Annotated in this window: 41 protein-coding genes and 1 tRNA gene; 3 read left to right on the top strand and 39 right to left on the bottom strand. The window is 63.8% G+C overall.

The annotated features are described in order from the left end of the window. The coding region (locus tag EBS11_RS21090; RefSeq protein WP_290606073.1) for a PEP-CTERM sorting domain-containing protein at positions 1 to 107 on the top strand (107 nt) is incomplete at its 5' end. Between the two features lie 46 nt (positions 108 to 153). On the opposite strand, the gene EBS11_RS21085 is transcribed toward EBS11_RS21090, so the two are convergent. The 3 genes from EBS11_RS21085 to EBS11_RS21075 all read right to left on the bottom strand — a co-directional run bounded on the left by EBS11_RS21085 (position 154) and on the right by EBS11_RS21075 (position 2,531). Beyond that, a complete protein-coding gene (locus EBS11_RS21085; RefSeq protein ID WP_365955881.1) occupies positions 154 to 1,176 on the bottom strand; it encodes a TIGR03790 family protein in 1,023 nt (340 codons plus the stop codon). Between the two features lie 143 nt (positions 1,177 to 1,319). Then, positions 1,320 to 1,898: an FxDxF family PEP-CTERM protein gene (locus EBS11_RS21080; RefSeq protein ID WP_290606067.1), complete on the bottom strand. Its 579-nt coding sequence runs from the start codon at positions 1,896 to 1,898 to the stop codon at positions 1,320 to 1,322. Between the two features lie 78 nt (positions 1,899 to 1,976). Next, the gene (locus EBS11_RS21075; protein ID WP_290606065.1) at positions 1,977 to 2,531 is read right to left on the bottom strand and encodes an FxDxF family PEP-CTERM protein; all 555 of its coding nucleotides are present in this window, start codon (positions 2,529 to 2,531) and stop codon (positions 1,977 to 1,979) included. A 230-nt stretch (positions 2,532 to 2,761) separates the two neighbouring features. Here EBS11_RS21075 and EBS11_RS21070 point away from each other — a divergent pair, with 230 nt between their 5' ends. Beyond that, positions 2,762 to 3,340 (top strand): serine acetyltransferase, encoded by a 579-nt coding sequence (locus EBS11_RS21070; protein ID WP_290606063.1) that lies wholly within the window; start codon positions 2,762 to 2,764, stop codon positions 3,338 to 3,340. A 3-nt stretch (positions 3,341 to 3,343) separates the two neighbouring features. Here EBS11_RS21070 and EBS11_RS21065 read toward each other — a convergent pair whose 3' ends face one another. The 8 genes from EBS11_RS21065 to EBS11_RS21030 form a co-directional block, all read right to left on the bottom strand. Further along, positions 3,344 to 4,774, bottom strand: a complete 1,431-nt coding sequence (locus EBS11_RS21065) for a mannose-1-phosphate guanylyltransferase/mannose-6-phosphate isomerase (RefSeq protein WP_290606061.1) — start codon at positions 4,772 to 4,774, stop codon at positions 3,344 to 3,346. Positions 4,775 to 4,788: 14 nt separating this feature from the next. Further along, positions 4,789 to 5,943, bottom strand: a complete 1,155-nt coding sequence (locus EBS11_RS21060; RefSeq protein ID WP_290606059.1) for an NDP-sugar synthase — start codon at positions 5,941 to 5,943, stop codon at positions 4,789 to 4,791. A 161-nt stretch (positions 5,944 to 6,104) separates the two neighbouring features. Next, positions 6,105 to 7,214 (bottom strand): UDP-N-acetylglucosamine 2-epimerase (non-hydrolyzing), encoded by a 1,110-nt coding sequence (wecB, locus tag EBS11_RS21055; RefSeq protein ID WP_290606057.1) that lies wholly within the window; start codon positions 7,212 to 7,214, stop codon positions 6,105 to 6,107. Beyond that, positions 7,211 to 8,014: a hypothetical protein gene (locus EBS11_RS21050; RefSeq protein WP_290606055.1), complete on the bottom strand. Its 804-nt coding sequence runs from the start codon at positions 8,012 to 8,014 to the stop codon at positions 7,211 to 7,213. Before EBS11_RS21050 ends, wecB begins: the two co-directional genes overlap by 4 nt. A gap of 134 nt (positions 8,015 to 8,148) precedes the next feature. Next, positions 8,149 to 9,240: a Gfo/Idh/MocA family oxidoreductase gene (locus EBS11_RS21045; RefSeq protein ID WP_290606053.1), complete on the bottom strand. Its 1,092-nt coding sequence runs from the start codon at positions 9,238 to 9,240 to the stop codon at positions 8,149 to 8,151. A gap of 73 nt (positions 9,241 to 9,313) precedes the next feature. Further along, complete coding sequence (locus tag EBS11_RS21040) at positions 9,314 to 10,336, bottom strand: DUF354 domain-containing protein (protein ID WP_290606051.1); 1,023 nt, start codon at positions 10,334 to 10,336, stop codon at positions 9,314 to 9,316. A gap of 55 nt (positions 10,337 to 10,391) precedes the next feature. Continuing rightward, positions 10,392 to 11,672 carry a nucleotide sugar dehydrogenase gene (locus EBS11_RS21035; RefSeq protein WP_290606049.1) on the bottom strand — a complete coding sequence of 427 codons (1,281 nt, stop codon included), beginning with the start codon at positions 11,670 to 11,672 and terminating at the stop codon, positions 10,392 to 10,394. Between the two features lie 99 nt (positions 11,673 to 11,771). Continuing rightward, a complete protein-coding gene (locus tag EBS11_RS21030) occupies positions 11,772 to 12,827 on the bottom strand; it encodes a glycosyltransferase family 4 protein (protein WP_290606047.1) in 1,056 nt (351 codons plus the stop codon). Between the two features lie 465 nt (positions 12,828 to 13,292). Between EBS11_RS21030 and EBS11_RS21025 the strand changes: the two genes are divergently transcribed. Beyond that, complete coding sequence (locus tag EBS11_RS21025) at positions 13,293 to 14,543, top strand: hypothetical protein (protein ID WP_290606045.1); 1,251 nt, start codon at positions 13,293 to 13,295, stop codon at positions 14,541 to 14,543. Positions 14,544 to 14,547: 4 nt separating this feature from the next. Here the strand turns inward: EBS11_RS21025 and EBS11_RS21020 are convergent, their stop codons facing one another. From EBS11_RS21020 to EBS11_RS20885, 28 genes are all read right to left on the bottom strand, one after another. Continuing rightward, positions 14,548 to 15,729 (bottom strand): glycosyltransferase, encoded by a 1,182-nt coding sequence (locus EBS11_RS21020; RefSeq protein WP_290606043.1) that lies wholly within the window; start codon positions 15,727 to 15,729, stop codon positions 14,548 to 14,550. Positions 15,730 to 15,944: 215 nt separating this feature from the next. After that, on the bottom strand, positions 15,945 to 18,182 hold the full coding sequence (locus EBS11_RS21015) for a heparinase II/III family protein (protein ID WP_290606042.1): 2,238 nt from the start codon (positions 18,180 to 18,182) through the stop codon (positions 15,945 to 15,947). A gap of 183 nt (positions 18,183 to 18,365) precedes the next feature. Then, positions 18,366 to 19,304 (bottom strand): glycosyltransferase family A protein, encoded by a 939-nt coding sequence (locus EBS11_RS21010; protein WP_290606041.1) that lies wholly within the window; start codon positions 19,302 to 19,304, stop codon positions 18,366 to 18,368. Beyond that, on the bottom strand, positions 19,304 to 20,737 hold the full coding sequence (locus tag EBS11_RS21005) for an O-antigen ligase family protein (RefSeq protein WP_290606040.1): 1,434 nt from the start codon (positions 20,735 to 20,737) through the stop codon (positions 19,304 to 19,306). The genes EBS11_RS21010 and EBS11_RS21005 overlap by 1 nt, the downstream gene beginning before the upstream one ends. A 10-nt stretch (positions 20,738 to 20,747) precedes the next feature. Next, complete coding sequence (locus tag EBS11_RS21000; RefSeq protein ID WP_290606038.1) at positions 20,748 to 22,256, bottom strand: lipopolysaccharide biosynthesis protein; 1,509 nt, start codon at positions 22,254 to 22,256, stop codon at positions 20,748 to 20,750. 116 nt (positions 22,257 to 22,372) lie between these two features. Further along, positions 22,373 to 23,068: an exosortase-associated protein EpsI, B-type gene (gene epsI / locus EBS11_RS20995; RefSeq protein WP_290606036.1), complete on the bottom strand. Its 696-nt coding sequence runs from the start codon at positions 23,066 to 23,068 to the stop codon at positions 22,373 to 22,375. Then, positions 23,065 to 23,970, bottom strand: a complete 906-nt coding sequence (gene xrtB / locus EBS11_RS20990) for an exosortase B (protein ID WP_290606034.1) — start codon at positions 23,968 to 23,970, stop codon at positions 23,065 to 23,067. The genes epsI and xrtB overlap by 4 nt, the downstream gene beginning before the upstream one ends. A gap of 1 nt (position 23,971) precedes the next feature. Continuing rightward, complete coding sequence (gene epsG, locus EBS11_RS20985; RefSeq protein WP_290606069.1) at positions 23,972 to 24,847, bottom strand: chain length determinant protein tyrosine kinase EpsG; 876 nt, start codon at positions 24,845 to 24,847, stop codon at positions 23,972 to 23,974. A gap of 14 nt (positions 24,848 to 24,861) precedes the next feature. Then, positions 24,862 to 26,277, bottom strand: a complete 1,416-nt coding sequence (gene epsF, locus EBS11_RS20980) for a chain length determinant protein EpsF (protein WP_290606032.1) — start codon at positions 26,275 to 26,277, stop codon at positions 24,862 to 24,864. A 62-nt stretch (positions 26,278 to 26,339) separates the two neighbouring features. Further along, the gene (gene epsE, locus EBS11_RS20975) at positions 26,340 to 27,128 is read right to left on the bottom strand and encodes a polysaccharide export protein EpsE (RefSeq protein WP_290606030.1); all 789 of its coding nucleotides are present in this window, start codon (positions 27,126 to 27,128) and stop codon (positions 26,340 to 26,342) included. Between the two features lie 46 nt (positions 27,129 to 27,174). Then, positions 27,175 to 28,164, bottom strand: a complete 990-nt coding sequence (locus EBS11_RS20970) for an EpsD family peptidyl-prolyl cis-trans isomerase (protein WP_290606028.1) — start codon at positions 28,162 to 28,164, stop codon at positions 27,175 to 27,177. A gap of 653 nt (positions 28,165 to 28,817) precedes the next feature. After that, complete coding sequence (locus EBS11_RS20965) at positions 28,818 to 30,200, bottom strand: undecaprenyl-phosphate glucose phosphotransferase (protein ID WP_290606026.1); 1,383 nt, start codon at positions 30,198 to 30,200, stop codon at positions 28,818 to 28,820. A gap of 8 nt (positions 30,201 to 30,208) precedes the next feature. Further along, positions 30,209 to 31,465 carry an XrtB/PEP-CTERM-associated polysaccharide biosynthesis outer membrane protein EpsL gene (epsL, locus tag EBS11_RS20960; RefSeq protein WP_290606024.1) on the bottom strand — a complete coding sequence of 419 codons (1,257 nt, stop codon included), beginning with the start codon at positions 31,463 to 31,465 and terminating at the stop codon, positions 30,209 to 30,211. Between the two features lie 41 nt (positions 31,466 to 31,506). Next, a complete protein-coding gene (locus EBS11_RS20955) occupies positions 31,507 to 32,169 on the bottom strand; it encodes a CAAX prenyl protease-related protein (protein ID WP_290606022.1) in 663 nt (220 codons plus the stop codon). A 176-nt stretch (positions 32,170 to 32,345) separates the two neighbouring features. After that, positions 32,346 to 34,238, bottom strand: coding sequence for an ATP-binding cassette domain-containing protein (locus tag EBS11_RS20950; RefSeq protein WP_290606020.1), 1,893 nt, complete (start codon positions 34,236 to 34,238; stop codon positions 32,346 to 32,348). Between the two features lie 170 nt (positions 34,239 to 34,408). Continuing rightward, positions 34,409 to 34,483: transfer RNA gene (locus EBS11_RS20945), tRNA-Arg, on the bottom strand. A gap of 112 nt (positions 34,484 to 34,595) precedes the next feature. Beyond that, a complete protein-coding gene (locus tag EBS11_RS20940) occupies positions 34,596 to 35,618 on the bottom strand; it encodes a hypothetical protein (RefSeq protein WP_290606018.1) in 1,023 nt (340 codons plus the stop codon). A gap of 6 nt (positions 35,619 to 35,624) precedes the next feature. Then, positions 35,625 to 37,097, bottom strand: coding sequence for an MBOAT family O-acyltransferase (locus EBS11_RS20935; protein ID WP_290606016.1), 1,473 nt, complete (start codon positions 37,095 to 37,097; stop codon positions 35,625 to 35,627). A 165-nt stretch (positions 37,098 to 37,262) separates the two neighbouring features. Continuing rightward, a complete protein-coding gene (locus tag EBS11_RS20930; protein WP_290606014.1) occupies positions 37,263 to 38,006 on the bottom strand; it encodes a PEP_CTERM-anchored TLD domain-containing protein in 744 nt (247 codons plus the stop codon). Between the two features lie 122 nt (positions 38,007 to 38,128). Continuing rightward, a complete protein-coding gene (locus EBS11_RS20925; RefSeq protein WP_290606012.1) occupies positions 38,129 to 38,521 on the bottom strand; it encodes a RidA family protein in 393 nt (130 codons plus the stop codon). A gap of 26 nt (positions 38,522 to 38,547) precedes the next feature. Then, on the bottom strand, positions 38,548 to 39,708 hold the full coding sequence (locus tag EBS11_RS20920; protein WP_290606010.1) for an acyl-CoA dehydrogenase family protein: 1,161 nt from the start codon (positions 39,706 to 39,708) through the stop codon (positions 38,548 to 38,550). A 1-nt stretch (position 39,709) separates the two neighbouring features. Then, the gene (locus EBS11_RS20915) at positions 39,710 to 40,564 is read right to left on the bottom strand and encodes an enoyl-CoA hydratase family protein (protein ID WP_290606008.1); all 855 of its coding nucleotides are present in this window, start codon (positions 40,562 to 40,564) and stop codon (positions 39,710 to 39,712) included. Positions 40,565 to 40,574: 10 nt separating this feature from the next. After that, positions 40,575 to 41,078, bottom strand: coding sequence for a MarR family transcriptional regulator (locus tag EBS11_RS20910; protein ID WP_290606006.1), 504 nt, complete (start codon positions 41,076 to 41,078; stop codon positions 40,575 to 40,577). Positions 41,079 to 41,091: 13 nt separating this feature from the next. Next, positions 41,092 to 41,892 carry an SDR family NAD(P)-dependent oxidoreductase gene (locus EBS11_RS20905; protein ID WP_290606004.1) on the bottom strand — a complete coding sequence of 267 codons (801 nt, stop codon included), beginning with the start codon at positions 41,890 to 41,892 and terminating at the stop codon, positions 41,092 to 41,094. 1 nt (position 41,893) lies between these two features. Next, positions 41,894 to 44,269, bottom strand: a complete 2,376-nt coding sequence (locus EBS11_RS20900; protein WP_290606002.1) for a bifunctional salicylyl-CoA 5-hydroxylase/oxidoreductase — start codon at positions 44,267 to 44,269, stop codon at positions 41,894 to 41,896. Continuing rightward, complete coding sequence (locus EBS11_RS20895; RefSeq protein WP_290606000.1) at positions 44,266 to 45,885, bottom strand: AMP-binding protein; 1,620 nt, start codon at positions 45,883 to 45,885, stop codon at positions 44,266 to 44,268. Before EBS11_RS20895 ends, EBS11_RS20900 begins: the two co-directional genes overlap by 4 nt. A 93-nt stretch (positions 45,886 to 45,978) precedes the next feature. Beyond that, entirely contained in the window at positions 45,979 to 46,689 is a 711-nt protein-coding gene (locus tag EBS11_RS20890; protein WP_290605998.1) for a response regulator, read from the bottom strand. 86 nt (positions 46,690 to 46,775) lie between these two features. Beyond that, a partial coding sequence (locus EBS11_RS20885) for a response regulator (protein WP_290605996.1) occupies positions 46,776 to 47,837 on the bottom strand: 1,062 nt, incomplete at its 5' end.

Genomic DNA, 47,837 nt, shown 5'->3' with positions numbered 1-47,837 from the left:
TGCCGGAGATTCCTGCCGTGCCGGAACCGGAGACGTATGCCATGCTGCTGGCAGGCTTGGGACTGCTGAGCTGGATCGGACGCCGCCGGCGTACCGGCCAGGCATAACAAAAATGGCTCTTGCGAGCCATTTTTTTCGTCCCCCTTGCCGGGATCAGCGCCGGAAAGCCGCGTATGGCGCGGCCAGCGGATCGCCAATGAACAGGCCTTGCGCCGGCCAGGAGACACTGCCCCAGTACGCTTCGAGCGCCGTCATGCCGCTCAGGTAGCGGCGCAGCAGCACCGTGGGATTGGGAAATTTCTGCCAATAGTTGCACGGTTCGCTGACCGTGCCGTAACTGGCGGTCGCGCCCGCTTCGAGCCAGCGCTGGCTGCTCATCTGCGATGTCCCCTGCAAGTCGCCGCCGAACGAGGTCAGGTGGTCGGCCAGGGCGCCCGGCAGGAAGTGCAGGGTGTCGAGCTTGTCCACCTTCGCCATGCCCGTCTGGTACACCATGACGTCCTGCGCGCCTTCCAGCACATCAGCCTTCATGTTCTTGATCGTCAGCTTGCGCTGGCGCACCACGCCGGCCGGCGGGAAGAATGGTGCGCGGCTGTTGCGCGCCCCTTCGCTGGTGCTCAGGTAATAGGCGCTGGCGGCAGGCACGGCAAAGCCGCTGGCCGTGCCGCGGTCGACGACCGCCTTGGCCTCGTCGACATAGTCGATGGGCAGCAGCATGGACAAGCGCATGCCCAGCTGGCTGAAGGGCTGGCCCGTATTGCTGTTGAAATAGGTACTGGCCTTGCCCGGGTTACACGTCTTCATGCATTGCCCGGCGTCATAGCCCAGGGTGTAGGCGGAGGTGATCGAATTGCATTCGACGGCATATGGCGCGCTCCACACCATGAGCACGGCCTGGATGCCGGGCTTGAGCTGGCCGTCGATGCGTTCTTTCAGCTGCGCGAACTGATCCATGCTCAGCTTGCGCGGCCGGTTCGGAATATGCACGTGCACGACGTTGGCGGCGGGAATGGCATGGGCCTGGCGGTAATACTCGCCCACCTCGATGCTGTTCGGCTCAGCGTCGTTGATGACGATGGCCAGTTGTGCCGGCTGCAAGCCGGGCGGGACGGCGGATTCGGCGCCATGGGCGAGCGTGGCCAGCAGTGCCAGCGGCAGACAGAGTGAAATACGCAATGGGATACCGTGGCAGGAGACAGTTGCGATTGATCAAAATGGCCGCCAGGCGGCCACCCGTATTGGCAACAATTATAGCCGCGAAAGCTGCGCAAAAAAAAACGGAGGCCGCGGCCTCCGTGATGTGTGCCCAGCAACAGGGCTCAGGCCTGGAACTTGCGGCGGCGCGCCACGAAGCCCAGCAGACCGAAACCGGCCAGCAGCATGGCATAGGTTTCCGGCTCGGGCACAGGATTGACGGCCACGTTGCCGCTGTAGCTGCCGCCGGCGGCGGACGCCACGTAACCGTTCACTTCCAGGAAGTAGTTGCCGGCAGCCAGGGGCGCCGCATTCGACGACAGGGTCCATGCCTGGTCGGCCGCCGTGAAGTTCAGCAAGTCCAGCGAGCCTTGCAGGACGACGCCTCCCGCGTTTTTCAGGCTGAATCCCGTCAGCGTCAAGCCCGAGTTCTGGCTCGGCTTCAAGGACGTGGCCAGGCCGCTGAAATCATTGCTGCCCGTCAAGGTGAAGAGGAACTTGTCGCTGAAGAAATTGTGCTCCACGCCGGCCAGCTGGCCCGGCGCCAGCGTAAACGAACCAAACAGATTGCTGCCCGAATAATCGAGCAAGTCCTGCGTCAGGTCGACGGGGGCGTGGCTGATGTCCACGGGGGCGGCGTGCGCGGCCAGGCTGCTGCCGGCCAGCATGACTGCCAGGAACAGGGATTTCAGAATGTTGTTCATACGTTTCACCAAAAAGACAGCAGCCGGCGCGAGCTGGCCGCAGGATAAGAATGCGGAAAGGGAAAACTGTCGCAAGGCTCAGGCGGCGGACTGGCGGCGGCGCGCCAGCAAGCCCAGCAGACCCAGGCCGCCCAGCAACATGCCATACGTTGCCGGCTCGGGTACGGCAGAAATCAGGCTGCCGTTGCCGCTGAAGGTCGCGCCCGCGCCCGACACGAGGTTGCCGCTGACCTTGACGTAATAGGAACCGGCCGCCAGATTGGCAAACGACAAGGTCCACTTGTCATCCTTGCCCGTCAATACCTGCGTACCCTGCAGCAAGCTGTGATTGGCGCTGTCGTACAGACCCAGGCCCGTCAGGTTCAGGCCATTTGCCGCGCTCGTGCTGGTCGACGTCACCACCAGGCTCAGGCTGCTCGGCTGCGTCACGTTGAACGTGAAATGATCGTTGAAAAAATTGCCTTTGTTGCTCGCTTTAAACTTGTCGCCAAAGGTCAGCGATCCGCCACTGGCCAGCGTCACGGCGCTGGGCAGGGAGCTGATGTCGACGACGGCAGCGGCCGCAGCCTGGGAAAACAGGGCGGCGCCAGCCAGCGCCAGGGCGGCCACTAGCGAACGGGTATTTTTTTTCATGCGACTCCACCAGACGTAATGGCAGGCAAGACCTAGCCTGCGCGTTGAATTATTTAACCGACAGCAATGATAGCATAAAGCAATTTATTTTCTTATTTTTTATTTAATAAATAGTTTCTTTATGGCATCATGCTTCCTGGCCTGCCATAACCGTGGCAGCGGCAAACATAGTAAAGATATAATGTCTCCCAACGACAACGAGACTGGACGACGTGGAGAGTGGGGAGCGCATGACAACCTGGGCAGCATTGAAGGCTGACACTTACCGGCTGGCCGGCCGCAGCAGCTGGGGCCTGACATTCAAGGAAATCCTGCGCAGCAGGGCCTTCCGCGTCGTCGCGACGGCCCGCCTGTGCCAGGCGGTATCGCAGGCGGGCCGCGCGTGGCGCGTATTCATGCCCGTTTGCAAGCTGCTGCACCGCCATGCGGCGAACCGGGCAGGCGTGGACTTTCCCTGGTCGGCCCGGATCGGCGCCGGCTTTGCCCTCACCCATGGCTGGGGCATGGTCATGAGTCCGGGCGCCGTCATCGGCCGCAATGTCACGCTGTTCCATGGCGTCACGCTGGGCCGGCGCGACCGCATCGCCAAGGACGGGCAACGCGTCATCGGCTACCCGACCCTGGAGGACGAGGTGTGGGTAGGTCCGCACGCCATCATCACGGGCGGGATCACCATCGGGCGCGGCAGCCGCATCGGCGGCGGCGCCGTCGTCACGGAAGACATCCCGCCGTACTCCATCGTGGTAGGCAATCCGGGCAAGGTGGTCAAAAGCGGCTGCACCCCCGACGTCATGCATCCCGTGCCCTGACGCTCACGCGCGCTGGTAGGCATCGGCATAGCGCACGATGTCGTCCTCCCCCAGGTAGCTGCCGGTCTGCACTTCGATCAGGTGCAGGGGCAGCTTGCCGGGATTTTCCAGCCGATGCGTCATGCCGATGGGAATATAGGTCGATTCGTTTTCCGTCAGTAAGCTGACGCGCTCGCCGCAGGTCACGCGGGCCGTGCCGCGCACGACCACCCAGTGCTCGGCGCGGTGATGGTGCATCTGCAGCGACAGCTGCCCCCCGGGATTGACGACGATGCGCTTGACCTGGAAGCGCTCGCCCGCGTCGATGCCTTCGTAGCTGCCCCAGGGACGGTACACGAGGCGGTGCTGCAGGTGCTCCGTGCGTTCGTGGCGCGCCAGGTAGTCCACCACCTGCTTCACCCGCTGCACCTGGTCGCGATGCGCCACCAGCACGGCATCGTCCGTCTCGACGATCACCAGGTCGTCCACGCCCAGGACGGCCAGCATGCGGCTGCCGGCCCGCACCAGGCAATTGCGCGCGCCGTCGAGATACACGTCGCCGCGCACGACATTGCCCTGCTCGTCGCGGGGCAGGACTTCCCACAGGGCCGACCAGGAGCCGATGTCGCTCCAGCCGATGGCGGCCGGCACGACGACGGCGCTGTGCGTGTGCTCCATCACGGCATGGTCGAGCGAGACGCTGCGGCAGCGGGCAAAGGCGGCCGGCTCCAGGCGGAAAAAATCCAGGTCGCGGCTGCCGTGCGCGACGGCCTGCTCGCACGCTGCCAGCAGGTCCGGTTCCAGCGCGCGCAATTCGCGCAGGCAGGCGGCGGCGCGGAACAGGAACATGCCGCTGTTCCACAGGTAGCGCTCGTCGGCCAGGAAGGCGCGGGCCGTCGGCAGGTCCGGCTTTTCCACGAAGCGCTCCACCTGCCGCCCGTGCGCCGATCCGGGCAGGGGCGCGCCGGCAAGGATATAGCCGTAGCCCGTTTCGGCGGCCGTCGGCAGGATGCCAAACGTGGCCAGCGCTCCCGCCGCGGCCAGCGGGGCCGCCTGCGCAATCGCCTGGTGAAATGCGGCCACGTCGCCCACCTGGTGGTCGGCCGGCAAGACCAGCATGAGTGCCTCTGCATCGTGCGCCAGCAGGTATTGCGCGGCCGCCGCCACGGCCGCCGCCGTGTTGCGCCCCTGTGGTTCGAGCACGATGCCCAGCGGCGCCACGCCCGCCTGGCGCAGCTGTTCCGCCACCAAGAAGCGGTGCTCGCTGCCGCAGACGAGCAGCGGCGGCATGGCGTGCAGCGCGACATCGTCCAGGTCGCGCACGCGCTGCACGGTATCCTGCAGCAGCGTCTGCCGCGATACCAGCGGCAACAGCTGTTTCGGCAGCGCCTGGCGCGACAAGGGCCACAGGCGGCTGCCGGAGCCCCCCGACAAGATCACTGGATAGATGTTCATGTCGGGGCTCCTGGTTATTTAACGACGCGCAATTCCATGGGGGCATTGGCGCGCCGGCGGTTGCGCCGGTCGCGGGCGTTCGCCCAGGCGTCGGGGTCGTACTGCGACGCATGCCGCATCTCGCCGGCCCGGTCGACGCTGTAATCCTTGAAGACGATCATTTCATCGAGCACCACGCCCGGCAGCACGCGCGTGTACTCGAACAGCACGCTGCGCACCACTTCGGCGCCCGCGCAGACGTGGCTGCCGTGGCCGATCCAGGTCGGCCCGACAATCGTCGCGCCCGCCTCGATGCGGCTGCCCGAACCGATGTACACGGGCCCCTCGATGCGCGTGCCGCCGCTCCAGTCGATGCTGGTATTCAAGCCCACCCACAGGCCGTCGTCGATCTGGATGCCGGGCACGTCCAGCTGGGCCACTTCGCCCATCAGCACGCTTTGCAGCACTTCCCAGTAATCCTTGACGCTGCCGATATCGATCCAGTTGTAGTTGCGCTTTTGCGCATAGAACGGCAAGCCCTTCTCGACCAGCAGGGGAAACAGTTCCGAGCCGATGTCGAACGGCCGGTCGCTGGGGATCAGGTCCAGCACTTCCGGCTCGAAAATATAGATGCCCGTGCTGACGCAATTGGACAGCGCCTCGGCCCGGGCCGGCTTTTCCTGGAAGGCGCGGATGCGGCCGTCTTCGTCGCTGACGACCACGCCATAGCTCGACACCTTGTCCCACGGCACTTCCAGCGTGACGACGGAGGCCAGCGCCCCCTTGCGGCGGTGCTCGAACAGGGCCGACTTGATGTCGAGGTCGATCAAGGCATCGCCGCACAGCACGATGGTCGTCTCGTCAAAAAAATGCCCGAATTCCTGGATCTTCTTCATCCCGCCTGCCGATCCCAGCGGCTCGGGCACGACCTCGCCCGCGTCATTCGTGTAGCCTTCGAAGGAGTAGCCGATCTGCACGCCGAACTGGTGCCCTTCGCCGAAATACTCCTCGATTTTTTCATGCAGGTAACTGACATTGACCATGATTTCGGTAATGCCGTAGCGGGACAGATGCTCGACCAGGTAAGCCATCACGGGCTTGCCCAGGATGGGTATCATCGGTTTCGGTAAATCATAGGTCAGGGGGCGCACGCGGGTGCCCTTGCCTGCAGCCAATATCATCGCTTTCATCGTCGATCGCTTTCCATCGTTGTTTAGGGTGGATGCGGCGTCCGGCGGGGCGTTCGCCAGCCGTCGGCCGTCTTGCCGGCGCATGGGCGGCGCTGTCTCTGTCCGCCCTGTGCGCCGGTCCAGTCCTCTTTCAGCCTGTCCCTTGCATGCCTTGCCTGTTCTTACGCCAATTCCTTGTCCAGCTGCGCCACGATGCGCTGCGCGGCCTGGCCATCCCACAAATGCGGACGGCGGCCCTGCTTGCCTTCGCCGCGCAGCACCTTGCGCGCCTCGGCCACGATGCGCAGCGGGTCCGTGCCGGCCAGGACATTGCTGCCCTCGTCGACGGTGACGGGACGCTCCGTGTTTTCGCGGATGGTGATGCACGGCACGCCCAGCGCCGTGGTTTCTTCCTGCAGGCCGCCGCTGTCGGTCAGCACCAGCGCCGCATCCTTCCACAGGTCGAGGAAGGCCATGTAGCCTTGCGGGCCCACCAGCGTGACGTTCGGCCCCAGGTCGATGCCGAACTTGTCCAGGTTGGCGCGCGTGCGCGGATGCACGGGGAAGATCAGGGGCAGGTCGGCGGCGATCTCGACCAGCGCGCCGGCCACCTTGCGCATGTCCTCCGCGCTGTCGACGTTGCTGGGACGGTGCAGGGTCACCACGCCATAGCGGGCGCCGGCGCCGCTGTGCGCCGCCTTGAAGGCCGACGTTTCAAATTGCTGCGGCGACTCGCGACCCAGTTTTTCAGCCTGGTACAGCACGTTGTCGACCATCACATGGCCCACGTAATGGATGGCGGCATCGGCCTTGCCTTCGCGCCGCAGATGCTCGACGGCGCTCGGTTCCGTGACGAAGAACCAGTCCGAAATGCTGTCCGTCACGAGACGGTTGATTTCTTCCGGCATGCCCATGTCGCCGCTGCGCAGGCCCGCTTCCACGTGCGCCACGGGAATGCCCAGTTTTTTGGCCGCGATGGAACAGGCCAGCGTGGAATTGACATCGCCCACCACCAGCACGGCGGCCGGGCGCTCGGCCTGGCACAGCTGCTCGAAGGCCAGCATGATCTTGCCCGTCTGTTCCGCGTGCGTGCCGCCGCCGGCCGCCATGAAGACGTCCGGTTCGGGAATGCCCAGCTCTTCAAAGAACACGTCGTTCATCTCGCGGTCGTAGTGCTGGCCCGTATGGATGATCTTGAATGCCAGGCGCGGGTGGCCCTGCAGCGCGCGCACGATGGGCGCGATCTTCATGAAGTTGGGCCGCGCGCCGGCCACCAGGTAGATGGTCTTCATGATGCCTGCTCCTGCCCCGTGCGCCAGTAGCGGTCCACCAGCTCGCGCGTGTTGCGGATATTGCCGCGGCTGGAAGCGCCAAAGACGATGGATTCGATATTCGGCTGCTGGCACACCCACTCGATCGCTTCTTCCGGCGCAATGGCGCCCGAGGCGAAGACGGACATGGCGATGGCGCGGAACTTGCGGTCGCGCAAGGCGCTCTGGTAGGCATCGAAGCCGCCGGACATGCGGAAGCCCACCTTGTTGATGTTCGAGCAGACGATGGGATTGTCGATGCCCAGTTCTTCCAGCACGTCGAGCAGCTTGGGCAGGTTCATGGTGATGAAACCGGGCTCGGCGTTATAGCGCTTGCGCACATGATTGGCGAAAATCAAAAAGGCATCCTTGAAGCCCAGGCCCAGCAACAGGTCGACCACCACGTTCTGCAGGAAGATCACGGGCGTGTTCAGGCCGGCGAACATCTTCATTTCCGCATCCACCAGCAAGGTGATGATGCCTTCGATATCCTTGGTCGCCAAGGCCTTGCCGCCACGAAATGCGGCGTTCAGGAAGCCTTCGTCGGGCGTGAAACGCCTGAGCGCACCCATGATGCCGTCTTCCGTGACGGCATTGGCATATTTGTGGGCATACGGCATGCAAGGCATGAATTTGAAATCCTTGTAGCGCACCGGGTCGGCACGCATGTGATCGCACACCTGCGCGATACGGTCATGGGTCGTGCACATGAAGGATTTCACTCCTTCATCGTAGGCATTATCGAGCACACCGATAACGGCCTTGATATCCTGAAAACGCATGGCCTGGGCCCGTGCTTTTTCCTCCGACATATGATTTACACCGAAGAACTGATTATCACCAAATAACAAACGATCGAGTTGATCCATTTCCTGCTCCATTCATATTTCGTATCGAAATCCAGCTGCGCGGCCTGTCAGCGGCCGAAAAAGAAGCCTTTTTTCTTTTTGGGCTGTTCCGGCAAGGCATCACTGGACAGTACGCCAGGTCCTTTTTCCGCATCGGCGATCAGCATCGAGATGACGCGGTCGGTGGCCAGCGCGGAAGCGAAGGAGTTGACGTTGTCGTCCGCGCGCTTGTCAACGATGCAACGGACGAAATAGTCGAGCTGTGCGGAATACTCTTCGCCGCGCAGGTAAAAGTCGACCGGTTCCGTCAATTCCGTTGTGTTGCGCACGGTCCAGCCTTCGCGGTAGCCCTCCGGCGCGCCGCTGGCGTCGCGCAGGTAGACCTGGATTTCCTGGCGGTCGGCGGCGATGCGCCCGTTCTTGCCCCACACGCTGACCTTCGTCGTCATCTTGCGGTAGGACTCGTCGCTCCAGTTGACGGACAGCTGGGCGCTCTTGCCATCCGGGTAATACAGGGTGGAAAACACTTCGTCGTCCGTGTCGGCCGAGAATATCTTGTTGAGGACGGAGCCGCCCACGCCGCGCGGCGCGCCGAAATACCAGTTCAGCAGGTTCAGCGGATGGGCCGCGTAGTCGTACAGGCAACCGCCGCCTTCCGAACGCTGGGTACGCCATGTGGAACCCTTCGGCTTCAGCACCACCGGGCCATAGGCTTCGGCCAGCATGTGCGTCACCTCGCCGATCACGCCCAGGTCGAGCAGGCGCTTGACTTCCTGGAAGGCGCCGACGAAACGGTAGTGGTAGCCGACCTGGTTGACGAGGCCCTTCTCCGCGGCCAGGCGCGTGGCCTGCTCGCCTTCCTCCGTATCGAGGCAGAACGGCTTTTCGCAAAACACGTGCAGATTCTTGTTCAGCGCGGCCAGCACCATCTTGCCGTGCATGCTGGACGGCGTGGCGATGATCACGGCGTCCAGTTCCAGCTCCTCGAGCATGACGTCGAAATCCGTATAGGTCTTCACGCCCGTGTATTTGCCCAGGATGTCGAGCATGTAGCCGGTGGCATCGCAGACGGCCGCCAGCTTGACACCGGGATGTGCATTGATCATGGAATGGTGGGACAAGCCCATCTTGCCCAAGCCTACTACTGCGAGGCGTATCATATTATCCTGTCCTTTTGCGCTGCCGGGACGACGGGGCCTGTGCCGCCATCGCCCGGATGTTGTTAATCAAATATTATCGGCCCACGAGTTGCCGCTTCACCAGGTCATACGCGGCGCGGCCCTTTTCCAGCAGGCTGCGGTTGGGCGGCTGCTGCGTCGCGCTGTCCAGGTAGGCCAGCGCCTGCGCCGCCGCCAGGTCCGGCCAGTGCTCGAAGGCGCCCGCCTCCAGCAAGTGGCGGTCGACATCGAGCAAGGCATCCTGGTAGACGGAAATGGTGGGGATGCCCAGCACCGCCATCTCGCGCGTCATGGTGCCGCCGGCGCCGATGAACAGGTCGCAATCGGGCGCGATGTCGGCGATGTCCAGCGCCGTCGTGACGACGCGCACGCCGGCAAACTTGGGGTCCTGGTAATGCACGCCCTGCTCTTTCCCACGTGGCAACAAGACGATGTCGACACGGTCTTTCATACCCAACAGCAACTCATCGAGGAAATTGCGGCTGCCCTTGTAATACTGGGCCGTCCACGGTTCCGGGCGGATATACACGACGGGCCGCGCCCGCCCCGCGCGCGGGTTTGCCGCCCCGGCGCCCAGGCGCTGGTCCAGTTCCCACAGATAAATCCCTTCCTTGACGCCTGGATAATGCAGGACCTTGCGCGGATTGGCCCATTGCTTCTTCAGCTTTTCCATGCCGAGGAATTCCGGCACCATGATGCTGTCGGCAAACAGGAACGCGGGAATATTGCCCACGGCATGCTCGTTGTCGTTCATGTAGATGGAGCGGATGCCCATCAGCCGGGCCACCACGGGCAGATGGAAGGAACTCTGGCCGATCGCCACGTCGACCTTCTTGCCGCGAAGAAAGCGCCACAGCTGGTAGACGCGCACGGGAAAGCCGAACAGCTTGGCCGACAGCTTGCCGCCGTAATGCTTGCCCACCACGGTATATCGGAAGCCGTGCAGGTCCAGCAGCTCGACCGTGTTGGCCAGCGGCCGGCACGTGATGAGCACTTCGTGGTCGCGTTCCAGTTCGCGGATCATGGCCGCGAACATATTGATGTGCGGCGAGTTGGTCAGTTCAAACCAGATACGCATGAATTACCCTTGCAACGATAAAAAAAGATGTCGCGCAGCAGCGCGGCGCCGGCCCTTACAGGCGCCAGACCTTGATGCCGGCCTCTTCCAGCGCCAGCTGGTCGAAGCAGGCCTTGACGTCGATGAAGCAGCCGCCCTTGATCAGCTTGCGCTGCAGTTCTTCCACCGGCAAGTCGAGCAGTTGCTGATGCGAAACGGCCGCCACGATGGCATCGGCGCGCGGCAGCTCTTCCCAGCTGAACAGGCGCACGCCGTATTCATGCATCGCCTCTTCCTGCTCGGCGTACGGGTCGTGCACGAACACTTCCACGCCGTAGGTCTTCAGTTCACGGATGACGTCGCCCACCTTCGAATTGCGCAAGTCCGCGCAGTTTTCCTTGAACGTCAGGCCCAGGACGTTGACGCGGGCGCCCTTGATGTAGCTGCCCGAGGCGATCATGTTCTTGATGGTCTGTTCGGCGATGTACTTGCCCATGCCGTCGTTGATGCGGCGCCCGGCCAGGATCACCTGCGGGTGGTAGCCCAGCATTTCGGCCTTGTGCGTCAGATAATAGGGGTCGACGCCGATGCAGTGACCGCCCACCAGCCCGGGCGAGAACTTCAGGAAGTTCCACTTGGTGCCGGCCGCCTTCAGCACTTCCGACGTATCGATACCGATCTTGTCGAAAATGATGGCCAGCTCGTTCATCAGCGCGATGTTCAGGTCGCGCTGGGTGTTTTCGATCACCTTGCACGCTTCCGCCGCCTTGATGCTGGAACAGCGGTGCACGCCCGGCTCGACGATGGTTTCATACATGGCGGCCACGCGCTCGAGCGTCTGCGGCGTGTCGCCCGAAACGACCTTGACGACGTTCGTCAGCATGTGCTTGCGGTCGCCCGGGTTGATGCGCTCGGGGGAGTAGCCGACATAGAAATCCTGCTGCCACTTCAGGCCGGAAACCTCTTCCAGCACGGGAATGCACACTTCCTCGGTGGCGCCCGGGTAGACGGTCGACTCGTAGACGACGGTCGCGCCCTGCTTCAGGTATTGCCCCACCGTGCGGCTGGCGCCGATTAGGGGCGAAAAATCGGGATTGTGCGCCTGGTCGACGGGCGTCGGCACGGCAACAATGATGATATCGGCCTCGGCCAGGATCTGCGGCTCGGACGAATACTCGGCGTGCACGGCCGCGGCCATCTGCTGGTCGCTCAATTCGCGCGAGGGATCCGTGCCGCGCTGGCAAGCTTGAACTTTCTCGACGGAAATATCAAAGCCGATAGTACGCCCCAGCTTGCCAAATTCCACGACCAGGGGCAGGCCGACGTAGCCCAGGCCAATCACTGCGATAGTTGTCATAACAAAACCTTCGAAAAAAATTCAATCTTGGCCAGGCAAGCACACGGCTTTCCCGGCAGCAGTACTACCGTGCCGCGAGCGGCCCCCTCATTACCAGGCTCATGGCAGCGCCGGCCCTTCCAGCTCGCGGTAGAGGCCGGCCAGTTGCTCCATCACCACCTCGGTACTGAAACGCGCGGCGACGGTGGCGCGCGCGCGCTCGCCGATGCGGCGGCGCAGCGCGACATCCGTCAACAGAGTGCGAAATGCCGCTGCCAGCGCGGCAGCATCGCCAGGCGCGACGAGCAAGCCATTGACCTGGTCCTCGACGGCCTCGGGAATGCCGCCCACGGGCGTCACCACCACCGCCTTGGCCGCGGCCATCGCCTCGAGCATCGACATGGGCAAGCCTTCGTCATGCGACGGCAGGGTAAAGATCGCCGCGCGGGCCAGTTGCTCGTTGCGCTCGGCCGCGCTTATCCAGCCCATGATGCTGACGTGCGCGCCGAGCTGCAGCCGCTCCACCGCGCGCGCGACGGCGTCGAGATTACCGTCGCCGCCGACCACCAGCATGATTTCAGGAAAGTCCTGCTTCAGCAAAGCCATTGCCTCCAGCAAGACGAAGATGCCCTTGCGCTTTTCGGCCCGGCCCAGGAACAGGATACGCCCCGCCTCTTCCCGCAGCGGCTGCGGCAGTACCGGCAAGGACACCGAATTGAATACCACGCGCAAGTGCGCCGTCGGCGACAATGCGTGCAAAAAGCCGCTCCAGCTTTCCGACAACGCCACCACGACGGAACTGCCGGCCAGCGTGCGCCGTATCCACCAGCGACCAAGCGGCCCGGATTTGTCGTAGGCAAACTGACGGAATTCGGCACCATGCAAATGAAAAATAGTCTTTCGGCCAAACAATCTTGCCATGAGCAAGATCAATGATTTCCGGTAAAAGCTGGAGCCCGACGCCGAGTGCACGTGCACGATGGCAGGACGCTGGACAAGGCAGATCCAGCCCACCGTTGCCATGGCGCCCATGGCCGTGACCAGCTTGCGCAGCGCACCCACCTGAGCATGCGTGGCGATATAGCGCACTTGATTGCGCTCAAAAAATCCTTGCTCTTGCAACACAGCCACGACGGTCGCAATGCCCCCCTTGCCATCCGGATGGGTGCCCATCATCAGTACCTTGCATGCAGCCTTCATCCAGCCCTCACTTTTCTATCCAGCATCATGTCAGGCCACGGCACCACAGGTGGCAGTGCATGCCACAGGACGCGGACACAGCTTTGCCTGGCATATCGTCGCACTTAAAACCATTGCATTTTTCCCATTCTTGCACATTCTTCCCGGATTTATCCGATACATTTTGCAACACCGCAAAATTGTTATTCTTGTGCTCATAAAGAGTAACTATTGTACAACAATAATACTTCTTTAAAATTAACTTTTTCAATCGGGCCGCACCTCGCTCCCTACTTGAGCGGAAGCGGCTGAATGAATACGGCAATCCGAAAAATATTGTATTATGAATAATCACCCCGTTGCACTAGGCGTGCCTGCAAGCAATCCTGCGCGGCGGCACGCCGGCGAGCTGTCCATGATGGCGTTCCATTCTGTCCAGCGCGAGAATAGAGAGTACACAGAATGACCTTAGCGTTGCGCTACAAATTAATCGACCTGGCCCGCGGCACCGATTCGGTCAGCCTGCTCAAATCGCTGCGCCGCTGGCAATACGAGGACCCGGCGAGCATGCAGGCAAGGCAGCGCCGCCAGCTCGATGACTACTTTGATGCAATGCACCATGCATTGCCCCTGTTTCGCGACGTCAGCCATTTCGATGCGCTGCCGGTGCTGGACAAGCGTTTCATCAATACCCACCGCGAGCAGCTGATCAATCCCCTCTACAAGGGCAAGGTCATCCGCAAGAAGACGGGCGGCTCCACGGGAGAGCCGCTGGTTTACTACACGGGCAATGAAGCGCAATCGTATCTGTGGGCCGGCATTTTCCTCGCCTGGGAAGCGGCGGGCTACCGGCTGGGCGACAAGGTGGCGTTTCTGGCAGGGTCTTCCCTGTTTGGCACCGGCTACAAGCAGCGCATCTATTACCGGCTGCTCAATGTCAGCGTCCTGTCCGCCTTCGACATGTCGCCGCAGCGCATGGATGAGTATGACGCGGTCCTGGGACAGGGCGGCTTCCGCCTGCTGTACGGCTATGCTTCCGCCGTCCACCGGCTGGCCCGCCACCGGCTGGCATCCGGCACGCGCCGGCCGCACGCGCTGCGCGGCATCGTGTGCACGGCGGAAGTGCTGACGCCGGCGATGCGGGCCGACATCGAGGCGGCCTTCGGCATCCCCTGCTTCAGCCAGTATGGCTGCAACGAGGCAGGCGTTTCCGCCTTCGAGTGCGAACACCGCAATGGCTTTCACCTGATTGCATCGCGCAGCCACGCGGAAGTGTTGCCTGACGGAAGGCTGATCTCGACCGACATGGCGAACCGCGCGATGTTCCTGCCCCGCTGCGACACGGGCGACCTGGTGCGCATGTCGGGCCGGCTATGCGCCTGCGGCCGCAGCCTGCCGCTGATCGACGAGGTGGGCGGGCGGCAAAATGACATGGTGGTCGACCCGCACGGCGCAGCCGTCCACTCCGAGTTTTTCACCCACCTGTTCCGCGAAGACCAGCACATCCACGCCTTCCAGGTGGTGTTCGACGAGCAGCGCCTGGAAATCAACCTCCACGGCACGCACGATGCAAGCCGGATGCCGGACGAGGAATACCGCCGCCGCATCTGCGCCTCGCTGGCATTCGAGCGGCTGGACTTTGTCTACAACGCCCCGTTCGTGGCGCAAGCGAACGGCAAGCACCGCTTCGTGATACGCCGGCCCGCGGCCTGAGGCGCTAGCGCTGCAGCAGGCGGCGGTACTGTGCCGCGACAGCGGCCGCGATGACGCGGTAGCTGCGCCCGGCCTCGATATAGGCAGGTCCGCCGGCCGCCCGGGCACGCGCCGCCGGCGGGTCGGCCAGCACGCCCAGCAATCCCTCGGCCATGGCCTGCGTCGAGCTGCCAACCAGCCAGCCCGCACCGCACTCTTCCAGCACGCGCACCTGGTCCGGATTGTCATTGGCTACCACGGGCATGCCCAGCGCCAGATACTCCAACAATTTGGTGGGCGAACAGGTGTCATGGATCATGCCACGGGGAAAATAGGACACCGCCACGTCGGCGCTTGCCAGCAAGGCCCAGGCTTGCCGTGAAGGCAGCCAGCCCGTGATGCGCACGGCGTCGTCCAGGCCGGATGCGGCCACGTGCGCCTGCAGCGCCTGCGTCTCGGCGGGCGAGCCGGCGCTGCCGATCAGCAGCAGGCGCGCATCCGGATGGCTGCCGCGCACGATGGCCAGCGCCTCGACCATGCGTTCGATCTGGCGGCTGGGATCGAGCGTGCCCAGATAGGCGATCAACGGCCCGTCCTGCCAGCCCTGCGGGCGTTCCGCCTGCACCGGCGCGGCCGCCAGCGCCTGCGTATCGACGCCCATGGGCACGGCGCTCAGGCGCGCCCTGGGAATGCCTTTCTCCAGCATCATCTGCAGCATCGCCTCGCTCTGCACGAAGACATGCTGCGCACCCGGCAGCACGACACGGTACAGCAGGCGCTCTTCCAGCAATCCCTTGAGCAAGATCAAGCGGTTGCGCAAGCCGCCATGCGCAGCCAGCTGCGCACGCGCCCGCGCGATGCGCGCCTCGCACATCAGGAACGATACCCAGAAGACAAAGGGAATGCCTTTCAGGCGGGCAATGACGAGCGCAAGCAGGCCGATCGATACCATGTCGCGCACCTGGACGACGTCGCAGTCGGCGCGCCGCGCCGCGCACAAGGCCTGGAAACAGGTGCGTAAAAAAGCCGCCTCGCGCCGCAGCCGTCCGCCCTGCCCGCTGCTGGTGCGCACGCGCGCGAAGCCGGCGCCATCCCCGCGGTCCGGCAAGGCGCCCGCCACCGGCTTGCCGACCAGGTCGCACACGATGCCGTGGCGTGGCAGATAATCGCCGAACAGCGTGGTGACGTCGACGCGGAATGTGGGCAAGGCCTCGGGCACCAATTGCAAAAGACGCAACGTCGGACCATGGTCCTGTGTTGCAGCGTCCGGTGTACTCATCAAATTAACCTCTACGCAATATCATGTATTTATTGCAATAATACCATGCGAATCTCACTTTCCCGCCTGCACGTGCAGGCGCAGGGGCATAAAAAAAGCCGCTTGCCTGGCTGGCAAACGGCCTGTCCGCGATGCGGCCCCGCTTAATTGGCGATCGTGATTTTTTGCGTGCCGACCGTCAATTGCCGGCCCGTCGCCGTCGGCGTGATACTCACCGGCAGGTTTTTGCACCCCACGTCGAGCAACACGAGGAATTCGGCGCTGGCCGCCTTGGCCGTGCGCACCAGGGCGCCGTGGTCTTCGTAGCTGCCGGGCTTCGGTGGCGGCCCCGTCCGGCGTTCAAAGCGCACGCCCGTATCGGCAACCGGCGTGATGCACACGGAACGGCCCTGGTTGACGATGGAAATATTGCCGCTGCCATCGACGAGGATGGGCGCCGCAGCATGGAAATTCCATTCAAAGGTGCGCAGGATAGGCGCGGCGAGCTTGTCGCGCACGACGATGGCGTCGCTGTCGCGCAAGTACCACAATTGCCGGACGGCCGAGCTCAGGGCACCGCCATAGGCCGCCGTCGCATTGCCTTCCACGTAGTCCACGGGCGGTGTCGTCGAAAAGGCGGTAATGGCGCCGTTGCGCACCAGCGTCTCGCGGTAGCCGTCCACCATCTGGCCGACGCCGCCATCCACCGTGATCGTGTTGGCCGACTTCGATTGGCGGTACCAGGTCGTGTGCATGGGCGAACCGAACCAGTCATACCAGCCCGTCTCGATCAGCAATGGCACGTTGGCGCTCATCACCACGAAGGAATTCTGGTTGCCATGGCTATGCGAAAACGAGCCATACGGCGTCGACTTGAAATACACGGACGTGCGCTTCAGATCGGCGAGGTTGCTGTGCATCGCGCTCCAGCCGATACTCGGGAACAGGACGCCATTGGCGGGCGGGCGCGGCGTTTCCGTCACGGTCGAGACAGGCATGGGGTATGGCGCCTGGAGCAGGGTCAGCATGTCCTCGTTCGAGCTGATATTCTTGACGTACCAGGCCGCTTCCGGCGTGGCAAACCGCGAGACATAAGCTTTCAGCAAGCGATATACGGGCTCGATCTCCTGGGCATCGCCGAACATATGCGTTTTGGCGCCGGGGGGAACAAATTCCATGAAGAAACGCGCCAGCCCTGCCGACCACGGCTTGGCAAACAAATCGATGCCGCTGGCCTGCAGCAGGGGCTGCCATATCTGCAGCGCATTGTCCGCAGCAAACTCCGCGTATGCCGTGCCTTCCGAGAAGCCCCCTTCCGGACCGCTCCAGACCATCAGCGAACCGGAGAAGAAGCGCACGGAAAAGTCGAACCACGTGGTCGCTTCCGGAATCTCCCCCAGGCTCAGGGCGGAAATGGCGGCGAGAAAGCCGATATTCGTGGCCGTAAAGGCATCGTAGGGCTTTTGTTCGATACCACCATTGCTAGTGAGCAATTCCTGATAAATCACGGCCGTGCGCGTCTTGACCATCGCCATCCAGGCAGCGCGCCGCGTCGCGTCGAGGTTGGCCCCGAGGCTGTCCAGTGCCTTGCTCAGTGCCAGGGAAATGGAACGGCTGCCTTGCGCCTGGTTCACATAGCTCGTCGGGCCATTCGGATCGAGCGCCGTCAGCGCATCACCGCGCCGCAATGCCTCGGTCAGGAAGCGCTGCTCGCCCGTCAGGCGGAACATCAGGGCCGCTGCCTCCAGTTGCCGGCTGTTCAGGACTATCGACGTGCGAATCGACGTCATCTGCGCCGCAAAGGCAGCCGTCATGACGCTGCTGGCAACCAGGGGCCAGCTGGCATCGGACGGCAATGCCACGTTGGTCGTCTGCAAGACCACTTCATTGCTCATGCCCTGCAGGGCGGCGCCCCGCTCCGCCTTCATGGCCGCGCTCCAGGCGCTCGCCGCCGGCAGGCTGGCTGGCAGGCCGCGGGGACGGGGACGCTTCAGGATATTGGCGCGCAGGATTTCATTTTGCGGCAGCACGAATTGCTTGGAGCTGTCCGCGATCTCGAAGGCGCGGTCATCGGACCAGGCCGCGCTGCTGGTCGGGCGGACGCGCCACGTGTAGCTGCCGACCGGCAAGGCCTCACTGGGCAAATACCAGTTGCGCGTACTGGTGTAGGTACGGATCACGGTAGTGCCGCTGCGAATCTCGAGGGTGTAGGAGGCGGTGGTGGTCGAGTACGGCGCCCAGGTGAAGGTCGGCGGATTCTGCACCTGCAACTGGCGGTTCGTCGGCATCGCCTTCACCACCAGCGCGTCCGTCGACTGGGCCCAGTCGGCGTGCGCATAGTGGCTATAAGGGAACAGCAGCCAGGCGGCACTGCACAGCAAAGTACGTTTAGCGGCTTTCATGCTTGTAGCCTCCATGAGAATAGGGTGACATCTTTTCCGGGAGGCAGTTTCATTGTTTGCATAATCGCCTTCCCTTGAGACGGAGCGGCGCGCGTGGAGGGACAAGGTTCGCAGATGGCAATTCCCTGTGACAACATCAGCGCAGGACTCATTATACCGAAAGTACTTTCGGTTACTAGGAATTTAGTTGTCCCTCTTCAATTCACGCCACATTTCCCACCGTTTGAGCAAGGAAGCGTTGCCAACGGTACACATGACAAAGGTCACCAGCCAGCGCATCGACATGCCGCCACGCAATGCCCTGCGCAACTCCCCCAGCGCTTCGCCGCGGCGCCCATCCTGCAAGGCATAGCGCGCCACCTTGATGCGCGCATCGGCCACAATGCTCAGGGCGGGATGGCGCGACGGATCGGCGGCAGGCAGCCTGGAGGCACGCTGTTCCAGCCTGGAAAACACCTGCGGCAAGGTGCGCAGGTTATACACGGTACACAGGCTGCCGGCCACGTCCGAGCGATACGCCACCAGCCGCGCGGGCGTAAACACCAGTTGCAGGCGCTCGGCTAGCCGGAACCACAGATCCTGGTCCTCGCCGAACTGGTCGCCCTCGGGAAAACAATACGGCATGGCCATCAGGTGGCGGCGCGGCACGGCGATCGAGTTGGTGCAGTAAAACACCCCGTGCGCCGCCCGATAGGCATAAAAGTTGGCGATCGGCTCAAAATCCGCATCGGCGGCCTCGTCGAGACGCCCGTCCGACGGGTCATGCATGCACAGGAAAGAAGTAGAAAAAAAGCTATCTTCCGGATACTTTTGGTAGATGGAAACCATTGCTTTAAGAAAATCCTTGCCATACCAGTCATCGGCGTCGAGGAAACAAACCAGCTCCCCGCGCGCCGCGGCGATCCCCGCATTGCGCGCGCGCGACACGCCGCCATTGGCTTGCCGCAGCAGGCGGATGCGCGGATCGGGCATGGCTTCCACCAGGGCGGCACCGCCGTCGCGCGAGCCGTCGTCGACGACGACGATTTCGAATTCCTGGTGGCTTTGCGCCATCACCGAGGCGATGGCCGCGGCGATATAGTGCTCCTTGTTGTAGAGCGGAATAATGACAGAGCACAACATCAGGACAGGTTTCCTTCCAACATATGGCGGCGCGCCAGGGCCTTCTCCGCGCGTTGCTGCGCCACCGGCACGTAATAGCGGGCCAGCACGGCCAGCTGCAGCATATGGATCGGCAGGTCAGGACTCATGCTGGCCAGCGACAGCGGCACTTCGCTGATCGATTTGCAGATGAGCAGGATAAACAGCGCCAGGGACAGGCCCTGGCTGGCCCTGACGGTCTTGCCGACGAAATAAGCCAGCACCAGGGTGTAGAAAATCAGGCCGAACGCCCCCACGCTGCCGGCGCTCGACAGGCTCTGGAAAAACTGGCTGTGCGCATGCGTGGCGAAGGGCATGCCGATACTGTTGCGGAAAGCCTCGTCAAAGATGTTCAGGCCGTAGCCGAACACGGGATGCTTGCGCCACTCTTCCACGGCGATCTGCCAGATCTGGTCACGCCCCATGAATGTCATCAGCTCCGCGCCGTCGCGGGTCGTGAAAAAGCGTGCGATCTTGTCGCTGCCGCTGCCAAACATGAATAGCAGGCAGAGCATGGCGCCGCCAAACATCAGCATCAACACCAGCAGCACGGGCAGGTGGGGACGCCGGAAATCCTGAATACGGGCATTGATTTCATCACGCCGGCTATACCAGGCCAGCACCAGCACCGACAGGAGGAACGCGATCCAGCTGGTCTTCGACTGGGTCAGCACCAGGCTGACGCCCCCCAGGACCCAGCCGAGGCGCACCAGCCAGCGATTCTTGAAAGGCCGGTACCACAGGCACAGCATGAACAGCACGCACAACGGTCCCAGGCTGTTGGCGTGGCTGGTCAGCCCCGCATAGCGCAGCTTCAGGCCGGGCACCAGGCCATGGTAGTTGGTGCTCAGCACCAGGCCATGCTTCCAGGCGATGCAGGCGGCACTGGCAACAAGCAGTCCCAGCAGCGCGTTGCGCAGCACGACCGTCATGGCATCCACGTCCGCCTTGCTGTTGGCCATCAGGGCGGCCTGGCAAGCCAGCAGCGCATACAGGAATTCATGGGAGAAATACGCATACTGGCCGAACAGGGCCGGGATCAGGGTATTGCTGACGTAAAAGACCCAGAAGGCAAACAGCAGCATGCCGGGCATGCGCTTGTGCTCGCTGCCGGCATTGAGCACGTAGCGCAGAATGCGCTCGCCGCACGAAAAAATGAGAAACATCGAGCTCAGCCGGCCCAGCCAGGAGACGAGCGTGCTCTTGCTGACGACGATGGCCAGGACATCTTCGGGAAAAGCCAGGTCGCGGCCCGACAGGAAGATCGTCAGCGCATACGTCAGGAAAATGGGATAGGAAATATACTGCATCAACCCCAGTTCGCGCTTGTGCCCCCAGTGAGCACTCAGCGCCATGCCCGCCACGACCACGATTGCGGCGATCAACACCACCAAGCCGACGATAAATTCAATCATATCAATCTCATCATACTGAACATTTATTACGAAGATAAACACCGACCCGTGCCGGCACCGGCGGACTGAAACGTCCCAGCAGGTCGACGATACGCCGTCCCAGCAGTTGTGGCTGAAGCAGACCCGCCAGCAGGGGCAGGCCGCCGCCACCGAGCGAGCCGAGCAGCAAGGCCGGCAGCGGCCCCCGTCCGGCCGCATGGCCCAGCAGCGAACCGCCATGGGCGCCCGCTGCCGCCAGCAGCAGCATCACGGCGGCACGCCACGCGCTGGGCCACAGGTCCGCCGGCCCCAGCTGCAGGCGCCGGCAGGCCGCCACGCCGATCACCAGGGCGCGCGCCAGCAGGGTGCCGGAGGCGATGGCAGCCACCGCCACCACGCCCAGGCTAGAAAATTGCCAAAGTGCAATGCACGCCAGCACGATCAGCGGCATCTGCAGCAGCGCTTCCAGGTGCTTGCCGCCCGTGTTCCACAGGATGGGTGTCGACATGCCCCACGTCACGTAGGCGGGCATGCCCAGCGCCAGCACGGCCAGCACGCGGCTCGATGCATGCCAGACATCGCCATACAGGGTGGCGATCAGGTCGCCGGCCAGCACGGCCAGCACCACGAAGACGGGACCGATGACGATCCAGGTGGCGGCGATAACGGACAGGTAGGCCTGCCGCAGGCCCGCCATGTCGTCCTGCAGGCGCGCGCCGGCGGCCAGGAAGGCGGGCTGCAGGGCGCTGAGGAACAGCGAGTTGGGCGTGTTGGCCAGGTTATAGCCCACCGCATACACGCCGACGGCGTGGGCGTTGAGGATGCGTCCCAGGAACACCCGGTCCAGGTTATTCAGGAACCAGTTGCTCAGATTGGTGATGAAGACGGTGCCGCCCGTGTTCGTCGAGCGCCGCGCGCCCGGGTACCAGAGCAGCGGACGCAGCGTATGCGGATGGCGGCAATACGTCAGTAGCAGCAGACTCAGGGCCTGCACCAGCCAGGCGCTGACGAGGGTCCAGACGCCCGCGCCGAGCAGGGCCAGCGGCACGCCCACGCACAGGTAGCCGAGCACGTAGCTGAGGATCTGCGCGATATTGAGCCAGCGGAAATTGAGCTGGCGGCGCAGCAGGTTGCTGCTGGGCGCCGTCATCGCACTCAGCAGGCACGTCAGGCTCAGCCAGCTGACGATCGATACCAGGCGCGGCTCCTTGAAGTAGGCGGCGATCCACGGCGCCAGCAGGTACAGGCCCAGCATGGCGGCCGCGCCGGACAGGCACTGCCACGTGAAGGCAAAGCGGATGTCGTCGTCGTGCAGCTGCTGGTTCTGCACCAGGCCCCAGGCGAAACCGAAATCGGCAAGAAAGGTGCTCAGTGTCATGACCAGCAAGCCCATGGCGAACAGGCCGTAGATTTCCGGCCCCAGCAAGCGCGCCAGCACGATCTGCACGCCCATCTGCAACACGAAACGCGTCACCGTGCCCAGCGCGGCCCATTTGACGGCGCTGACGGCGCGCGTCTTGACGTCAGCGCTGGCGGACATGGCGCGACACGGGGCGGGTGAAGGCGCACTGGCGCCGCAACAGAGAGTTAATGGTCATTCCTATCGACAAAATATCATGCCCCCGCACCGTCCGGCAGCGCCCGGGAGCGCGGCGCTCAGCCAGGGAAGTTGCCGATGATGCGCGCGCGGTCCTGCGGCTTCATGCCCGCCAGCATGGCGCGCACAAAATCTTCCTGCACTGCGTAGGCGGCACCGGTATCGCTGTCGATGGTCGACACGCGCACCAGCATGGCGTCGGGAATCGCCCCGCTCAAGCCATAGCGCAATTCCTGCATGCGCTGGTCCAGGCCCGGCGTGAGCGCCTTGTCGCCGACGGTAATCCAGTAGGTAATCGGCTCCTGGCGCGGACCGTTGATGGCATACAGGTGCTTCACCGGCAAGTTACCGTAATCGGTGCGGATCTCGCCGCGGCCCGACTTCTGCACCTCGAAGCCTTGCGCGCCGTAGCACACTTCCGGCAGGTGGACGGCCATGTTGCTGCTCTGGTCGCCACCGTAGGCGATCGACAGCATGACGCGGTTTCCCTGCGGATCGATATACGTGCGCGACAGCGTCTGGTTGTAGATCTTGTCCAGGCGCGCCTGCGTTTCCGGATCGACCTGCAGGGGAATGATGCTCGTGTCGATGGTCCAGCCGCCAAACGCGGCGGGGATGATTTCCGCCAGCTGGAACTGGCTCTTGCTGTCGGCGATCTTCACGCTGGGCGTCAGGTGCTTGGCCAGACCGGCCGACGCCACCATGAGGATGCCGGCCAGCACGCTGACCTTGACGGAATGGGTCATCGATTTCATGCCAGGCTCCCGGAGGCTTTGCGCGCGCGCAATTTAACGATCCATTGCAACAGGGTGTCGGCGGACAGGATCAGGATCAATGCCGTAATGAACAGCACCATGCCGGCAAAACCGTGCAGGAAGCCCTGCCCCGCCGCATCGCCGAAATAATAGGTAATCAGGGTCAGCACGATGACGCGCACGACGTTGGCCGAGAACGAGATGGGAATGATGAGGATGGCCAGGGCGATATTGCGCAAGGCCGAGGTGTGGCGCACGACATTCAGGTAGAACAGGCCCAGCGCCTCGAGCGACAGCAGGGTCTGCAGGCCGGCGCACGCATCGGCCACCATCAGCTGGTACTGGCCGATCTGCAGGATCACGCCCGTGCGGGCGATGGGGTAGCCGGCAAAGAACAGCAGGTGCTCGACCACGTACGACACGGCCATCTTCATCGGCATCGTCAGCATGATCACGAGCTGGGCCGGCAACGGCACCATGAACAGCATGAAGAAAAAGGGAAACCACAGCACCTTCAGGGCGCGCAAGCCCCGCTTCAGCAGCAGCACCGCGGCCAGCATCCAGATGAAGGAGCCGATTTCAAAGGCGATGATGTGCTGCGAACGGCCCAGCACGTACAGCACCAGGGCGATGGCCAGCACGACCCAGCCCAGCGCACTGGGTTCGCTGCCGCGGGTTTTTTCCAGCATGTCCGGCCAGTTGCGCCAGATCAACCACAGCGACAGGAACAGGATGATGGGGCCATGCGCCTGCTCTTCCGTCGCCCAGATGCCGCCAAACAGGCCGGCGAACGACGGAATGTACATGGCCAGCAGGCCGACGGCCAGCGGCAGCCATTCCGGCAAATATTCCTTGCATTGCTGCAAGTTCAGGCCCGACCAGCGTTTGGCTTGCGTCGTCATTTTAGAAATCTACCATCACGGAACCGACCACCTTGGCGCCGCTCTGCACGATCTGCTCGGCCATGGCGTTGATGTCGCTCAACAGGGACTGGTTCTTGCGGGCCACGATCAGCACGCCGCCGGCGCGCGCCGCGATGGCCATGGCATCGGAACCGAGCGCATACGCGGCCACGTCATAGATGACGATATCGAACAGCGACTCGAGTTCCGTGTTCAGGTTGGCAAAGGAGCTACGGCTGAGCAGCTCCTGCGGATTCGGCGGCAAGGTGCCGGCCCCCAGCACGGACAGGTCGACGAAGGACTCGACCTTGGTGATGGCATCGAGCTGGGCGCGCCCGGCGAGCACGTCGGACAGGCCCTGGCGCGTCTGCACGTCGAAAATTTCATGCTGGCGGGGATTGCGCAGGTTGGCGTCGACCAGCAGAGTACGCTCGCCCAGCTGCGAAAACACGACGGCCAGGTTGGCGGCAAACAGGCTGGCGCCCTCGCCCGACGCGCCGCCCAGCACCACCAGTGCCTTGTGCCCGCGGGCAAACCAGCGCAGCATGAGCTGGCTGCGGATCGCACGCAGCGTTTCCACTTGCGGGCTGAACGGCTCGTAGGCGGCCACCAGCAGTTCCGAATACTTGCCCTCGCCCTTTTGCAGGTAAGGGTAGTCGAACTGGCGCGCCAGCACTTGCTGGATGTCCGCTTCCGTGATCAGGCCCAGGCGCAGGGCCGCTTCGCCGAAGCGGATGCCGAGTTCTTTTTGCATGCGCAGCACGCGCTCGGCGTTTTCGGGCGTGATCTTGCCCGACTCGAGCAGCAGACCGCCAATGCTGGAGTCGCCGGTACGTGGCACGGAGTTCATCGAAATGGGGAGCGCGGCTTGGTTCATCATCTTATCCATGTTTAACGTAAGCGCAGGCGGCGCGGCAGGATGCCGTTCAACCCACCTTTTTTGCGCGGCGACTTGCTGGCGTTCCAGTCGATGGCGCCGAAGACGGGAATCTGCAGCGTTTCTTGCAGGTCAGCTTCCGAACGCACGCGGCGATACAGCATCTCGATCACGATGGCCAGGCCCACGCCCAGCAAGGTGCCGAGGAAAATCGACAGCAGGGTATTGAGCAGCACGCGGGGACCGGATGGCTCGATCGGCGGGACGGCCGGATTGAGCACGGAAATGTCCGACTGCTCGGCCTGGCCCTCGATGCGCGTCTGCGACAGGCGCTGCGACGTCACGTCGAAGGCGCGCTGGGCGCTTTCGACATCCTTCATCAGCACGCCCATCTCGTCGCGGGTACGGTTCAGTTCCAGCACCTTGGCCTTTTGCGCCTGCAGGGCGGCGCGCACTGCCGCTTCGCGCTGCTGCATGATCTGCGCATTGTTGCCGACGCTGCTGGACGTATTGGCCAGCTGTTCACGCAGGTCGGCGCGCAGCTTGTCCACTTCCGCCTTGGCGCTCTCGTACTGGGGATGGTTGCGGCCCAGACGCTGGGCGATTTCCGCCAGTTTGCCTTCGGCATTGCCCAGGCCTATCTTCAGGTTCTGGATCAGCGGATTGGACGACACGTCCGGCGACGCCAGGCCATCGCTGCCCTGCGCCATGCGCTGGCGCGACGACGCTTCCATCGACTGTCCCTGGGCCATGACCAGCTGTGCCGACAAGTCGTTCAGGCGGTTCGACTCGACGTCGAGGCGGTTGTCGACGCTGACGATGCCGTTGTCCTGCTGATACTTGGACAGCTTGCTTTGCGCCACTTCCAGGTTATCGCGAAGCAACTTGGTCTGTTCGCTGAAATACGTCGACACGCGGCGCATCGGATCGACCTTCAGCTGGATGCTGGTTTTTTGATATTCGTCAGCAAAGGCATTCGCCACGGCCGCCACGAATTGCGGATCGCTGCCCTTGAAGCTGATGTCGACCACGCTGCTTTCGCGCGACGGGACGATCTCCACCTTTTTCAGCAGCAGGTCGGCCAGCCAGTCGCGCACGGTGCCGCCCTTGCCTTCCGTCGCCTCGTTGAATTGCGCGATGACGGCCGGGCTTTCGGCCAGCTTCAGATGGTCGACGACGCGCAGGGCAACATTCTTGCTGCTGATGATGTCGATCTGCGTCGCCATGAAACCGGGCAACAGCTGGCCCGGCATGGCCAGGCCCGTCAGGGGATCGACGCCTTTGTAGTTCAAGAGCAACGAACTTGTCGCCTTGTATGTTTTAGGCAATAGCAAACTGATCGACAGCGTGCCGAGGACAGTAACCAGCAGTGTGATCAAGATCAATTTCTTGTGCGCACGCAGGATCAGTAGGAGCTGTGACAAATTCATGGGGAAACCTCAACACAGAATGAAAAACATCCGGCTTGCGCCGGAAAGATACGGACACTGGCTTAAAACAGGCTTTCCTGCACGTACACCATATCGTCGACTTGCAACAGATCATCATGCTTGGCGTTGATGACCTGCAGCTTGCCGGCCTCGTCGCGGCGCTTGATGCGGATGCCCCGTTCCGTGCCGCGCGGCGTCAGGCCGCCACCGACGGACAGCGCCTGCAGCACCGTCATGGAACGCTCGAGGCGGAAAGCACCCGGGCGCTGCACTTCGCCGTAGATATAAAAGCGCGGCGCGCGTTCGACAAAGATCACGTCGTTGCCGGCCACGTCCAGGTCGCGGTTCAGGTCGGCCGAGCGCACCATGTCGATGATGTCGATGATTTCACGCGTCGTCTTGCCGTTGCGCTTGCGGATCAGGCTGACCGTGTCGCCGCCATCCGGGCTGACGCCGCCAGCCATCGCCAGCATGTCCATCAGGCTGCGCTTGCCTTCGATGGGATAGCGTCCAGGACGGTTGACCTGGCCCAGCACGGATACCTGCTGGCTTTGCAGCTGGGTCACGATGATGTTGACCTGCGCCTTGCGCAGGAAACCGCCGCTTTCCAGCAGGCCGCCCAGTTTTTTCTCCGCCGCCGACACGGACAGGCCGCCCAGGGCCACGTTGCCCACCAGGGGGAAGGTGATCTCGCCCGCTTCGCTGACGCGCGTCTCGAGCGCCAGGTCGGGATTGCCATAGACGGAAATTTTCAGCACGTCGCCGGCGCCCAGCTGGACATCGGCAGCGCCGGCGATACCGGCGCTCAGCAGCAACAGGGTGGCCATGCACCACATCAGAAGTCGTTTCATGATTCGCTTATTCCATTGATGAATTACTTACTTAAAATGCTGCGACTTACTTCAAGCCAGCAACGCCACGATCATTTGCTTCCGACGAACTCTGTGCAGCCGCAGGCGGAGCGGCCGGCGCTGGCACCGGCGCCGGCGCCGCGCCACTGGCCGCTGCCGACGCGGCAGCCGGGGCGGCATCCTTGCCCAGGTATTCGATCTTGGCGGCAGCGCGCAGGCGCTTCAGCTCGGCGTCGGCGGCATCCTTGTTTTTCTTGTTGAACAGGAACTGTTCAATCTGCGGCGCGGCCTGCGCCAGGGTCACGGGATTGTCGCGGATGTCGGCCAGGGAAATGAGCAGGGTACGGTCGCCCTCGCGGATGATGAACAGCTGCCCCTTCGGCATGGACAGCAACTTCGCGCTCAGCTCGGGCGCCAGGTCGGCGCTGGTGCGCGACAGCTGGGTGCGGGCATACTTGACCTTGTGCGTGTCGAGCCAGGCCGCCACGTCGTCGAGCGTCTTGGCGCTGTCCATGGCCGCCTTCAGCTGGTCGTTCATGTCGGCGCTGGCGATCACCAGTTCGCGCATGTCAAACTGCTTGCGCTCGCTGAAAAACTGCGGATTCTTGTGGAAGTACTCTTCCACTTCCTGCTTGGTAGGACGGGCAATGGTGCCGATACGCTTCTGCATGTAGGCTTGCGCGACGATCAGCGCCTTGGCCCGTTCGATCGCCTGCACCACTTTGGGATCGCGGTCCGTCTTGTCCTTGGCGGCCTCGTTCTGCAGCAGCTGGCGGTCGATCAGCGATTCCAGCAACTGCTTGCTGGCCGCTTCCTGCTGCGGCGCCTGCACGTTGGCGCGCTGCATTTCTTCATTCAGTTGCAGAACGGTAATTTCTTCCCCATTCACGCTCGCCAGCGCCTGGCCGGGCTTCTTTTCTTTATTGCCGCAGGCAGACAATCCTGCAGCGGCCAGCAAGACCAGGCCAGCGCACAGCAGGCGCGAATTCAGGGCTGGCTTGCTCGAGGACAAACGGGCGATTTGCGGTTGGTTCAAAATAACTCCTTCGATTCATGTAAGGAAATCTGCCGATATTTTTGTGATCTTGATGATAACGCACTTAACAACAAGATATTGTCAAAAAACACAGATTTCGATTGAAATTATGGGCTGCGGGCCACATCATTGTCAATATTATAAATATGATACACATTGTACTAGCTTGCTAGGAAACTATTTGCTTAAAAAACTATTAAGAGGTCTTAAAAACAACTGTTTCGACAGAAACACTGATGCTGCAAGGGCACTTCAAAAAATAGTTTTTAAGTTGCAACATTTTAAGTGAAGGCGCGTCCTGCCTTCACACTGCACAACATTCAGGGCGCACAGCGTTCCGGCAGAGCGGCGGGGATGGGGCCGGACCTCTGGTGTCATCATGTCCTGCAAGGCGCTCGCCTGCCCTGCCAGCCGGACCATGCCCCGGCGGGGGCAAGCATCGCGCCAGCCGCCGGGCGCGCGTGCCCGGAAGGCGTGCATGCCATGCCGCAGGAGGTAGCTCATCTGGTTTCAGGGCTCGTCGCATCATTGTTCAGCCGGCATCGGAAGCCGGACCGTTGATACCTCGCATGATTGCGTCATTTTAACGCTTATTAATTCACTGCAAAAAATATTCAAGTCCGCTGTTGCCGGCGCAGCCACGACGCCCGCGGTCAATGCGCATTGTCGCGCTTGAGCACCACCTTGACGGTGCGCAAGATGATCCACAAGTCCAGCCACAGCGACCAGTTGCGCAGGTAATCGAGGTCGAAATGGATACGCGCCTCCATCTTGTCGAGCGTTTCCGTCTCGCCGCGCAAGCCGTTCACCTGGGCCCAGCCCGTAATGCCCGGCTTGACCTTGTGGCGCAGCATGTAGCCCTTGATCAGCTTGCGGTACTGCTCGTTATGCGCCACGGCGTGGGGGCGCGGTCCCACGATGCTCATGCGCCCCTGCAGCACGTTGATGAACTGCGGCAACTCGTCGAGCGAACTGCGGCGCAGGAAGCCGCCGATGCGCGTCACGCGCTGGTCATCCTTGGTGGCCTGCACCACCTTGTCGCCATCCTCGCTGACCGTCATGGAACGGAATTTGTACACGATGATTTCCTCGCCATACAGGCCGTAGCGGCGCTGGCGGAAAATCACGGGCCCCTTCGAAGTCATCTTGACGGCGATGGCGATCACCAGCATGACGGGCAACAGCATGATCTGGATCAGCAGGCCCAGCACGATATCGCTGCCCCGCTTGACCATGCTGTTAAAGCCCGTGAACGGCGATTCGCGGATGGCGATGACGGGCATGCCGCCCACATTGTCGAAACGCGCCTGCATCAGGTCGAAGATGTAAATGTCCGGCAGGAAGTACACGGATGCCGTCGTATCCTGCAATTCATCGAGCATCTTGCGGATGCGCGGCTGGGCCGAAATGGGCTGGCTGATGAATATCATCTTGATATTGTGTTCGCGCACATAGGCCGCGATGTCGGCCATTTTGCCCAGCATGGGTTCGCGCATCTTTTCCGGCCAGCGGTCGTCCGTGCGGTCGTCGAAGAAGCCGCGCACGCTCATGAACAGATTCGGGTTGCGTTCCACGGTGGCGGCAAATTTCAGGCTGGCAGCATTGGCGCCGATGATGACGACGGAGCGCACTTCGCTGTCCCGGCCGGGGTCGGCCACCATGCGCCGTGCGGCAAGATGGCTGAGCAGCAGGATGAAGGGCGTCAGCAGGAACCAGGCCAGCACCAGATCACGGTCAAAATGGAACGCCAGTCCCGTCGCCGAGCCCAGGAAGACGAGGATCAGCGCCGTGATGCCCCAGCTGACGAAGACATCGCGGGCGTAGGCCAGCATCCGGCCGCTGCGCCAGGTGCGGTAGGGGTCCACATACTGGAACACGGACGAGGAAATGAAAAACGCCAGGATCATCAACACCAGCGAATATCCCGTAAACGGCGCGCCGGACAGCACGGAGAGCAGATACAGCGTGCCCATGATGATCAAGGGATCGAGGATGCGCTGGAAAAACGAAATCAGGGGTATATCATTGACCGTCATAATGCTCTTCAGAACTGAACGCTGGCGCTAAAGGACACGCCCTTGGCGCGGTAGCTGCCTGTATTGATAATGGGTGCGCCCTTGCGCGTGTCGCGGAAGGCGTTCAAGCCCAGCTGGATATTGGGCTGCGGCGCATAGGTCAGGCCCAGGGACTCGGTGCGCGTCGTATCGCTGACATCGACTGGAAAGACGAGGCCGCTGGCCGCCGAGAAGTCGCGCTTCTCGCGCCGCACCTGGGCATCCATGCGCACCTTGGAGGTGATATCCCAGGCAGCGGCGACACTGGCGCCATTGTTCAGGCTGCTCGATACGAGCGCATTTTCCACCACGCCATACTCATGCCATAAGGAACCGGTAAACCGCACCTTGCCCAGCGGCGCCCAGTTCACCACGATGCGGCCATTGGCGCCGCTCGAGTCGCGCCCCGTATAAAAGGCATGGCTGCGCCGCACCCATCCGCCCAGCAGCTGCACCTGGGTAATCGCACTGTAGACCCAGTAGACATTCGCCTTCACCTCATCCTGGGTGTAACCGTCATCGACGCCGAACTGGCCGCTGTTGACGCGGTTCGGATAACTGCCCTGGACATGCCGCAACTGGATACCGATGCGGCTACTACTTGCAGGCAAGTAATCGAGCCCCAGTTCCGTCGCGTTTTCCTGCCGGTCGGCATAGCGCTGCGCCAGCAGGTCATACGAATAGCGTTCCCGGCTGTAAGCGCCGCGCACGCGCCAGCTCGGATGGAAGCGCCAGCCGCCATCCACGTACTCGCGCTGGCGCGTGCGCAAGTTGCGTTCCGTGCTCTGGAAATCGCTGAACGGCGTCAGGGTTTGCGAATACAGGGCGCCCGCGTGGCCGTCAAGATGATTGCCGAGATGCCACTCCAGGTCGGCCAGGAAATCCTTGCCGTTGTAGTTGAACTGGTCAAAGTGCTGGAACGACACGCGCGACCACTTCGCCTGGCCGGTCAGGATCTGGCGCCCGAACGGCCGGTTGACGAGGAAACCTGCCTGTATCTGGCGCGACGTGTCGGAACGGGGGCCGTTATAGCCGGGCACGTTGTCGTCGAGGCGCAACAGATTGTCGTCATACGAATACGACGTCGCCAGAAACGGGAAAATGGTGTCGCTCAGCGCTGCCATGGCCGGCGCGCATGCCAGGCTGCCGGCCATGAGCACGCAGGCGGCGCGCAGCGCGGACAGGGGCGCCATCCTGCAGGGCGGATGCAGGTGGCCAGGCTGACTTTTTGGCGGGGATTTCAACATGGGATATCGTCTTTTGAGAGAGCAACAGTTGATTGGCAATATTACCAGTAAGTCCAGTGTCCGCCGGAAACAATCCAGAGGCCCAGCACGCCATTCGTGACACCATGCGCCAGGATGGGCGACCACAGCGACTGGCTGCGCATGTACAGCAGGCTGTAGGCGGCACCGGCTACGATGCCGGCCAGCCACAAGTTGTGCTCAAAACCAAACAGCACGACGCTGATAATCAGCGCCTTGGCGCTGGCCAGGCGTGGCTGGAAAGCGAGGAAATCAGGGGCATCGATCCAGCGCAGCAGGAAGGAACGCCAGAACAGTTCCTCCATCACGGGCACCACGAGGGCCGCGCCGGCGATGCGCAGCAGCACCAGGCTCCACTCGATGCGGCCGTCGTTGCGCGGGTCGAAGCCGTCGGCGCTGCCGATCGTCATCCAGTCAGCGCTGAGATTAATCCACAACAGAAAAACAACAATCCCCGTCGCCAGCGCCACGGCGATGGCACGCGCGCCCAGCGGCGTCCAGGCCAGTTCCGTGTAGCTGCGGCGCCAGTACAGCAGCATGCCCAGCACGACACCGATCTTGACGGCGTACAGCCAGCGCAGGTCCTGCGCGGCAAAGCCGAGCCGGCCGAGCATGTCGGCGATAAAGATGAAGGAGAGGTAGGCCAGGAATGGCGCTACCCGGGGCAAGGCGGCGCGGTCAAACATCGTACCGCGCGCCCGGGCCAGGCCGGCGCGCCGGACGCGTTGGCCCGGAGCGCGTGTTTTTGATAACAAACATGCATCCCCCGATGTAAAAAATATAATTATATAATTATATCAAGCTGAACCGTTGCCGTGGCAAGTAATCCTAACTTAATTACAACAGGAGAGGGGGAAAACCATCAGCCGTTGGCGCGCGCCTCGATCTGCTCCCACTTTTCCAGCGCTTCGAGCAGTTCGCCTTCGATCTCGGCCACGCGGGCGTTCAGGCGCTTGCCTTCGGCCGGCGTCTTCTTGTAGAAGTCGGGATGCGACAGCTCGGCGGCCAGCACGGACTGCTCGTCTTCCAGCTTGGCGATCAGCTTTGGCAACTCTTCCAGCTCGCGCTGTTCCTTGTAGCTGAGCTTTTTCTGCTTGGCAACAGGCGCCGCCGGCTCGGCCTTGACGGCCGGCTTGCTGGCCGGCGCCGTGGCGATCGGCAAGGTGCGCACGCGCTCCCAGTCCGTGTAGCCGCCGACGAATTCGCGCCACTTGCCCTCGCCTTCGGCGACGATCACCTGCGTGACGACGTTGTCGAGGAAGGTGCGGTCATGGCTGACGAGGAAGACGGTGCCCGTGTATTCTTCCAGCAACTCTTCCAGCAGTTCCAGGGTATCGATATCCAGGTCATTGGTCGGCTCGTCGAGCACCAGCACGTTGGCCGGCTTGGCGAACAGGCGCGCCAGCAGCAGACGGTTGCGCTCGCCACCGGACAGGGACTTGACGGGCGAACGGGCGCGTTCCGGCGCGAACAGGAAATCGTTCAGGTAGGTCATCACGTGGCGGCGCTGGCCATTGATCTCGACCCAGTCGCTGCCCGGCGCGATGGTTTCCATCAGGTTCGCCTCTTCGTTCAGCTGCGTGCGCATCTGGTCGAAATACGCCACTTGCAGCTTGGTACCCAGGCGGATGGTGCCCGTGTCCGACTGCTCTTCGCCGAGGATCATCTTCAGCAGGGTGGTCTTGCCGGCACCGTTGGCACCGATCAGGCCAACCTTGTCGCCGCGCAAGATGGTGGCGCTGAAATCCTTGACGATGACCTTGTCGCCATAGATTTTCGAGACGTTTTCCAGATCCGCCACGATCTTGCCCGAGCGTTCGCCGGCCGACACGTCCAGTTTCACTTGTCCCTGCTGCTCGCGGCGCGCATTGCGCGTCAGGCGCAGCGCTTCCAGGCGGCGCACGCGGCCTTCGTCGCGCACGCGGCGGGCCTTGACGCCCTTGCGTATCCACACTTCTTCCTGCGCCAGGAACTTGTCGAACTTGGCGTTTTCCACTTCCTCGATTTCCAGCTGCTCGGCCTTGCGCACTTGGTACGCCGTGAAGTTGCCCGGATACGACAGCAGGCGGCCGCGGTCCAGTTCGATGATGCGCGTGGCAACGTTGTCGAGGAAGGAGCGGTCATGGGTAATGAACAGCACGCTGCCCTTGAAATCGCGCAACAGACCTTCCAGCCACAGGATGGAGCTGAAGTCCAGATGGTTGGTCGGCTCATCGAGCAGCAGCACGTCCGGCGCCGAGACGAGCGCGCGCGCCAGCGCCACGCGCTTCTGCATCCCGCCCGACAGGGTTTTCATGGCCATGTCGCCCGTCAGGTTCAAACGGTCGAGTACGGTTTCCACCTTGTTCGGCAAGCTCCACGCATCGGCCGCATCCAGCTTGACCTGGATGTCGTGCATGCGTTCCATCAGTTCGTCGTCATTGCCCTGGCCAAACTGGCCCGTCAGCGCGTCGTATTCCTTCAGCCACGCCTGCGATTCGCCCATGCCGGACGCGACGGCATCGAACACGGACATGTCCGGGTCGAATTGCGGCTCCTGCTCCACGTAGGCGATCTTGATGCCCTGTTGCATGACCAGCAAGCCGTCGTCGAGCTTGAACTTGCCGGAAATGACCTTCAGCAAGGAGGATTTGCCCGTGCCGTTGCGGCCGATCAAACCGACCCGTTCCGACGTTTCGAGTGAAAATTCCGCGTGATCGAGCAGCGCGACGTGACCGAACGCAAGTTGCGCCGATGAAAGAGAAATGACAGCCATAATGAGTAAGAGTGCTCGGGCGCCGTCCCCTGCACACCGCTGGGTATGCAAAACAGCCGCCGATTGGATGAATGAAGCACGCATTGTACCGATAACTCGGACTTCAATCGCCATCGACCGGTAATACCGCCTGGATGATCACAGGCTGCCGACGCGCGTTGCGTGGAATGTGGTGTCGCCAGCAGGAATCGAACCTGCATTTAAGTCTTAGGAGGACCTTGTACTATCCATTGTACGATGGCGACACGCGCAGCGGCATTATACAGGCTGGCGCCCGTCATTGACATAGTGTCAGCCAGCAAGAGGAAAACGCGCGCCGGCATCGGGGCCGGCGCGCCATGAAGCGCCCCTCCCCCGCTACGGCTGCCGGGACGGCTGCAGCACGGGCAGCACCTGCTGCGCGGCCAGGCCGTGCGCCACCTTGTTCCAGTGGCCGTCCATCGGCAGGAAATCCAGCCGCTCGGCGCGCTGCCGCCAGTGGGCCGCGAACACCGGCTGCATGTCCACCACGACGTGGCCATTTTTCCTCGCCTGCGCGATGAAGGCCTGGCGGTCGTCGCCGTGCCAGGTGGGCTTGCCCTTCCTGGGCTCGTACAGCATGTTGCGGTCGCCGTCGACGACAAAGATCAGTTGCGTGCCTACAACGTCCTGAGCCGCCCGCAGTTGCGCAAAATAATAGTCCAGCACCTGGTCGCGCGCGGCCGGCGCCGCGCCGCCAACACCTGCCGCCCCGCCGCTATGCCGCAGGGAAGAGAGCCAGTCCGGCAATTTCAGGTTGTAATAGGTATACCGCACGAGGGCCGAGCGCGCCATCCAGCGCTTGAGCCTGGATTCCGCGTAGTCCACGTGCACCATGCGCACGCCATCCGGGCCGGCCACGAACTGGTTGTGGCTGCGCGGCGCCGGCAGCAGCAGATTGTTCAGGTTGCCCGAATCGATGAGCATGACCACATTGCGCGGATGCAGGCGCGGCCCGTAGTAGCGCAGCATTTCCAGCGTATCGGCCAGGCCATTGCCGGAACTGGCGGCGGCGTACACCCGGCCGCCCACCATGCGGTCCAGCTGGCCTTGCAGCGTGTCCTCATAATCGAGCATCAGGCTTTCGACAAAGCTGTCGCCCAGCACCAGCACGGCCGCATCGGGCTTGAAATCCGCGGAATTGGCAAAGCCCTGCGCATTGGTGGCGCCCCGGCGCGCATTCGACAGCGCCCAGCCGTGGGAATACACGTAGGCCTGCCCGGGCAGATAACGGCTGAGCGGCATGGCCGCGCTGCTGTGCTCCAGGCGCAGGCCCGACGATACGGGCAGGCACTGCAGCACGATCTCGAGCACCAGCGCCATCAGCAGCACACCGATTCCTGTCGTAATGGATGAACGCATGATGATTTAAAAGTTAAAGTACAGAAATTCGGAGACGCCGCGGGTTTCGCTGATCGACAGCAAGAACAGGCACAGCAAGAGCAAGGCGCCCAGCAGCATATTGCCGCGCCGGCCGGCCAGGCGGTTTTCCGCCTCCAGGCGCAGGCCACGGCCCAGCAGATCATAGGCATTCGGCAACAAGAAGACGATCGCGGCACAGGCCGCCAGCCACCACAGGCAGGAACCCAGCTCCATGATGCGGTTCATGCCCAGCACCGTCTCGCGCATGGACGGCGTCAGCGTCCCGCCCCCCATGGCTTGCAGCACGTCCAGCGCCACGCCGACGGAAGTGGCGCGGAAAAAGACCCAGGCCACCACCACGGCCAGGAACGTGGCGCCTGCGCCCGCCACGCGCAGGGGCAGGTTGCTGCGTCCGCCCAGCACGTGCCGCAAGGCATGGTTAATGATCAGGTAAATGCCGTGCAGCAAGCCCCACAGCAAGAATGTCCAGTTGGCGCCGTGCCACAGGCCGCCCAGCAGCATCGTCAGCAACAGGTTGCGGTAGCGCTGAAATGCGCTCTTGCGATTGCCGCCCAGGGGGATGTACAGGTAATCGCGCAGGAAATTGGACAGCGTGATATGCCAGCGGCGCCAGAAATCGATGATGGACGCGGCCTTGTACGGGGAATTGAAATTGATGGGCAATATGATGCCGAACATATAGGACAAGCCGTAGGCCATATCGGAATAGGCGGAGAAATCGAAATACAGCTGGAACGTGTAGGCCAGCGCGCCGGCCCACGCCTCAAGCATGCTCAAGTGCTGGTGGTGCAGGTCGAAAACCGGCCCCACGAAGCGGGCCACGCCGTCGGCCAGGATGACTTTCTTGAACAGGCCGATGGTGAAGAAGCTCAGGCCCACCAGCAGCCTGCCGCGGTGGAAGACATGCAGGGCCGGCTGCGAGAACTGCGGCATCATGTCCTTGTGATGCAGGATGGGGCCGGCAATCAGGTGGGGAAAGTAGGTGACGAACAGGCCGTAGCTCTCGGGCTGATAATCCTTGACCTTGCCGGCATGGCAGTCGACAAGGTAGGCGATCTGGGTAAAAGTGAAGAAGGAGATGCCGATGGGCAAGGTAATGCCGATGGGCTCGATCGCCATGCCCGTGACGGCGGCAATATTGCTCAGCAGAAAGTCAAAATACTTGAAAAAGACCAACAGGGACAAATTGAAGACGAGTCCGCCGATCAGCCAGCGCTTGGCCGTGCGCAAGCGGCCCTGCCCATGTTGCAGCGAAATATTGCGTCCGACGGCAAAGTTGGTACAGATGGACAAGGCCAGCAGGGGCAGGAAGGCGATATCCCAATAGCAATAAAACGCCACCGAGGCGAGCAACAGAAAAATGATGGACAGGCGCAGGGAATACTTTGACAGGACAAAATAACCAAGCAGCGCCAGCGGCAAAAAAACGAGGAAAAATGAAAAGGTATTAAATAACACGACAGGGTCCCAAGCGTGGGTGGTTGCTCATACGACAGTATCAAGCCCAGGGCCGCTGCCATGCGATTAGTTGATGATCATCAATCATTTCCGGCAAGCCAGGTTCGCCCCCGCCGGATGCGGCGCGCGCCACGCGAGGGGCTGGCGTCGCCGCAGCATGCGGAGTCAGCCGCGGGCGCCGTCCCTGACCCGCGACTGGCGCAACTGCATGCCAGCCAGCAAGATCAGCCCCCCCAGCAGCAAGCTCCAGGTGGCCGGTTCCGGCACCGCGCTGATGGTAAACACCTGTATCGCACCATACGTGATGTTCGGCCCCGTGAAGGTGGAACCGTCGATCAGGCTCACGCCGTTTGCCGGCTGCCCCCGGTAATTGTAGGAGTACAGCGAGGAATAGCCTCCATGCGTCAAGTCCTGGGGAACGTACAGGTCATGGCCGATGCCGAAGGTGGGACCATAGCTCAGGTCGTTATACGTCTGTCCGCTGCCGATGCCGTCGCCGCTGAAATACTGCTTCAGCTGCGGCAGCATGACGCCCGCCGTCAGGTTGAAGATGAAGGCGGTGCGCTGGCTGTCTTCCATGGTGACGTGCATGCCCCCCGTGGAGCTCCAGCTTTGCGGATTATAGCCGCCCACCAGCCAGGTCTGTCCGGCGCTGTTGCTCGCTTCCATGACGGAAAAGGTGCGCCCCTTGCCATCCGTCGCCTTGTGAAAATCGAGCGAAGTATCGCCCGCCGCCTTGCTGTAAATGGCCGTCAGCGCCAGGCGGCCCTCGCCCAGCCACGTTTCCAGCTGGGCCTGATAGCCGGGCGAGAGGAGCGAGGTGCCGGAATTGGCCTGCGCCCCCAGACAAAAGGCCATGCCGGCTACCGCCAGCGCCGCGCTGCTTGCTGCTCTGAAATTGTTATGCATCCTCTACCTCGACTGTCAGTATTTAAAACCGGCGTATTTTCCGGTTGCCAAATATAACATGATAGATAATGTTTTTATATTTATTATTTAGATGCCAATGTGCAATCTTTCATAGCAGAAATTCATCCCGGCAGCACGGCCGTCACCTCGATCTCGACTCTCGCCCTGTCCTCGATGAGGCCCGCCACCTGCACGGCCGTCATGGCAGGAAAATGCTTGCCGATAATTTCCCGATAGGCAACACCAATCTGTGGATACGCCGCCACATATTCCTTCTTGTCCAGCACGTACCAGTTCATGCGCACGATATGCTCGGGCAAGGCGCCCGCCTCGGCCAGCACGGCGACGATGTTCTGCAAGGCCTGGCGCACCTGGCCCGCGAAATCGTCCGTGTGGAATTGTCCCTGCGCGTCCCAGCCTATCATGCCGCTGACGTACACCGTGCGCCCGCTGGCGGCGATGCCGTTCGCGTAGCCGCGCGGCCTGGCCCAGGCGGGCGGTTGTAAAACTTGCATTTGATTTTCCTCGTTGTTCATGCGCTTCATGCCGTTCCTACGCTGGCTGCCTCGCGCAGCAGTTCGCGCGCGATGATCAATTGCTGCACCTCGCTGGCGCCCTCGTAGATGCGCAGGGCGCGGATTTCGCGGTACAGGCGTTCGACCGGGTGGTCGCTGACGACGCCCATGCCGCCGAACAGCTGCACGGCCGCGTCGATCACCTGCTGCGCCGTTTCCGTCGCCGTCAGCTTGGCCATGGCCGCCTCCTTCGTTACCTTGCGGCCCTGGTCGCGCTGCCAGGCGGCGCGGTAGGTGAGCAGCGCCGCCGCATCGATGCCGGTGGCCATCTGCGCCAGCTTGGCCTGCGTCAGCTGGAAGTCCGCCAGGGTCTGGCCGAACATCTGGCGCGCCATGGCGTGGCGCAGCGCCTCGTCGAAGGCGCGCCGCGCAAAGCCCAGGGCGGCGGCGGCCACCGACGTGCGGAAGATGTCCAGGGTCGCCATCGCCACCTTGAAGCCCTGCCCCGCCGCGCCCAGGCGCTGCGACACGGGCACGCGGCACTGATTGAAACGCAGGCGCGCCAGCGGATGCGGCGCGATGACGGCGATGCGTTCGGCGATTTCCAGCCCGGGATTGTCCGCGTCGACGATGAAGGCGCTGATGCCGCGCGCGCCGGGCGCCTCGCCCGTGCGCGCGAAGACCACGTAAAAGTCGGCGATGCCGCCATTCGAGATCCACGTCTTTTCGCCATCGAGCACGTAGTCGTCGCCCTCCAGGCGCGCGGCGCAGGCCATGGCCGCCACGTCCGATCCGGCCTGCGGCTCGGACAGGGCGAAGGCGGCGATGCGCTTGCCGCTGGCGACGTCGGGCAGGTAGCGCGCCTTGTGGGCCGCGCTGCCGAACAGGCCGATGGCGCCCGAGCCCAGCCCCTGCATGGCAAAGGCGAAATCGGCCAGGCCATCGTGGCGCGCCAGGGTTTCGCGGATCAGGCAAATGGCGCGCGTGTCGACGTGGCCATCGGCGCTCGTGGCATGCGCCAGCCAGCCGCCCTGCCCCAGTTGCGCCACCAGCGCGCGGCAGGCCGCATCCACGTCGCCGCCGTGCGCCTCGCCCACATGCTGCGTGGCCCAGGCATCGAGTTCGCGCTCCAGCTGCGCGTGGCGCGCCTCGAAAAACGGCCAGTCCAGATAGCTGGTATCACGCATGTCAGTCGCCCTCGAACTGTGGTTGGCCCTTCGCCACGAAGGCGTGATAGGCACGGTGGAAATCGTTGGTGGCCATGCAGATGGCTTGCGCCTGCGCTTCCGCCTCGATGGCTTCGTCGACGCCCATGTTCCACTCCTGCTGCAGCATTTTCTTCGTCATGCCGTGCGCGAACGTGGGGCCGCCGGCCAGGCCGGCGGCGAACAGCCGCGCCGCCTCTGCCAGCTCTTCCGGCTCGACGAGGCGGTTCAGGAAGCCCCAGCGCTCCGCCTCCGTACCGGGCAGGGAGCGCCCCGTGTACAGCAGTTCGGCGGCGCGGCCCTGGCCGATCACGCGCGGCAGCAGGGCGCAGGCGCCCATGTCGCAGCCGGCCAGTCCCACGCGGGTAAACAGGAAGGCCGTCTTGCTGCGCGCCGTGCCGATGCGGATGTCGGAGGCCAGCGCCAGCATGGCGCCGGCGCCCGCGCAGATGCCGTCGATGGCGGCGATGATCGGTTGCGGGCAGGCGCGCATGGCTTTCACCACGTCGCCCGTCATGCGGGTAAACGCCAGCAGGCCGGGCATGTCGAGCTGGGTCAACGGGCCGATGATGTCGTGCACGTCGCCGCCGGAGCAGAAATTGCCGCCGCTGCCGGTGATCACCACCGCCTTGACGTCGTCCGCATGCGCCAGCGCGCGGAACAGCTCGCGCAATTCCGCATACGAGTCAAAGGTGAGCGGATTCTTGCGCTCGGGCCTGTGCAAGGTCAAGGTGGCGACGCCGTCCTCGACGGAGAATAGAAAATGCCGCGCCGCGTAGCTGGCCAGGCTGGCGCGGTTGCCAGGCAGGTCCTGCGGCTGGCCGGGGAGGTAGCGCATGGTCAGTCCTTTAGGGGGTGTTGTTCAACTGCTGCTTCATGTGCGACAGCAGCTCGATCAGTTGCGTCTTGTCGTCCGGCGTCACGCCCTGCAGCAGTTCCGCGATCCAGCCTTCGTGCACCTTGGCCATCTCGTCGAAGGCGCGCCGGCCGGCCGGCGTCAGCTTGACGCTGTACGAACGGCGGTCCTTCGGGTCGACCACGCGCGCCACCAGCTTTTCCTGCTCCAGCTGGTCGGTGATGCCCGTGATATTGCCGCCCGTGACCATCATGCGCTTGGACAGTTCGCCCATGCGCAGGCCGTCGGGAAAGCGCTCGAGCTGCGCCATCAGGTCGAAGCGGGGCAAGGTGATGCCGAAGGTGGCGCGCAGGCGCGTGCGCACCTCGTTCTCGATCTTCACCGTGCACGACAGCATGCGCAGCCACAGCTTGAGCGACTGGTGGTGGTCCTGCGTCAGGCGGCTGGACAGGTCCAGCACGGGCTCGTCCTGCAGATTATCGGTTTCTTTATCCATGGTCTTCATTCGGTTACATGACTTCGCCGCCGGCGACGGCGACCGATTGTCCATTCATGGCCGACGAGGCGGGCAGGCATAGCCACGCCACCGCATCGGCCACCTCTTGCGGCTGCACCAGGCGCTGCTGCGGGTTGGCGGCGGCCAGCTCCGCGCGCGCCGCCTCCTCGCCGCGGCCCGTCTTGCGGGCGATATTCTGCACGGCCTGCGCCATCATGTCCGTCTCCGTGTAGCCGGGGCAGACGGCGTTGACGGTCACGCCGCGCGGCGCCACCTCCAGCGCCAGCGCGCGCGTCAGGCCGATCACGCCATGCTTGGCGGCGACATAGGCGCTGACGTAGCGGTAGCCTTTCAGGCCCGCCGTCGACGCCACGTTGACGATGCGCCCCCAGCCCGCGTCCAGCATGCCCGGCATGGCCGCCTGGCAGCAGTGGAACACGCCCGTCAGGTTCACGGCCAGCATCTGCTGCCAGATGGCCGTATCCGTCTTGCCGAACGGCGCCGCATGCGCCTGGCCCGCATTATTGACCAGGATGTCGATGCGGCCGAAATGCGCGGCGGCCTGCGCAAACCCCGCCTGCACGGACGCTTCCACTGCCACGTCGAGCACGCACAGGGCCACCCTGCCCGCGCCGCCCTCCTCTTCCAGCTGCAGGCGCGCGCGCGCCAGCCGCGCGCCATCGCGCCCGGCCAGGGTGACCCTGGCGCCCGCGCCCAGCAAGGCGCGCGCGCAGGCCAGGCCAATGCCGCTGCCGGCACCCGTCACCAGCGCATGTTTTCCTGATAAGGCGTCCATCGATGCTTCCTTGTTCATGTCATCCTTCCAGCAGCCGCGCGGCCACCTGCTGCGGGGTCAAGCCCGAACTGGCGGCGGCCAGCTGGCGTTCGCGCGCCAGATTGCGCTCCAGCTGCTGCTGGCCCGGCCGGTACTGCCTTGGCCACGCGGCAGCGGCCCCGCTGTAGCCGATGCGCGCCGTCTCCGTCAGTGTCCATGCCGGGTTGGCCAAGTGCGGCCGGCCCACGGCGCACAGGTCGGCGCGCCCGGCGGCGATGATGCTGTTGGCGTGGTCCGCCTCGAAAATCGAGCCGACGGCCATGCTGGCGATGCCCGCCTCGTTGCGCACGCGGTCGGCGAACGGCGCCTGGAACATGCGCCCGTACACGGGCTGTTCCAGCTTGCTGACCTGGCCCGAGGAACAGTCGATCAGGTCCGCGCCCGCCTGCTTGAACAGGCGCGCGATGACGACCGCGTCGTCGGGCGTGATGCCGCCGTCGACCCAGTCGTGGGCCGAGATGCGCACGCTCATGGGCTTGTCCTGCGGCCAGGCGGCGCGCATGGCGCGGAACACGCGCAGCGGATAGCGGCAGCGGTTTTCCAGGCTGCCGCCATACTCGTCCGTGCGGCGGTTGGTCAGCGGCGAGATAAAACTCGACAGCAGGTAGCCGTGCGCGCAATGCAGCTCCAGCCAGTCGAAACCGGCGACGGCCGCGGCCAGGGTGGCGCGCACGAAGTCCTGCTCGATGCGCGCCAGGTCGCTTTCCGTCGCCGCCCGCGCCACCTGCGACACGCCCGGCAGGTATTGCTGTTCCGAGGCGGCCAGCAGCGGCCAGTTGCCCTCCCTGAGCGGCAGGTCGATGCCGTCCCACATGGGCCGCGTCGAGCCTTTCGCCCCCGCATGGCCCAGCTGCAGGGCGATCTTCGCATCGCTGTTCGCATGCACGAAATCGACGATGCGCCGCCACGCCTGCGTATGCGCCTCGCTGTACATGCCGGGACAGGCGGGCGTGATGCGCGCGTCGGCCGACACGCACGTCATCTCGGCAAACACGAGGCCCGCGCCGCCCATGGCGCGCGCGCCCAGGTGCATCAGGTGGTAGTCGCCCGCCACGCCGTCGACGGCGCTGTACTGCGCCATGGGCGAGACGGCGATGCGGTTCTTCAGCAGCACGCCGCGCAGCCGGAATGGCGTGAGCATGGGCGGCAGCGGGCCGTGCGGCGCCTCCACGCCGGCCTGTTCGGCGGCGCGCCGCGCCAGCCACTGCTCGTAACCGGCCACGTAGGCGGGGTCGCGCAGGCGCAGGTTTTCATGCGAGATGCGCTGGCTGCGCGTGAGCATGGAATAAGCGAACTGCGGCGCCTCCATGGCGCTGTAACGCTCGACGTTTTCAAACCACTCCATGGAATTGCGCGCCGCGCTCTGGATTTTCAGCACCTCGACGGCGCGCAGCTGCTGGTAAGCGGCCAGCGCGGCAGGTGCATCGCCATGCCGGCCGAAGCAGCGCGCCAGCTCGATGGCGTCTTCCAGCGCCAGCTTGGTGCCCGAGCCGATCGAGTAATGCGCCGTGTGGGCCGCGTCGCCCATCAGCACCACGGGCACGCCGTCCTGCATATGCACCCACTGGCGGCAGACGATGCGGGGGAAGGTGATCCACTGGGCCGAGCCGCGCAGGTGGGGTGAGTTGCTCAGCAGGCCATGGCCATCGAGTTCCCCGGCGAACAGCGCCTCGCAAAAGGCGACGCCCTCTTCCTGGCTCATGGCGTCCAGCCCCGCCGCGCGCCACACATGTTCGGGCGTCTCGACGATGAAGGTCGAGGTGTCGCCGTCATACTGGTAGATATGCGCCTGGAACCAGCCGTGTGGCGTCTGGCGGAAGGCGAACGTGAAGGCGTCGAACTTCTTGCGCGTGCCCAGCCAGATGAAGCGGCAATGGCGCTGCTCGATGGCGGGCTGGTAGCTGGCTGCGTAGCGCGTGCGGATACGGCTGTTCAAGCCGTCGCTGGCGATCACCAGGTCGGCGCCGTACTGGCGCGCGATGGCCTGGTCGTCCTGCACCTCCGTCTCGAAGACGAGGTCCACGCCGAGTTCCTCGCAGCGCTGCTGCAGGATGTTGAGCAGGCGCTTGCGGCCGATGCCGCAAAAGCCATGGCCGCCCGAGCGCACGGTTTCGCCCTTGAAATGGATCTCGATGTCGTCCCAGTGGTTGAACGCCTGCAGGATGGCGCGCGCCGTCGGCTCGTCGGCATTGGCCAGGTTGCCCAGGGTCTGGTCGGAAAACACCACGCCCCAGCCAAACGTGTCGTACGGGCGGTTGCGCTCGATGACGGTGATGCGGTGCGCGGGGTCCTGCTTTTTCATGAGCAGGCTGAAATACAGGCCGGCGGGGCCGCCGCCGATGCAGACGATATTCATGGCATGTCCGTGCGAAGTTTGAAGCGCTGCAGCTTGCCCGTCTCCGTGCGCGGCAGCGCGGGCAGGAAGCGGATGGCGCGCGGATATTTGTAGGGGGCGATCTGCTGGCGCACGAACTCCTGCAGCTCGGCCGCCAGCGCATCGCCGGCCTGGCAGCCCGCCTTCAACACCACGTGCGCCTCGACGATCTGGCCCCGCTCCTCATCGGCGCGCCCCACCACGCCGCATTCGGCCACGGCCGGGTGGCGCAGCAGCGCCTCTTCCACTTCCGGCCCGGCGATGTTGTAGCCGGCCGAGACGATCATGTCGTCGCTGCGCGCCCGGTAATAGAAATAGCCGTCGCCATCCATCTCGAAGGTGTCGCCCGTCAGGTTCCAGCCGTTCTGCACGTACTCGCCCTGGCGCGCATCGGCCAGGTAGCGGCAGCCGGTCGGGCCCTTCACGGCCAGGCGGCCCGTCACGCCGGGCGGCTGCGGCACGCCCGCCTCGTCGACGATGCAGGCCTGGTAGCCGGGGATGGCCTTGCCGATGGCGCCGCGGCGGATGCCCTCGCCCGTGGCGGAAATAAAGATGTGCAGCATCTCGGTGGCGCCGATGCCGTCCGTCATGGCCAGGCCCGTGGCCGCCTGCCAGGCGTCGCGCGTGGCCAGCGGCAGCGCCTCGCCGGCCGACACGGACAGGCGCAGGCTGCGCAAGTCGTGCTGCGCGGCCAGCGGCGCCATCTGGCGGTAGAAGGTGGGCGCCGTGAAGCAGATCGTGGCCGCGTAGGTCGCGATGGCCCGCAGCAGGCCCTCCGGCGTGAGCTTTTCCAGCAGTACGGCGGCCGCGCCGAAGCGCAGGGGAAACAGCAGCAAGCCGCCCAGGCCGAAGGTGAACGCCAGCGGCGGCGTGCCGATGAAGATGTCGTCGGCGCGCGCCTGCAGCATGGAGCGGGGAAAGCAGTCGCAGATGGCCAGCAGGTCGCGGTGCATGTGCATGGTGCCCTTGGGCACGCCCGTCGTGCCCGACGTAAAGCTGATCAGGCAGACGTCGTCGGCCGCCGTGTCGTGCGCGGCAAACGGGCTGGCGTGCGCCGCCATGCGCTGCTCCAGCTCCGCGCCATCGGCGCCAAAGCACAGCACCGGCGGGCAATCCGGCACGCCATCGAGCTCGCCGCGCAAGCCCTGCGCGCACAGCACGGCATTGACTTCGGCCTTGGCCGCGATGGTGGCCAGTTCGCGCGCGCGCAGCAGCGGCATGGTGGGTACGGCGATGCAGCCGGCCTTCAGCACGGCCAGCAGGCAGGCCGCCATCATCGGCGTATTTGCGCCGCGCAGCAGTACGCGGTTGCCGGGAATCAGGCCCAGGTCGCTGCGCAGCACGTGCGCGATGCGGTCGACCTGCTGCTGCAGGTGGGCATAGCTCCAGCGCTGGCCCTCGGCGAGGATGGCCGTACGCGCGCCGCCGCCAGCGGCGACGGCCGCATCGAGCAGCGCGGCGACGCAGTTCAGGCGTGTCGGATATTGCAGCTCGGGCAAGGCCAGGCACAGCTCTGGCCAGAGTGCGCGCGGCGGCAGGTGCGCGCGCGCAAAGTCATCCCGGGGAGGTACGGTGGTAGGCGATGGGTCGCTGCTCATGCTCGTCCTGGCTGGTGGCGGGCGCGCGTGCTTGGCCCGGAAGCAGATACTTTAAACCTAAAGTATTTTTCCGGCAAGCGGAAAACAGCGGATTCAGTCCGCGTCGTCCTGCTCACCAAGCAGATGCGCCTGCTGCGCCACGCTGCGCGCCAGGGCGGCCAGCGCAGTCTGCATCTGACCGCCATCGAGCACGGCCCCCTGCAGCAGGGCCAGCATGGCAGCTTCCGCGCCATGCAGCCCCAGGGTGCGGCAACCCAGGTGCAGCCGTTCCAGCTGCTGGCGCGCCTGCACCGGTTCGCCGCTTGCCAGCAGGGCTTCCACCTGTTCGGCGGCGGCGCCGATCTGGCCCTGGAAGCCCGTCAGGTACGCCAGCAGGCGTTCGTGATCGATGCCCAGGCGCTGCGCCGTCGCCAGCGGCGCCTCGGCCGGCAATGGCGCCACGTCGAAGCAGGCGTCGATATGCAGGCGCACCTGTTCCGGCTGGAAGGGCTTGACGATATAGCCCGCCGCGCCGGCCTGCACGGCATCGCGCACCGTGTCCTGGTCATTGGCCGACGAGACGAGCACCAGCGGCATGGCGTCGAGCGCGCTGTCGGAGCGGATCTTCTGCAGCAGCTCCATGCCCGACAGGCGCGGCATGCGCAGGTCGCAGAAGCACAGCGCCGGCCGCAAGCCGCCCTCGAGCTGTTCCCACGCGGCCGCGCCATCCTCGGCCTCCACGATATCGTGCACGCCACAGCTGTCGATCAGGTGCATCAGCACCATGCGCGAAACGACATCATCGTCAACCACCAGTACTTTCATCAGTCTCTCCATTGCCGGCAGCGTCAGGGCGCCTGGCGGTATTCTACCCAGTTTCGCCGCGCTTCCCCCGTCCGGCATTGCATATTTTACATTTCCTTGTCCGGAACGGCGATTTGCGCCAGCAGTGCGCGCAGACGCGGCAGGTGCAGGGCCACCTGCGTCCAGCGCCCGCCATCCGCCGCTTCCTCCATTTCCGTGCACAGCATGTGCAGCTCCGTTTCGTCGAGATACGCGGCGCTGCCCCTCAAGCCGTGCAGCAGGCGCCCGGCGCCCTCCTGGTCCTGCGCGGCCAGGGCCGCGTCGAGTTCATGCAGCCGCCCTTCCAGGTCGGCGAGGAAGGCGACGCGGATGCGCCGCTGCAGCTCGCCGCTGCGGCTGGCCGGCGCCGCCGGCGCTGGCGCGCTGCCTGCCTTGGGCGCGACGCCGAACAGGGCGTCGAGTTCGGCCTGGCCCCGCGCCGCATTGCGCGGCATGCTGGACGGCATGCGCGGCAGCATGAAGCCGCGCTGCAGCTGGCGCTCGATGGCACGCGCCAGCAAGCCATGCAGGGCCGCCTCGTCCACCGGCTTGCTGAGGAAATCGTCCATGCCCACGCCCAGGTAGCGGCTGCGGTCCTCTTCGCTGGCGTTCGCCGTCAGGGCCACGATCATCAGCTCCTGGTCGCGCACGGGCTGGTCCGGCCAGCCGCCCACGCGGATCAGTCGCGTGGCCGTGGCGCCATCCATCTCCGGCATGCGCCCGTCCATCAGGATCAGGTCATAGCGCGTATGCACGCAGGCCGCCACGGCCAGCATGCCATTGGCGACGACGTCGACGCGGTGCCCCAGCTCCTCGAGCATGACGCGGATGATGATCTGGTTGGTCGGGAAGTCTTCCGCGCACAGCACGCGCAGCTGGTGGCTGTGCGGCGCCAGCGCCACCTGCGGCACCAGCGGCGGCGCCACGCCGTCTGCCATCGGCAGGGTGAAGGTGAACGTGCTGCCCTGCCCCGGCATGCTGGCCACCTCGATCTCGCCATCCATCAGTTCGACCAGTTGGCGGCAGATCGCCAGGCCCAGGCCCGTGCCGCCATAGCGCCGCGTGGTGCTCGCATCGGCCTGTTCGAACTTCTGGAACAGGCGCGCCATCGCATCGGCATCGATGCCGAT

The organism is Janthinobacterium sp. (assembly GCF_009923995.1).
Lineage (GTDB): Bacteria > Pseudomonadota > Gammaproteobacteria > Burkholderiales > Burkholderiaceae_D > Janthinobacterium.
This window is presented reverse-complemented; position numbering and strand designations above follow the sequence as displayed.

Bases quoted from the DNA above. Each gene is read 5' to 3' on its own strand.
- EBS11_RS21080 (WP_290606067.1), bottom strand. From the start codon at position 1,898: ATGAACAACATTCTGAAATCCCTGTTCCTGGCAGTCATGCTGGCCGGC.
- EBS11_RS21075 (WP_290606065.1), bottom strand. From the start codon at position 2,531: ATGAAAAAAAATACCCGTTCGCTAGTGGCCGCCCTGGCGCTGGCTGGC.
- EBS11_RS21070 (WP_290606063.1), top strand. From the start codon at position 2,762: ATGACAACCTGGGCAGCATTGAAGGCTGACACTTACCGGCTGGCCGGC.
- EBS11_RS21065 (WP_290606061.1), bottom strand. From the start codon at position 4,774: ATGAACATCTATCCAGTGATCTTGTCGGGGGGCTCCGGCAGCCGCCTG.
- EBS11_RS21060 (WP_290606059.1), bottom strand. From the start codon at position 5,943: ATGAAAGCGATGATATTGGCTGCAGGCAAGGGCACCCGCGTGCGCCCC.
- wecB (WP_290606057.1), bottom strand. From the start codon at position 7,214: ATGAAGACCATCTACCTGGTGGCCGGCGCGCGGCCCAACTTCATGAAG.
- EBS11_RS21050 (WP_290606055.1), bottom strand. From the start codon at position 8,014: ATGCGTTTTCAGGATATCAAGGCCGTTATCGGTGTGCTCGATAATGCC.
- EBS11_RS21045 (WP_290606053.1), bottom strand. From the start codon at position 9,240: ATGATACGCCTCGCAGTAGTAGGCTTGGGCAAGATGGGCTTGTCCCAC.
- EBS11_RS21040 (WP_290606051.1), bottom strand. From the start codon at position 10,336: ATGCGTATCTGGTTTGAACTGACCAACTCGCCGCACATCAATATGTTC.
- EBS11_RS21035 (WP_290606049.1), bottom strand. From the start codon at position 11,672: ATGACAACTATCGCAGTGATTGGCCTGGGCTACGTCGGCCTGCCCCTG.
- EBS11_RS21030 (WP_290606047.1), bottom strand. From the start codon at position 12,827: ATGATGGGCACCCATCCGGATGGCAAGGGGGGCATTGCGACCGTCGTG.
- EBS11_RS21025 (WP_290606045.1), top strand. From the start codon at position 13,293: ATGACCTTAGCGTTGCGCTACAAATTAATCGACCTGGCCCGCGGCACC.
- EBS11_RS21015 (WP_290606042.1), bottom strand. From the start codon at position 18,182: ATGAAAGCCGCTAAACGTACTTTGCTGTGCAGTGCCGCCTGGCTGCTG.
- EBS11_RS21010 (WP_290606041.1), bottom strand. From the start codon at position 19,304: ATGTTGTGCTCTGTCATTATTCCGCTCTACAACAAGGAGCACTATATC.
- EBS11_RS21005 (WP_290606040.1), bottom strand. From the start codon at position 20,737: ATGATTGAATTTATCGTCGGCTTGGTGGTGTTGATCGCCGCAATCGTG.
- EBS11_RS21000 (WP_290606038.1), bottom strand. From the start codon at position 22,256: ATGTCCGCCAGCGCTGACGTCAAGACGCGCGCCGTCAGCGCCGTCAAA.
- epsI (WP_290606036.1), bottom strand. From the start codon at position 23,068: ATGAAATCGATGACCCATTCCGTCAAGGTCAGCGTGCTGGCCGGCATC.
- xrtB (WP_290606034.1), bottom strand. From the start codon at position 23,970: ATGACGACGCAAGCCAAACGCTGGTCGGGCCTGAACTTGCAGCAATGC.
- epsG (WP_290606069.1), bottom strand. From the start codon at position 24,847: ATGAACCAAGCCGCGCTCCCCATTTCGATGAACTCCGTGCCACGTACC.
- epsF (WP_290606032.1), bottom strand. From the start codon at position 26,277: ATGAATTTGTCACAGCTCCTACTGATCCTGCGTGCGCACAAGAAATTG.
- epsE (WP_290606030.1), bottom strand. From the start codon at position 27,128: ATGAAACGACTTCTGATGTGGTGCATGGCCACCCTGTTGCTGCTGAGC.
- EBS11_RS20965 (WP_290606026.1), bottom strand. From the start codon at position 30,200: ATGACGGTCAATGATATACCCCTGATTTCGTTTTTCCAGCGCATCCTC.
- epsL (WP_290606024.1), bottom strand. From the start codon at position 31,465: ATGTTGAAATCCCCGCCAAAAAGTCAGCCTGGCCACCTGCATCCGCCC.
- EBS11_RS20955 (WP_290606022.1), bottom strand. From the start codon at position 32,169: ATGTTTGACCGCGCCGCCTTGCCCCGGGTAGCGCCATTCCTGGCCTAC.
- EBS11_RS20950 (WP_290606020.1), bottom strand. From the start codon at position 34,238: ATGGCTGTCATTTCTCTTTCATCGGCGCAACTTGCGTTCGGTCACGTC.
- EBS11_RS20940 (WP_290606018.1), bottom strand. From the start codon at position 35,618: ATGCGTTCATCCATTACGACAGGAATCGGTGTGCTGCTGATGGCGCTG.
- EBS11_RS20930 (WP_290606014.1), bottom strand. From the start codon at position 38,006: ATGCATAACAATTTCAGAGCAGCAAGCAGCGCGGCGCTGGCGGTAGCC.
- EBS11_RS20925 (WP_290606012.1), bottom strand. From the start codon at position 38,521: ATGCAAGTTTTACAACCGCCCGCCTGGGCCAGGCCGCGCGGCTACGCG.
- EBS11_RS20920 (WP_290606010.1), bottom strand. From the start codon at position 39,708: ATGCGTGATACCAGCTATCTGGACTGGCCGTTTTTCGAGGCGCGCCAC.
- EBS11_RS20915 (WP_290606008.1), bottom strand. From the start codon at position 40,564: ATGCGCTACCTCCCCGGCCAGCCGCAGGACCTGCCTGGCAACCGCGCC.
- EBS11_RS20910 (WP_290606006.1), bottom strand. From the start codon at position 41,078: ATGGATAAAGAAACCGATAATCTGCAGGACGAGCCCGTGCTGGACCTG.
- EBS11_RS20905 (WP_290606004.1), bottom strand. From the start codon at position 41,892: ATGAACAAGGAAGCATCGATGGACGCCTTATCAGGAAAACATGCGCTG.
- EBS11_RS20900 (WP_290606002.1), bottom strand. From the start codon at position 44,269: ATGAATATCGTCTGCATCGGCGGCGGCCCCGCCGGCCTGTATTTCAGC.
- EBS11_RS20895 (WP_290606000.1), bottom strand. From the start codon at position 45,885: ATGAGCAGCGACCCATCGCCTACCACCGTACCTCCCCGGGATGACTTT.
- EBS11_RS20890 (WP_290605998.1), bottom strand. From the start codon at position 46,689: ATGAAAGTACTGGTGGTTGACGATGATGTCGTTTCGCGCATGGTGCTG.